The sequence below is a fragment of the Micrococcus sp. M4NT genome (assembly GCF_033790745.1).
Taxonomy (GTDB): domain Bacteria; phylum Actinomycetota; class Actinomycetes; order Actinomycetales; family Micrococcaceae; genus Micrococcus.
In genome coordinates this window covers 114,124-169,595 of the sequence record NZ_JAMYEH010000006.1, presented here as the reverse complement: position 1 = coordinate 169,595, position 55,472 = coordinate 114,124, and the positions used below count along the sequence as shown (strand labels likewise).

The following is a 55,472-nucleotide window of genomic DNA, read 5'->3' as shown; positions in this document are numbered from 1 at the left end:
GTACTGCCAGGTAACCTCGGGGGTTACCTGGCAGTACTGCGCCCAGCTCAGGTGGACGCCGCCTGTTGCGCCTGTCGCGCCTGGTGCTGCCGTGGCGGCCCTTGCACCCGTGGCCGAACCCCGGAGCACCCGGAGGTCAGCCCACGTCGCCGCCCACCAGCATGCCCAGCACGTAGGTCACCGCCGCGGCGCCGTAGCCGATCGCGAGCTGGCGCAGGCCCCGAGCCAGCGGTGAGGAGCCGGACAGCAGCCCGACCACACCGCCGGTGAAGAGCAGGGCCACGCCCACCATCGCCGCCGCCAGGCCCAGGGCCCACAGCCCGGACATGCCGAAGATGTACGGCAGGATCGGGATGAGCGCGCCGGAGGCGAAGAACGCGAAGCTGGACAGGGACGCGCTCCACGCGGAGCCGATCTCCGCGAAGGAGCCCGAGTGGTCCACCGGTCCCTGGGAACCGTCGGGACGGGCGGAGAACTGCGGGTTGCAGTCGCACGTGAGATAGCCGAGGCGCTCGAGCGCGCGGTGCTCGGCGTCCTCGGGCGTCATGCCGCGGGCCAGGTAGACGAGCTTGAGTTCGTTGTGGTCCAGGTCCAGGTGCTGGGCCGCCTCGAGGGTGATCTGGGTGGGGGAGGAGGCCTCGAGCAGCTCCCGCTGGGACCGCACCGAGACGTACTCGCCGGCCGCCATGGACAGTGCGCCCGCCAGCAGTCCGGCCACGCCGGTGAACAGCACCACGGACGACGCCACGCCCGTCGCGCCGATGCCCATCACGAGCGCGAGGTTGGAGACCAGCCCGTCGTTCATGCCGAAGACGGCGGCGCGGAAGTTGCCGGCCAGCTGCTCACGGCCCCGGGCGGCCAGGCCACGCACGACCTCCTCGTGGATGGCTTCATCCGCCACCATGCCCTCGGGGGCGTCCTGGTCCTCTGCGTAGGGAGTGTCCGACTCGGCGCGCTGGGCCAGGGCCAGCACGAACACGGAGCCGAAGATCCGCGCGAGCCAGCGCAGCAGGATGCGGTGCAGGGAGGGACGCGGCGGGTTCTCGGCGTGCTCGCCCAGGAGGGTCCGCCAGTGCTGTTCGTGGCGGCGCTCGGCCTCGGCGAGGCCGAGCAGGATGTCGCGCTCCACACCGTCCTTGCGGGCGGCGATGTCGCGGTAGATCTGGCCTTCGGCGATCTCATCGGCGAGGTAGCGGCGCCAGCGTCGGACCTGTTCACGGGTGGGTTCGGGCAGTGCCGCGGGGGTGGCGGCATGGGCGGGACTCATGGGGCTCCATCGGACGGGCGGGACGGGGATGGGGCGCCGCCGTCGCGGGCCGCGGCGGCCGGGCGCGCTCGACCGGCCAGTCTACGCCGCCACTACCATGGCCGCATGGACGCAGCGCAGACCCCCGAAGGCCCCGAGGCCACCGCGCACGACGGCGGCCGGCCGGCCTGGCAGCACCGCCTCCTGGCGGGTGGGGACGAGCCGGACCCCCGATTCACGCTCGCCAACGAGCGCACGTTCCTGGCCTGGGTCCGGACGTCGCTGGCGCTTCTGGCCGGCGGGGTCGCGGTGGAGGCGTTCACCGGCGCCCTGTTCGCGCCACCGGCTCGGGTGGTGCTGAGCACGGTGCTGCTCGTCCTTGCGGCGCTGCTCGCCCTGGGCGCGGGCGCGCGCTGGCTCCGGGTGGAGCGCGCGATGCGCCGCGGCCGTCCGCTGCCGCTGCCGCTGATCGTCCCGGTCCTGGCGGGGGGTGTCGTGCTGGCCGTCGTGGTGCTGCTGGCCGCCGTCGTCCTGCCGCGGGGCTGAGCCGATGCGCCTGCATCACGACCCGGGGCTGCAGCCCGAGCGCACCGTGATGAGCTGGGGCCGCACGGTCCTGGCGCTGAGCGTCCTCAGCCTCACGTTCCTGAGGTGGTGGCCGGCCGTCGGCGCGTGGGCGTTCGGGCCTGCGGTGGTGGCGGCCGTCGGCGGGGCGGCTGTGCTGGCCACGCAGCGCCGGCGCTACGTGGCGCAGGCGCGCGGGATCGCAGAGGAGCGGGCCCGGCCGGCCCTGGCGTCGGTGGCCGGCATGGTCGCGCTGGTGGTGGGCTTGGCGGCCCTCGGGATCACTGCGATGCTGCTGCACGCGGCCTGATCCGCGGACGACGACGGCGCCCCTCACCTGCGCGGGCAGGTGAGGGGCGCCGTCGTGCCGCCGGAGGCGAACCGCTCAGCGGGCGATCATGCCGTGGGGGTCGATGACGAACTTCTCCAGGGAGCCCTGGTCGAACTCCGCATAGGCCTGGGGTGCCTCGTCCAGGCTGATCACGCGCGGGTTGACCATCTCCGTCAGGTACGGCATCCGGTCCCACAGGATAGACATCATGAGCTGGCGGTTGTAGCGCATGATGGGCGCCTGGCCGCCGATGATGTGGGGCGACTTGATCCAGGCCTTGCCGAAGTCCACCGGGAAGGTGCCCTCCTGCTCGGCCTTCGTCTCCGCGATCGGGTCCGGCCCGTAGATGCCGATGATGCCCGTGGCACCGCCCGGACGGGTGATGTCCAGGACCTGGTTCACAGCGGCGATGGGCTGCATCTCATCGGACGCGGACCCCAGGCCGTGGGCCTCGGAGCCGACGCAGTCCACCGCGCAGTCCACCATCGGCTCGCCGAGGATGTCGTTCACGGCGTCCTGCAGGTTCTCCGTGACGGAGAGGTCGATGGTCTCGCAGCCGTGCTTGCGCACCAGCTCCAGCCGCGAGGCGTCCTGGTCGCCCACGATGATGCACGAGGCGCCCAGCAGCCGAGCGGCGGCCGCGGCGCACCGGCCCACGGGGCCGGCACCGGCGATGTAGACGGTGGAGCCGGGCTTGGCGCCGGCCTCCACGAGGCCGTGGAACGCCGTGGGGAGGATGTCCGAGAGCACGGTCAGATCCAGGATCTTCTCCATCGCCTGCTCCTGGTCCGGGAAGCGCAGCAGCTGGAAGTCGGCGTACGGCACGAACAGGTACTCGGCCTGCCCGCCCTGGAAGTTGCCCAGATTGAAGCCGTAGGCGGCGCAGGCCTGGTCCGGGTTGGCGGTCTCGCAGATCTCGGTGCGGCCGGCGCGGCAGTTGCGGCAGCGGCCGCAGGCCACGTTGAACGGCACGGAGACGAGGTCGCCCTCCTTCAGGAACTGGACGTCGCTGCCGATCTCCAGCACCTGGCCGGTCATCTCGTGACCCAGCACCATGCCCTCGGGCACGGGGAAGGACCCGCGGTAGATGTGCAGGTCGCTGCCGCAGATGTTGGTGGCGACGATCTTGAGGATGACGCCGTGCGGGGCGGCGGAGCCGTCAGGCATCTCCAGCTTGGGGAAGTCCAGCTCGTCGACGCGCACGTCCTTGATGCCGTGGAATGCCACGGCGCGGTTCTTGGTGGTCATGGGAACTGTTGCCTTTCTGTCTCCAGCGAGTCCCTTGGCGGGGCGGGAGGAGGGGCGAACCCGAGGGGGAGTCCCTGTCACGGGCTGTTCGGCAACACTAGGGGCCGGGGGGAGCCTGGGGGAAGGATCGCCCGCCGCCGCATCGCCTGGCCTGACCATCGTGCGGGCATCGGAGGACCGCAGGCCCCGGAATTCCTGGTCAGAGACGCTCTCGGGCCGCGGCGTCGACGCCGTGGCGGGAGCGCACGCGCCAGGCCTCGAGGACAGCGGGGTCGGTGGGCGGGGTCACCAGGCTGAGGAGGACGTACACGACGGCGGAGGCGGCCAGGCCGACGTAGATCGGCTCGTTCGCGAAGACGCCCTCGAAGGGCTCCGCCGCGTTCAGCTCGAGCCAGCCCATGGTGCCGAGGGTGCCCAGCGTCCCGACCACCATGGACCACAGGGCCGCCGTCCCGGTGCCCCGCTTCCACACGAGGCCGCCGACGATCGCGACGAACAGGCCGCCCACGAGGATGTCGTACGCGATGGTCAGGGCCGCCACCACGTCCGGGACGACGATCGCCAGCCCCAGCACGACGGCGCCGAGCAGCAGCACCCAGCCGCGGTTCGAGGCGAGATCCGCCGCGGTCTCCGGGGCCTCGTCCTCGGCGGTGGTGTCGTCCTCGGGGGCGGTGGCCTCGCCGCGGAAGATGGGGAGGATGTCCGTGCGCATCACGGTCGAGGACGCGATGATCGCGCCCGAGGCGGTGGACATCATGGCCGCGACGGCGGCCGCCAGGGCCACGCCGCCGACGCCGACGGGCAGCAGGTTCTGGGCGACCCACGCGAACACGTCGTCCTTGGTGGCGATGTCCGCGGTGACCGTGCGGGCGGCCATGCCGATCACTGCGCCTGCGAGGCCGTAGACGATGCAGTACAGGCCCGCGGTGGCGCCGCCGATCTGCGCCACGCGCGGGGAGCGGGCCGTGAACACCCGCTGCCAGACGTCCTGGCCGATCAGCAGGCCGAGGGTGTAGACCACGAAGTAGGTGATGATCGACTGCACGCCGATCCCGTCCCAGCTGAAGAACTCGGCGCCCAGGCGCTCCTGCATGGCACTCCAGCCGCCGGCGTTGGCCAGGGAGATGGGGAGCATGAGGGCGAACAGGCCGATGGTCATGATGAGGAACTGGGCCATGTCCGCCAGGGTGATGGACCACATGCCGCCGAGCACGGAGTAGGCCAGCACGATGCCGCCGCCCACCAGGACGGACAGCCAGCGGTCCCAGCCGAAGAGCACCACGAAGATCGACGCGTAGGCGCCGGTGGAGGTGGCGGCGAGCATGAGCGTGTACGCGAGCATCACGAACGACGACGCGTGGGATGCTCCCCCGCGGCCGTAGCGCAGGCGGAGCATCTGCGAGACGGTGTAGATCTTCAGGCGGGCGAGGATCGGGGCGAACGCCACCGACAGGATGAGCACGCCGACGCCGATGGCGGCCACGAGCCACGCACCGGAGAGCCCGAACTGGTACCCCAGGCCGACGCCGCCCACGGTGGCGGCGCCGCCGAGCACCGCGGCGGCCATGGTGCCGGTGAACAGCGCCGGCCCGAGGCGACGGCCCGCCACAAGGTAGTCCTCCGCGCTGGCTGCGCGGGTCTTGCCCCACCAGCCGAAGGCGAGCATGCCGACCAGGTAGACGGCGACGATGGTCAGGTTGATGGTCACGGGTGGTCCTTGGGGCGAGGGGATCCACGGCGCCGGGGATGCGGAGGCGCTGTGGGCGAGCGGGGCGCGGCCAGCGTGTTGCCGATCACACGATCAGGGTCTATGGTAAACATATGTTGTCCATCGGGCAACATGCCGTCCAGGATGACATCGCGACGTCGCCCGACGCGAGGAAGGAGCGCGATGAAGGCCCTCCCGCTCGAGACCGCACCGGCCCAGGCCTTGATCGGTCGCCGGCTGCGCGCGCTGCGCGAGGCGCGGCGGCTCACCGTGGCGCAGCTGGCCGAGGCGGCCGGGGTCAGCAAAGGTTTCCTCTCCCGCCTCGAGCGAGACCTGACGAGCCCGTCCGTCAACACGCTCGTCACCCTGTGCCAGGTGCTCGGCGCGAGCCCGGGCGACGTCCTGGACGCGCCCGAGGTGACGGTCGTGCGCCTCGCCGACGCGCCCGCCATCAGCCTCGGCGGTGAGGGCATCCGCGAGCGCCTGATCACCCCGCGCGGCAACCGCGACCTGCAGATCCTACGCGCGGAGATCGCGCCGCACGGCCGCGGTGAGACGGAGCTGTACACCGTGGACTGCCGCGTGGAGGCGGTGCACGTCGTCACCGGCCGCCTCGAGCTGCGGACCACCGAGGCCGTGCACCTGCTGGAGGAGGGGGACACCGTCACCTTCCCCGGCCGCGAGCCCCACTCGTGGACCAATCCGGACGGCCACCCCGCCGTCGTGCTGTGGACCCTCGTGGGCCACGCCTGAACCCGTGCGGCGCGCCCGCACCTGACAGGCCCCACCGACCAGACCGCACCGAACTGAACCACCCAGAGAGGACATCCAGATGCTCGAGATCCCCCGCGTCGAGGACAACGGCCGCATCGGCCCCGTGAACTCCGCCCTCGTGCCCCGCTACGGCGGCGCCCCCACCTACGCCCTGCTGCCCCGCCTGGACGAGGCCGCGGCCGCCGGCGTCGCCCCGGAGATCAAGGTCGTCGGCGTGCCGTTCGACGCCGGCGTCTCCTACCGCCCCGGCGCGCGCTTCGGGTCCGGCCACGTGCGTCAGTCCTCGCGGCTGCTGCGCCCGTACAACCCCGCCACGGACACCTCGCCCTTCGCGCAGGCCCAGGTGGTGGACGCCGGCGACATGGCGGTGAACCCGTTCAACATCAACGAGGCCATCGAGTCCATCCAGCAGGACGCGATGGACCTGACCGAGGACGGCTCCTCGCTCATGACCATCGGCGGCGACCACACGATCGCCCTGCCGCTGCTGCGCGCCGCCGCGGCCCGCGCCGGCCAGCCGGTGGCCATGCTCCACTTCGACGCCCACCTGGACACGTGGGACACCTACTTCGGCGCCGAGTACACCCACGGCACCCCCTTCCGCCGCGCCGTGGAGGAGGGCATCCTGGACACGGAGGCCATCTCCCACGTCGGCACCCGCGGTCCCCTGTACGGCAAGAAGGACCTCGACGACGACCACCGCATGGGCTTCGGCATCGTCACCTCCTCGGACGTGTTCCGCAAGGGCGTGGACGAGATCGTGGACCAGCTGCGCACCCGCATCGGCGACCGCCCGCTGTACATCTCCGTGGACATCGACGTCCTCGATCCGGCCCACGCACCCGGCACCGGCACCCCCGAGGCCGGCGGCCTCACCAGCCGCGAGCTGCTGGAGATCCTCCGCGGCCTGCGCGGCCTGGACATCGTCGGCGCCGACCTCGTGGAGGTCGCCCCGGCCTACGACCACGCCGAGCTGACCGGCGTCGCCGCCTCGCACGTGGCCTACGACCTGGTGTCCCTCATGGCCGACCGCCGCGCCCAGCGCTCGGCCGCCGGGGTCGGAGCGTCCGCGTGAGCGGGCAGCACGCCTCCGCCCCGCACGAGGCCGCGGACATGGCGGCCGCTGCCGAGCACGCCGGCGGCGACACGCCGGTGCGCAACGGCGGCGACCTGGCCGTGGAGACCCTGCACGCGCTCGGCGCCAGGACCGTGTTCGGCATCCCGGGCCAGCACGCGCTCGGGCTGTTCGACGCGCTCTCCCGCTCGCCGCTGGAGTTCGTCTCGAACCGCGTGGAGAACAACGCGGCCTTCGCGGCGGACGGGTACGCCCGGGCCACCGGCGAGGTCGGCGTGCTGTTCCTCTCCACGGGCCCGGGCGCGCTGACGTCCCTGGCCGGTCTCCAGGAGGCCTACGCCACGGGCGTGCCCATGCTCGTCATCGCCTCCCAGATCCCGCTCTCGGGACTCGGGGCGCGCCGCAAGGGGATGCTGCACCAGTTGGACGACCAGAAGGCCTCCGCGAAGAACGTCACCAAGGCCCAGTTCACGGTGCACCACGCCTCCGGCATCCCCTCGGCCATCCAGGACGCGTGGGCGGACGCCGTCACCGTGCCCCAGGGCCCCGTGTGGGTGGAGATCCCGCAGGACGTGCTGCTCGGGGAGGTCATGGTGCCGCCCGTGCAGGACGCGCTCGCGGTGCCCTATGACCACCCGCCGCGCGCCGAGCTCGTGGACGAGTCCGTGCGCTGGCTGAAGGAGGCCTCCCGCGTGGCGATCGTGGCCGGCGGCGGCGTGCGCCGCTCCGGCCGCGCCGCCATGGAGTCCCTCAAGGACGTCGCGGAGCTGCTGCAGGCCCCCGTGGTCTGCTCTCCCGGCGGCAACACGGCCTTCCCGTGGGAGCACCCGCTCTCCCTGGGCGGATGGGTCGAGGACCGCGTCGTCACGGACCTGCTCGAGGACGCCGAGGTGCTCCTCGTGGTCGGCTCCGCGCTCGGCGAGGTCACGTCCAACTACTTCACGCTCGAGCCCCGCGGCCGCCTCATCCAGGTGGACGCGGAGCCGCGCGTGCTGGAGACGAACCACCCCACGCTCGGCGTCCGCGCCGACGCCGGCCAGATGCTCGCCATGCTCGCCGACGCCCTCCGCGAGGCCGGCGTCACCCGCGCCCAGCGGGAGGCGGGCTGGCACGGCCCGGCCGCGGCCGACGTCGTGGCCGAGACCAACGCCCGGGTCATCGCCCGCCTCGACGCGCAGGACCTCGGCCGGGAGCGCCGCCTCATGGCGGACATCCGCGCCGCGGTCCCGGCGGGCATGCAGACCTACTGGGACATGACCATCGCCGCGTACTGGGGCTGGAACTGCTGGGACGCGCAGGACGGCGAGTTCCACTCGGCGCAGGGCGCCGGCGGCCTCGGCTACGGCTTCCCCGCGGCGTTCGGCGGCGCGCTGGGCCTGGCCCACCTCGGCCGGACCGGCATCGAGGGGCGCGTGCTCGCCGTGGCCGGCGACGGCTCGGCCATGTACTCCATCGCCGAGCTCGCGGCGGCGAAGCAGCACGATGCGGCGGTCACGTGGCTGATCGTCGACGACGGCGGCTACGGCATCCTCCGCGAGTACATGGAGGGTGCGTTCGGCAAGGCCACCGCCACCGAGCTCGACCGGCCGGACTTCCAGCGGCTCGCGGAGTCGTTCGGGGTCCCGGCCGAGACGGTGACGGTCGAGGATGTGCGGGGCGCGCTCGAGAGAGCGTTCCAGGCCGAGGGGCCGAACGTCGTCGTGGTGCAGACGCGCCTGGCGATGTGGGCGCCGAGCCACCTGGGGGAGGCCCCGGAGGTCTGATCCGCCCCCGCCTGAGCGACGAGCCCGGCGGGACCTCAGTACAGTGGCGCCATGACCACTGTGAGCCCTGTCACTGCCCGCTCCGAGCACCGCGCCGACGTCGTCGTCCTGGGGCACGGCCTCGCCGGGCTCGTGGCCGCCGCCGAGCTGCTCGGGGCGGGCCGGCGCGTGGTGCTCGTGGATCAGGAGCGCGCCGTCGACCTCGGCGGGCAGGCGTGGTGGAGCTTCGGCGGCCTCTTCCTCGTGGACTCGCCCGAGCAGCGGCGCCTCCGCGTGAAGGACTCCGTCGACCTGGCCTGGTCCGACTGGCAGGCCACCGCGGGCTTCACCGACCACCCCGACGACGCCATGCCCCGCGCGTGGGCCGAGGCCTACGTGCACTTCGCCCACGGGGAGAAGCGCGCCTGGCTGCGCGAGCGCGGCCACCGGCTCTTCCCCGTGGTCGGCTGGGCGGAGCGGAAGGTCCCCGCGCCCGGCGTGGGCGGCAACTCCGTGCCCCGCTTCCACATCACGTGGGGGACCGGCCCGGGCATCGTGGAGCCGTTCTCCCGCATCGTCGAGCGCGCCGCCTTCGACGGCCGCCTCACCTACCTGCCCCGCCACCGCGTCACGCGCCTGATCACGGAGTCCGGTGCCGTCACGGGCGTGGAGGGCCACGTCCTCGCCGACGACGACGGCGCCCGCGGCACGGCCTCGAGCCGCACCGTGACGGGGGAGTTCCGGGTGGGCGGGGCCGCCGTCGTGGTGGCCAGCGGCGGGGTGGGCGCCGACCACGACGCCGTGCGCGCCGCGTGGCCCGACCGGCTGGGGACTCCGCCCGCCGAGATGCTCTGCGGCGTCCCCGCCTCCGTGGACGGCTCCGGCATGCGGGCGGCCCGGGAGGCGGGCGCCGCTCTCGTGCACCCGGACCGCATGTGGCACTACACGGAGGGCGTGGCCAACCACGACCCGATCTGGCCTGGTCACGGCATCCGGATCCTGCCCGGGCCGTCGTCGCTGTGGCTCGACGCGACGGGCCGGCGCCTGCCGCATCCGCGTTGGCCCGGATTCGACACCCTCGGCACGCTGCAGGACATCCGCTCGCCCGGCTCGACGGCGGCGGGCGGCCGGGCCACGGAGCAGCGGCCCCCGGCGGACCACACGTGGTTCGTGCTCAACCGGCGGATCATCGGCAAGGAGTTCGCGCTCTCCGGGTCCGAGCAGAACCCCGACCTGACCGGTCGCTCGATCCGCCAGGTGCTGGGCCGCGTCACGCAGGACGTGCCCGGCCCCGTGCAGGCGTTCCTGGATCGCGGCGAGGACTTCGTGCAGGCCGACTCCGTGGGGGAGCTGGTCGCGCGGATGAACGCGCTCGTCCCGGACGGCCCCGCGGTGGACGAGGCGGCGGTGCGGGCCGCCGTCGCCGAGCACGAGGCCGGGGCCGAGCGCCCCGGCGCGGACCGCCAGGTGGACGCCGTGCGCGACGCACGCCGCTACCTCGGCGACCGGCTCATCCGCACGGCCGCCCCGCATCGGCTCACCGATCCGAAGGCGGGGCCGCTCATCGCGGTGCGCCTGCGCACGCTGACCCGCAAGACCCTCGGCGGGCTGCACACGGACCTGCAGGGGCGGGTGCTGGACGCCGGCGCCGCCGTGATCCCGGGTCTCTACGCGGCGGGCGAGGCGGCCGGCTTCGGCGGGGGCGGCATGCACGGGCACCGCGCGCTCGAGGGAACGTTCCTCGGCGGGTGCCTCTTCAGCGGCCGCACGGCCGGACGGGCCGCCGCGGCCGAGACGGCCTGATCAGTCCGTGCGGTGCGCGTCGATGCTGGCCGCGCCGTCGTCGTCGGTGCGCTCGGGGTGCTTCCCGAACGTGAAGTGGCGGCCGCTCAGGCGGGTGACGTCCACGCGGACGTAGTAGTCCTTCAGTGTGGGCACCCACGGCGTGATGCCGAGCGCCTCGGCCTCGGTCACCTCCGCCTCCGTCTCGAGGCGGCGCGCGGTGCCGCGGGCGAGCACGGACCACGCCTGGTCGGCCAGGATGCCGTCCGCCTGCACCACCACGTTGGGGTTGACGGCGAGCTCCGCCAGCTTCGAGCCGGGGGCCGTGCGGAAGTACACGCCGCCGTCGTGGACGCGCACGTTCACGGGCACGATGTCCGGCTCGCCGTTCACGGCCAGGCCGAGGCGCGCGTGGCGGGTGTGCCCGAGGAGCCTCCACGACTGCTCGTCGGTCAGGGTGAGCACGGGCTCGCCGTCGGCGTGCGGGAACATCAGCCCGTCGCCGGGGCGCGCCGCGGGGTCGAGGCGCTGCATCGGGGGAGCGGTGGGGTCCTGGTGTCGATCGGTCATCACGGCCTCCTCGGGGGGTGAGAGGACGGCGCCACGGGATGCGACGCCGGTCACGTCTCCACTCTAGGCCCGGCCGTCGGCGCGGACGGCCAGCAGCTCGCCCAGCACCGCCTCCGCGGTCGGCGCCGCCCGGTGCGGGGCGAGCGCCAGCGCGAACGCCGCTTCGTGCGCGCGCGGCGAGTCCGGGGTGAGGCCGGCGGCGCCGGGGCCCGCCGGCGTCAGGTACGCGCCTCCGGCCCGGCGCAGGATGAGCTGCCCCGCCGCGACATCCCACGGCTTCGTGTCCACGAGCAGCGCGGCGTCCGCCCAGCCGGCGGCCACGTGGCAGAGCTCGAGCGCTCCGGACACCGTTCGGCGCACCGTGGCGTACGTCGCCACGAGCCGCCCGAAGCGGCGCAGCGCGCCCTCGCCCTCCGCGTCCAGCGCCTCGCCCGCCGGATAGGAGGTCACGACGTTCAGCGCACGCTCACCGCCGGCGGGGGCCGGGCGCCCGACCTCGGCCAGCGGCGCGTCCCCGAGGTACGCCCCGGCCTCGTCGGCGGAGAACGCGAGCCCGTTGACCGGGTCCAGCACGACGCCGGCCACCACCTCGCCGTGCACGGCGGCCGCGATGGACACGGAGAACATGGCGAAGCCGTGCGCGAAGTTGGAGGTGCCGTCGATCGGATCCACGATCCACTCGAGCGGGGGAGCGCCCTCGGCGTCCGCGCCGCCCCCGTGGCGCCCGAGCTCCTCGCCGAGCACCCGTGAGCCCGGCACCGCGGCGGTCAGTGCGGCGACGATCCGCTCCTCGGTCCTCCGGTCGTGCACGGTGACCAGGTCGTGGTGGTTCGACTTGGTCTCGGCGGACGCCGGGGCGCCGCGGGTGGGGCCGGCACGGAACGCCGCGGCCAGCGCGGGCGCCACCGCCCGGGCCGCCGAGAGCGCGACGGCGCGCAGGGCGCCGGGGGATGGGACGACGTCGTGGGGGGAGGCGGCGGGGGCGACCATGGCTCCCAGCGTAGGCGCGGGGGACAATGGGGGGACCCGACGCAGAGGAGACGCCCATGAGCAAGGACCGCACGCTGACCGGCCCCCAGGAGCCCACCCCGGAGCGCGTGGCCGCGGTGCGCACCCTGCGCGCGGTGCTGGCCGGGGGCGAGGGGACGCCGGAGGGCGTGCCCTCGGGGGATGCGCCGTCCCTGTCCGCCGACGACGACCGCGTGATGAGCGGGCTGATCGCCGCGCAGGAGCTCTCCGGCGTGGACCTCGACTACCTGCGGCACGTGGACGCCGTGAGCGACCGCGGGATCGCCGCGGCCTCCCTGGCAGACCTCGGCACGCTGTTCACGTACGTGCTGCGGGGTGAGCGGTTCTCCGAGGGTCACATCCGGGCGGCGATCGCCACGGGCAAGGTCGCCCGCATGCTGGACCGCCTCGCGGAGTGGGTGCCCGAGACCCGCTGAGACCCGCGGTCGCCGCGGTGCACTACCCTCGGCGGTGGACGCCGCGGGGCCGCACGCACCGGGCGGCGCCTCGGCCCCTGCTCGCGGAAGGACGCCCCCGTGCCCCGCCCCGTCGCCTCGAACTCCGCCTACTTCCCCGGCCTGGACGGCCTGCGCGCGCTCGCGGTCCTGCTCGTGGTGGCCTACCACCTGGGCGTGCCGCACGCCTCCGGCGGCCTGCTCGGCGTGGGCGTGTTCTTCACCCTCTCCGGCTTCCTCATCACCGCGCTGCTGCTGCGCCGGCACGAGCGGCACGGCGACCTCGACCTCAAGGACTTCTGGATCCGCCGCTTCCGGCGTCTGCTGCCGGCCGTCGTCCTGGTGCTGATCGCCGTGCTGGCCGCCACCGCGCTCGTGGAGCCGGGGGAGTGGGACGAACGCGTCGGCGAGTCCCTCGCCGCACTGTTCTACGTGGCCAACTGGCACACGATCCTCACGGGCGGCAGCTACTTCGAGCAGATGGACGGCCCCGGGCCGCTGGACCACCTGTGGTCCCTCGCCGTGGAGGAGCAGTTCTACCTCGTCTGGCCCCTCCTTCTGCTCGGGCTGCTGGCGCTCACCCGCGGCCTGGGTGGACGGCGGCGCACCGTGGTGCTGTTCGTCGTCGTCCTGCTGGGCGCGGCGTCCATGGTGCTGCTGGCTCTCCTCGCGGATCCGCTGGGGGACACGACGCGGGCCTACGAGGGCACCGACACGCGGGCCGGCGGCCTGCTGTGGGGCGCGGCCCTCGCGCTCCTGTGGCGGCCCGCGAGCGTGGGGCGGGTGCGCGGCGCGGCCGTCTGGGCCCTCGACCTCGTGGGCGTCCTGGGCCTCGCCGGGATCCTGGCCCTGGTGGCCACCACGGACCAGGACTCGCCCTCCCTCTACACGTGGGGCATCGCCGCGCTGACCGTGGCCACGTGCGCCGCCGTCCTTCCCCTCGTGCACCCCGCGTCCCGGCTCGGCCGCGTCCTCGGCGTCGCGCCGCTGCGCTGGATCGGCGCGCGCAGCTACGGGATCTACCTGTGGCACATGCCCGTGGTCGCCTTCCTGCCGGACCGCGCACTCTACGGCCAGCCCGTGCTGCGCGGGGCCCTCATCCTGGGGCTCACCCTGCTCATCGCGGCCCTGTCCTGGCGGTTCGTGGAGGACCCCATCCGCCACCACGGCCTCCGCGCCGTCCTGACGGGCCGCGCGCCCGCGCGGCGGTCCGGGGCGGAGGGGGCGACGACGTCGGGCGCCTCCGCGCGCTCGCGGGGGTCCCGCGGGGTGCGGTCCGGCCTGGCCGCGGCGGCCGTGGCTGTGCTCGCCGCGGCGGGCCTGGCCGGGCTGACGGCCCTGCCGCAGACCTCCACCAGGGAGATCGTGGCGCAGGCCGGGCACGCGGACCCGGCAGTGCAGGACGCCGACCCGGCTCAGGGCGCCTCCACGCCGCCCGGGGAGGGCCCCGGCTCACCCGTGACGGCCCCGGCCTCCGCGGCGAGCCCGTCGGCCGCCGCCTCGTCGGCCCCCGCGCCCGCCACGACCTCCTGCACCGAGGTGGTGCACATCGGCGACTCCAGCTCCCTGGCCTCCGGCAACACCGACGCGACCGTGATCAAGGACCCCGCCCTGCGCATCACGGCCCAGTACGAGGACGTGGGCGTGGAGGAGGTCGTGGAGGACATCCGGCCCGGGCGCGGGATCGTCGAGCGCTTCGAGAAGGACCCGGGCCAGACCAACGCCGTGCAGGCCATCACGGCCCATCTGTCCGACCTCGACCCGGACGGCTGCTTCGTGGTCAACGTCGGCATGAACGACGCTGCCCTGTTCACCAAGGTGGACATGTGGGACCAGCGGGAGCCGCGGATCGACATGGTGATGAAGGCCGCCCAGGGCCGACGCGTCCTGTGGGTGGACGTGATGCTGATGCCGTGGGCCGCCCTCCCGAACTACACCATGGAGGGTGCGGCCCGTTTCAACGAGGGGCTCGTCGCCGCCACCGAGCGCCACCCCAACCTGTGGGTCTACGACTGGGCGCACGACGCGGCGGACCGCCCCGAGTGGTTCGGTGAGAAGGACTCCCTCCACAACACCGTGGCCGGGGCGGTCGCGAAGGCCGCGAACATGGCCGAGGCCCTCACGCTGGCCTTCCCCGCCGGCCGGGAGCCCTCCACGGAGCGGGTCATCGTCGTCGGGTGAGAGCCGCACCCCCCGGCGCACCCCCGACCGGGCCCATGCGACATACTGGGGCCCATGCCCGCCGACGCCGCCCGCACCGATCCCGCCCGCCCGCCGCGCCAGGCGGGGGTTCCGACCCCCGCCGAGAACATGGCCACCCACCTCCAGGAGAGCTGGAACCGGTGGCACCGTGGCCGCGCCCTGCGCGCCGGCCACGTGCCCACGGTCATGGCGTTCACGGGCTACGGCTCCACCTCGTGGGTGCGGGTCCTCTCCCGCGTGGTGATCGCCAACGACGCCGACTTCCTCAACGGCCGGCGTCTGTCCAAGGTCGTGGCCGACGGCGTGCGAGGCTGGCGCAACTTCGTGGCCCCGCCCATGGCGTACGCCGAGGTCACGGTCACCGTGGGGGAGCGGACCACCACGGTGCGCGCCGACCGCATGGGTGTGGTGGACGCCGTCATCGACGTCCAGCTGGAGCCCGGCTGGCAGACCGCCACGCTGGACGTCGGCGACGAGGAGTCCGTGACCATGGACCTCTACATCGCGGACCCGGCGGCGCGCGTCGGCCTCGTCTCGGACATCGACGACACCGTGGTGGTCACGTCCCTCCCTCGCCCGATGCTGGCCGCGTGGAACTCGTTCGTGATCGACGAGCACGCCCGCACGCCCACTCCGGGCATGGCGGTGCTGCTGCGGCGCATCGCCGAGCTGGAGCCGCACGCGCCCGTGATCTACCTGTCCACGGGCGCATGGAACGTGGCGCAGACCCTCTCCCGCTTCCTGGGCCGCAACCTGTACCCGCTGGGCGCGCTGCTGCTCACCACGTGGGGTCCCACGAAGGACCGCTGGTTCCGCTCCGGCCAGGAGCACAAGGTCACCCAGCTCCAGCGCCTGGCCGAGGAGTTCCCGGACATGCAGTGGATCCTCGTGGGCGACGACGGCCAGCACGACCCCGAGATCTACGCCGACTTCGCGCATCGCCACCCGGACAAGGTCAAGGCGATCGTGATCCGTCAGCTGACCCCCTCGGAGGCCCTGCTCGCGGGCGGCCGCGCGGAGGGCACCCGTCAGTCCACCCCCGGCATCCCGTGGTGCTACGGGCCGGACGGGGCCGCCCTGTCCGAGCAGCTCGAGAAGCTGGGCATCCTGCCCGTGGAGTTCGTGGACGTGCACCCGGAGGGCTGGCGGGAGGACATCCTGGGCGACGACGCGACGGTGCTGGGAGTGCGGGAGACGTCGGACGAGGCGGCGGAGGACGACGCGCTGGCGCGGCGTTCCGTGGCGGAGGGCTCGTGACCGGCTCCGCGGAGCTGCGCTCCGTGGAGGTGCGCATCCCGCTGCGCTGGGCGGACATGGACGCCTACGGCCACATCAACAACATCGCCGTGGTGCAGCTGCTCGAGGAGGCGCGCGTGGCCGCGTTCGGCGTCCCCTCGGGGACAGGCGCGGGCGGCGGGGCGCCGGCGCCGATCGATCTGCTCGAGGGCGTGGGCGAGGGCGTGCGCACGTTCATCGCCGAGCACACCGTGAAGTACCGCGCGCAGATGCCGTACCGGCCCGTGCCGCTGCGCGTTGTCGTGAGCGTGGACGCGGTGAAGGCGGCATCCGTGCACGTGGGCTACCGGCTGCACGACGGCGTGGACGACGCCCTGTGCGCCACCGCCACGTCCGTCATGGTGTTCGTCGACGGCGCCACCGGCCGCCCGGTGCGGGTGACCCCGGAGCAGCGGGCGGCACTGGCCGGCTGAGGTGGGCCGCTGACCGGTCGTCAGCCGCCCAGCGACATCACCGCCGTGCAGCACGGCTGCGATGTCGCAGAGCGGAGGTCGACCGCTCGGGCTCGCAGAGTCGAGACAGGGCCCGCGGGATGGCCGCGGATCAGACCGAGCGGGGGACGCCCGCGGCGGTGAGGATCCGCGCCAGCCGGTCCGGCCGCAGGAGATCGCCCCACGTCCAGTGCGCGCCCGCCCGGGTGACCAGCTGCAGGGCCACCTCCCGTTCCTTCTCCCGGCGGATGCTGGCGCGGCGGGCCGTGTCGTCACCGTCGAAGAACGACAGGTCGTACTTGCCCAGCCCGTCGAACTCCCCGTACACCCGCACCTGCTCCCACCAGAAGTCCGTGCGGGCCACCTCGCGTCCGTTCGCATCCCGGTGGCGATGCTGCAGCGCCGTGGGCGGGACGAAGCCGAGCTCGTGGAGGATGGCCCGGCTGTAGGACTCCCCGGCGGATTCCGCCCGCGCGTCCGCGAAGTGCCAGGCCCGCTCGAATCGGCGGAGGGCGGCCGCGGATTCGAGTCGGCTCTCCGCCTGCCTCGCCCAGCGTGCGGCCTCCTCGGGCCGGGCTCGGACGAGCGCGTCCAGCGGGGCCACGGCGTCGCGGAACGGGGTGGCCGCCCCCAGCACCAGCAGCACCGTGGGCAGCGGATCCGCCAGGACGGTTCCCAGGCTCTGCCCGTCCGACAGGACGGCCCCGACCGGCTGAGGCGCGGCGGGGGCCGCCTCTGGCAGCCCCCATCGGGGTCGGCGGCGCGGCGGGACGGGAAGCCGGCGATCGTGGGCCACCACGGAGGGGGCGAAGGGACGGCGGATCAGCGGCCCGGCGCCGTGATGCCCGGGCGAGGGGGCGCGCAGCTCGAGCGCGGGCGGCTCGACGGCCGGCCCCAGACCGTGCAACCGGGCCGCGGTCAGGCCCGTGAACACCGTCGCGGGGCGGGCGATCGAGAGGGCGACGGCGGACACGACCGCCCTGTCCCACGGACGCAGCGCGGCCCAGTCGCCGGCGCTGATGTAGACGCGCGGGCAGAGCCGCACGAGGACCCCGCGGGTCCAGGCGCGTTCGAGACGGCGCCGCGCCGCCCCGTCGTGGGGGTCCGCCGCGCTGAGCAGGGGCCCGCGTCCCGGGAGCAGCGCACGCGCGTGGTCGGAGAGCTGGGTCATGCGGCCCAGTGTCGTGGGCCCGTCCGGGGCGCGAGGGGTCGACCGCGCCGGACGGTGGAGGGCACCCGCCGTCGGGGGTCCTGTGCAGGAGTCGGGTGCCCTCGAACGACCGCCGCCCTGCGACATCACCGCGCGTCAGAACGGCGGTGATGTCGCAGGGCGGCGGAGGATCACGGAAGGGGCAGGGCCGGGCCTCAGACCAAGCCCTGGGCGATCATGGCGTCGGCCACCTTGATGAAGCCCGCGATGTTCGCGCCGGCCACGTAGTTGCCCGGCGTGCCGTACTCCTCGGCGGTCTCCACGCAGCGGTCGTGGATGTCCCGCATGATCTGCTCGAGGCGGTCGTGGGTGTACTCGAAGCCCCACGAGTCACGCACCGCGTTCTGCTGCATCTCCAGGGCGGACGTGGCCACACCGCCGGCGTTGGCCGCCTTGCCGGGGCCGAACAGCGTGCCGGCGGCCACGAACAGGTGGGCGGCGGACTCGGTGCAGGGCATGTTCGCGCCCTCGGCCACGGCCTTCACGCCCTGCTTCAGAAGCGTCTTCGCGGCGTTCTCGTCGAGCTCGTTCTGCGTGGCGCAGGGCAGCGCGACCGTGCCCTCGACGTCCCACACGGAGCCGCCGGCCACGTAGCGGACGCGGCCGCCCTTGCGCTCGGCGTACTCGGAAATGCGGGCGCGCTCGACCTCCTTGAGCTGCTTGAGCAGGTCGACGTCGATCCCGTCAGGGTCCACGATGTAGCCGGCGGAGTCCGAGGCCGTGAGCACGGTGGCACCGAGGGCGGCCGCCTTCTCCGCGGCGTAGATCGCCACGTTGCCGGAGCCGGAGATGAGGACCTGCTGGCCGTCCATCGACTCGCCGCGGGTGCGGAGCATGGAGTCGGCGAACATGACGGCGCCGTAGCCGGTGGCCTCGGTGCGCACGAGCGAGCCGCCCCAGGTGAGGCCCTTGCCCGTGAGCACGCCGGCCTCGAAGCGGTTGGTGAGGCGCTTGTACTGGCCGAACATGTAGCCGATCTCGCGCCCGCCCACGCCGATGTCTCCCGCGGGGACGTCCGTGTGCTCGCCGATGTGGCGGTGCAGCTCGGTCATGAACGACTGGCAGAAGCGCATGATCTCGCCGTCGGAGCGGCCGGCCGGGTCGAAGTCGGAGCCGCCCTTGCCGCCGCCGATCGGCATGCCGGTGAGGGAGTTCTTGAAGATCTGCTCGAAGCCCAGGAACTTGATGATGCCCAGGTACACCGAGGGGTGGAAGCGCAGCCCGCCCTTGTACGGGCCGAGGGCCGAGTTGAACTCCACACGGAAGCCGCGGTTGACCTGCACGGTGCCCTGGTCGTCGACCCACGGCACGCGGAAGATGATCTGGCGCTCCGGCTCGCAGAGGCGGTGCAGGACGCCCGCCTCCACGTACTGGGGGTGGCGCTCCACCACGGGATCCAGTGCCTCGAACACCTCGGACACGGCCTGGTGGAACTCGGCCTCACCGGGGTTGCGGGCGAAGACCTCCTCGCGGAGCGAGTGCAGAACCTGATGCATGGTGTCCTCCTTGTGGACGTCTCGTCGGGGGCGGTGCGGGCCCGCCTCGCCGACGGCGTCCGCGGCGGAGGAGGGAGGCCGCGGTGCCTGCCGTCATCCTGGCACGTGACCTGGTTCATGACGGAATTGAGACGCGGACCGTCGGATGGTCCGCATGCTGAGACGGTCGAGCCCCGCTCGCCTCAGCCGAAGACGCGGTGGGCCAGCAGGGCCGGCGAGGTGAGGAGACGCCGCGCCAGCTCGCCGCGGCGGCGGTGCTGCACGTGGATGGCCTTCTCGTAGTAGCCCACGAGCTGCTCGCACAGCACGGGCCACGTGCGGCCCTGCACGGACTCCCATGCGGCGTGCGCGAAGGCGGCGCGCTTGACGTCGTCGTACACGAGGTCGGCGACGCGGTCCCGCATCTCGTCGAGGTCGCCGGGCTGGTAGATCCAGCCGGTGCGGGAGGAGTCCACAATGTCCAGCGGGCCGCCGCGGCCCACGGCCACGACGGGCACGCCCGAGGCCATGGCCTCCTGGAGGGTCTGACCGAAGGTGTCCGACTCGCCGGGGTGCACGAACAGGTCCAGGCTGGCCACGTGCCGGGCGAGGTCCTCGCCTCCCTGGAAGCCGGCGAAGTGGGCGCCGGGCAGCTGGCGCTCGAGCGTCTCACGCAGGGGGCCCGAACCGATGACGACGAGGCGCGTGCCGGGCAGGTCCGCGAGCGCGCGGAGGTCCTCCACCTGCTTCTCGTGCGCCAGACGCCCCACGAAGCCGATGAGGCGCTCGCCGTGGGGGGCCAGCTCGGCGCGCAGCGCCTCGTCCCGCTTGGCGGGGTGGAAGCGGCGGGAGTCCACGCCGCGGCCCCACAGGTGCACGCGGCGCACGCCCACGCGGTGCAGCTGGTGCACGGTGAACGACGACGGCGCGAGCGTGAGGGTGGCCGTGTTGTGCAGGCGGGACACGTGGTTCCAGAGCACGTCCTCGAGCCACGGGAGCCCGTACTTGGTGGCGTAGCGCGGCACTTCGGTCTGGTAGACGGCCACGGAGGGGATGCCGAGCTCCTCGGCGGCCTGCACGCCGCGCCAGCCGAGCACGAACGGGGAGGCGATGTGCACCACGTCCGGGCCGAAGTCCGCCAGGATGCCGCGCAGGCGGGCCACGGTGCCGGCGGCCACGCGCACGGACGCGTAGCCGGACATGGGCATGGAGGGGAGGGCGTGCACGGGGAAGCCCTCGACCTCGCGGGGGGCGTGGCCGGCGCCCGCGCGTTGGGTCCAGCCCGCGGTCCACGAGGCGGCGGGGGCGATCACGATGGCCTCGTCGCCGCGCCCCCGCAGGTGACGCAGCACCTGGAGGATGGAGTTGGTGACCCCGTTCATGTGGGGCAGGAAGGACTCAGCGATCACGGCTACACGCACAGGGCCAGCGTAGGGGCCGCGGGCCACCGCACGGGCATGTCCCGGCGACCCGCCGGTGGCCCGAGGGTGAACGTTCGGTGACCCCGCCGTGCCCGCGCCCGGCCGGCCGCGGGTGGCACCATAGAGGGGGTGAGCCGCCGAATGCCCCCTCTCCTGCGCCCCCTGCCCCTGCCGCTCTGGCTCCAGGGGGTGGTGGAGGCGCTCGTGACGGCGCTGATCAGCCTGCTCATCGTGCTGATCCCCACCCTGCTGGTGTGGGTGACCGGCGGGTTCCACCGTCCCCGCATCGACGACGTGCTGCAGGTGGGCGGAACCCTGTGGCTCGTGCAGCACGCCGTGCCCGTCACGGTCACCACCACCCTGCCCTCGGCCGCGGAGCAGAGCCTCGTCGGGACGGCGTGGCTCGTGCCATGGGGGCTCACCCTCGTCCCGCTCGCGCTCAGCTGGCGCGCCGGGCGGCGGCTCGCCCGGGCCTCGTACCGCGATCAGGCGTGGCAGGCCTTCGCGGGCGCGGTGGCCGCCTACGCGCTCGTCGGCCTGACAGTGGCCCTGCTGCCGGGCACGGGGGAGCTCACGGTCTCCCCGTGGGCCGGCACCCTGCTGCCCGCCCTGCTCTTCACGGGCGCGGCGCTCGCGGGCGCCCGCCGGGAGGCCGGCACGTGGGCCCACCTGATCGGCGTGGACCTCACCGAGCGGATCGCCCGCCGGTCCCAGTACGAGCGCTGGGCCGGCACGTACGCGTGGTCGGTGGTCCGCGCCGCCGTCGTGGCGCTCGTGAGCCTCGCCGGCCTGTGCGCGCTCCTGGTCGCGGGGCGCCTCGTGGGCGAGTGGACCGCCGTCGTGCACCTCTACCAGGAGGTCGGCGCCGGGACGCTCGGCGGGACCATGCTCACGCTCCTGCACGTGGGCTACCTGCCCACCTTCACGGCGTGGGCCGCGGCGTGGACGGCGGGCCCCGGGTTCTCCGTGGGCTCGGACAGCCTGTACTCGGCCTTCGGGGCGACGGCGTCCGCCGCCCCCGCGCTGCCCGTCTTCGCCGCGCTGCCCGCGCCGGGGCAGCCATGGCATCCCGTGTTCGTGCTGGTCCCCGTGCTCGCCGGGGCCGTCGCCGGCTGGTGGCTGCTGCGCGAGGGGGAGAACCACCTCGACGACTGGCTCGACGCCCGCTTCCCGAACCGCGCCGCGTCCCTCGCGCTCTCCACGCTCGCGCTCTCGGTGCTCCTGGGCCTCGTGGCCGCGCTGCTCGCGCTGCTCCCGCTCGCCCTCACCAACGGGACGCTCGGGGTGGGCACGCTGACGCAGATCGGGTCGAACGTGGGGGCCGTCGCGGCCGCTCTGGCCGGGTGGCTCGCGCTGGGCTGCGCCGTCGGCTATCTGGCGGCCCTCGCCCTGCAGGACCGCCCGTGGGAGGGCGCGCGGGCCCGCGCCGGGACCGCGGCGCGGCGCGGGGCCGCCGGCGGTGCGTCGGCCGTCCGGGACCGGGCGCTCGCCACGGGTGCGCGCGTGCGCTCTGCGGGGGAGGGGCTGCTGGTGCGGGGACGACGCGCGGGCCAGGACGGGTGGGCCGCCGCGCGCGCACGCATGCCGCGCCGCGGGTCTCGGGCCGTGACACCCCAGGACGCGCCGACGCCGTCGGGCTCCGGCTCGAGCGCCGCGCCGTCTGCGGGCGAGGCACCCGCCTCCGGTCAGGCACCCGCCGCCGGTGAGGCTCCCGCCCGTCCTGCGGCACCGGCCGATGCTGGACGTCGGACCCCACGGTCCCGATCGCGGCCGCGCCGCGCCCTGGACTGAGCGCGACGCCGGGGCGTCAGCCCGCCTGCGGCAGCCCGGTGAGCTCCTCCACCTGACGCGTGAACTCCGCGGCGCACTCCTGCTGGGCCCGCACGGTGAGGGCGGAGGCGGTGCACTGCTCGAGCTGGACGGTCTGGTTCCACGCGAGCAGGGGCAGGGCGCCGATCGTGAGGCCGAGGAGGCCCAGGGCGATCCCGGCGGCGGCCGCCGCACGTCCGGCGCCCGTCGCCCCGGCGCCGGACCCGCGGGAGCCCGCGCTGCCCGCGCCGCTGCGCCCGGCGCGGCGGGAGACGGTCCAGGTGCGCACGCCGAGCACCACTGCGGTCAGGGCGAGCGCGAGCGTCAGCAGCTTCCACGGCAGCGGGAGGGAGAACGCCCCGATCATCCCCAGCAGGGCCGCGGACTGCCACAGCAGCAGCCGTCCGACGCGGGCGCGGCCGGGATCCGGGGCGCCGTCGGGGGTGCGGGAGGTGGGGGGAGGCAGGGGCTCGGACACCCCCTCACCCTACGAGACGCCCGCCCTACGATGGGGGCATGCGCATCGTTGCCCTCGTCTCCGGTTCCGGCACCAACCTCCAGGCCATCCTGGACGCCGTCGCGTCCGGGGCGCTGGACGTGGAGGTCGCCGCCGTCGGCTCGGACGTTCCCGCCGCCCAGGGCCTGGCGCGCGCCCGAGCACACGGAATCCCCGTGTTCGCGGTGCCGCCGGCGGAGCACGCCTCCCGCGCGGAGTGGGACGCCGCGCTCGCGGATGCCGTGGCCGCCCACGAGCCGGACTGGGTGGTCTGCTCCGGGTTCATGCGGATCCTCGGCGCGCCCCTGCTCGAGCGCTTCCCCGGGCACATCCTCAACACCCACCCGGCCCTGCTGCCCGCGTTCCCCGGAGCCCACGGCGTGCGGGACGCCCTCGCACACGGCGTGAAGGTCGCCGGCTGCACCGTGCACGTGGTGGACGCCGGCGTGGACACCGGGCCGATCCTGGCGCAGGCCGCCGTCCCGGTGCTGGACACGGACACGGAGGAGACCCTCCACGAGCGCATCAAGGTGCAGGAGCGCGCGCTGCTGCTGCGCACCCTCGGCGAGCTGTCCGGGGCGCCGCGCCCCTGACGCCGCGCCCCGGCGGCCCTCAGTGCGCGTCCACCTCCAGGGCGCGGCCGCGGGTCTCGGGGGCGAAGGCGAACATCACGACGGCGGCGAGCACCACGAGGCCGCCCGTCACGGCGAAGGCGCCGGGCAGCCCCAGCGCGGGGACGAGCGTCCCCACGAAGAACAGGGGGCCCAGGCCCGCGCCCACGCGGGACGCGGCGGAGGCCCACCCGAACCCGGAGGCCCGCAGCGAGGTGGGGTAGAGCTCGGTCACGTAGGTGTAGAGCACGGGGATGGCCACCTGCACGATGAAGCCGAAGACGAGCACGAGCGGGAGGGCGGCGGCGGGCACGCCGATCACGGCGGCCAGCGCCACGAGCACGCCGCTCGCGAGGATCGAGCTGACGGCGAGCAGCCAGCGGCGGCCCGTGCTCTCCACCAGGAGCGCGGAGACCACCACGCCGAGCAGGCCGACGGCGGCCATGCCCGAGGTCATCACGAACGCCCGGTCCTCGGCGTAGCCGGCCTCGATGAGGAACTGCGGCAGCCACTGCAGGGCGATGTAGTAGGTGAGCATGATGGTCACGAACAGGGCCCAGGCCGCGGCCGTGATGCGCGGAGAGAAGCGCCACACGGCGGCCAGCTGGGAGCCGATCGCCCCGAGGCCGCCCGCCTGGCGCTCCTGGGCGGCGGGCATCACGTACGGGCGGGGCTCGGCGCCGGTCGCGGCGACCATCCGGTCGATCACGCGGCGCGCCTCGGCCTCGCGGCGGTGGCTCATCAGGAACAGCGGCGACTCGGGGATGCCCAGGCGCACGACGAACACGAGCAGGGCGGGCAGCACCATGACGAGCAGGGGCAGGCGCCAGTCGCCCCACGTGCTCACCAGCCATGCGGAGACCACGCCGCACAGGGCCGCGCCCACCGGCCACCAGCCGTCCATGGCGGTGAGCACGCGGCCCCGCAGCCGCTTCGGAGTGAACTCGCTGACCAGCGCGTAGTCCACGGGGATGGTGCCGCCCAGGCCGATGCCGGCCAGGAAGCGGAACGCCGCGAACCACACGAGCGAGTCCGCCAGGGCGCCGGCCACCGTGAAGACGGCGAACACGAGGAGGGTCCAGGAGAACGCGGCCTTGCGGCCGATCCGGTCGGCCACGGTGCCCCACAGGAACGCGCCCAGGCCCATGCCGATGAGGTTGGCGGTGCCGATCCAGGCCGCCTCGGGCCGCGTGAGGCCCCACTCGGCGGAGAGCAGCGGGATCATCACGCCGTTCAGGGCCACGTCCCACGCGTCGAACATGAAGCCGAGGCCGCCGATGAGGAAGATCCGGCCCTGGACGGACCAGCGCCAGGGCAGCTCCTGGACGACGGACTCGCCGGTGGGCGGGGCGGGGGAGTCCAGGGGGGAGGTGCGGGTGGCTGAGGACACGGTGACGGGCTCCCTTGTGACGGCCGGGCGGGGCGGGTGTGGGGCCATTATGCGCGGTCCTAGACTGGGAGGCGGCCCCGCACCGCTTCCCCGCACCGAAGGAGAGTCCCCCGTGACCTCAGCCCAGTCCGCCCCCACCGTCCTGGACACGGTCCCGCTCAAGCGCGCGCTGATCTCCGTCTATGACAAGACCGGGCTGGAGGAGCTGGCCGCGGGCCTGCACGCCGCGGGCGTGCAGATCGTCTCCACGGGCTCGACGGCGCAGCGCATCGCCGGCGCCGGCGTCCCGGTCACGGAGGTCGCCGACGTCACCGGGTTCCAGGAGTGCCTGGACGGCCGCGTGAAGACCCTGCACCCGCGTGTGCACGCCGGCATCCTCGCGGACCGCCGCCGGGAGGACCACGTGGCGCAGCTGCGCGACCTCGAGGTGGAGCCCTTCGACCTCGTGGTGGTGAACCTCTACCCCTTCGTGGACACCGTGAAGTCGGGCGCCGGGGAGGACGCCGTCGTCGAGCAGATCGACATCGGCGGCCCCTCCATGGTCCGCGCCGCGGCGAAGAACCACGCCTCCGTGGCGATCGTCGTCGACCCGGCGCGCTACGGGGACGTCGTGGCCGCGGCCCAGTCCGGCGGCTTCGACCTGCGCACCCGCAGGCGCCTGGCGTCGCTGGCCTTCGCGCACACCGCCGCCTACGACAACGCGGTGGCCGCCTGGACCGCGTCCCATTTCGGCGACGAGGACGCGGACGAGACCCCCGTGTTCCCGCCCTACGCCGGCTTCGCCCTCGAGCGCGCCGCGGGCCTGCGCTACGGCGAGAACCCGCACCAGCCGGCCGCGCTCTACGTGGACCACGCGGCCACCCCGGGCATCGCGCAGGCGGAGCTGCTGCACGGCAAGGCCATGAGCTACAACAACTACGTGGACGCGGACGCCGCCGTGCGCGCCGCCTTCGACCACGCGGCCCCCGCCGTGGCGATCGTCAAGCACGCCAACCCGTGCGGCGTGGCCGTGGCGGGCGAGGGCGAGGACGTGGCCGTGGCGCATGCCAAGGCGCACGCGTGCGACCCCGTCTCCGCGTTCGGCGGCGTGATCGCGGCCAACCGCCCCGTCACCGCCGCCATGGCGCAGCAGGTCAAGGACGTGTTCACGGAGGTCGTGGTGGCGCCGTCCTTCGACGTCGAGGCCGTGGAGATCCTCTCCGCGAAGAAGAACCTGCGCCTGCTGAGCCTGCCGGCGGGCTTCGCCCACGACTCCGTGGAGGCCAAGCAGGTCTCCGGCGGCATGCTGCTGCAGGTCGCGGACGCCGTGGACGCCGAGGGCGACGACCCGGCGACCTGGACCCGCGCCGCCGGTCCCGCCGCCGACGAGGCCACGCTGGCCGACCTCGCCTTCGCGTGGCGCGCGGTGCGCGCCGCCAAGTCGAACGCCGTGCTGCTGGCCTCCGACGGTGCCACCGTGGGCGTCGGCATGGGCCAGGTCAACCGCCTCGACTCGTGCCGCCTGGCCGTGGAGCGCGCCAACACGCTCGGCGCGGCGCAGACCGGCGGCCAGGACGTGGTCAAGGAGATCACGACGGCGGGCGGCGCGGAGAACGTCTCCGGCACCGGCGCCCCTGAGCGGGCCCGCGGCGCCGTGGCGGCCTCGGACGCGTTCTTCCCCTTCGCGGACGGTCTGCAGATCCTGATCGACGCCGGCGTCAAGGCCGTCGTCCAGCCCGGCGGCTCCGTGCGGGACGAGGAGGTCGTGGCCGCGGCCGAGACGGCCGGGATCACGATGTACCTCACCGGGGCGCGGCACTTCTTCCACGGCTGACCATGGCGTCCGCCCCCGGCGGTGTCTAGTCTGGGCGCATGATGGGGGACGGCATGATGACCGAGGTGCTGATCGGCAGCGGCTGGGCAGGGCTGCTCGCGTGCATGGTGGTGGGCGCCATCGCCCGACTCCCTCTGGCCGCGGCGGGGGAGCGGCGTGCCGTCGGGCGTCCATGGGCCGGCCACGCGGCGCTCGGCCTCGGCCTGGTCGCCGTCGCCCTGGCCGCCGCGCTCTCCGCCCTCGGCTCCTTCTTCGGGCTGATGGGCCTCGCCTTCGCCGCCTTCATGACCGTCGGAGCGTGGCAGTCCTTCGCGGCGGCGGAGCGCCGGCGCCGGGCAGCGCAGGAGCAGATCGATCACGCCGCGCGCCTCGGGGCGGCGTTCCAAGGCTCGAGGGCCGCGTCGGGCACGCACCCCGGCGGCGAGGCCGGCGTGGACGACGGCCTCGGCGCCCGCTCCCCGGCCGCGCCGCCGGCATCGGCGGACAGGAGGCCGGGCTGGTACTCGTCGGAGGGTCCGGACCGGCAGGGTCCCGAGCCCCGCTGACAGCGCGCAGCCGGGGCGTGCCCGCCGGCGTCGCGCGCGTCCACACGCTGTGACGCGTGCGACCCGCCGGGTAGATTGGCGGTGAGACACCCGTCCCATGCCGACCACGGACGTGCCCCCGAGCGCGGCCAGAATGGAGAGATCCGCATGTCGAAGATCATCTACACGCTCACCGACGAGGCGCCCATGCTGGCGACCGCCTCCCTGCTGCCGATCGTGCGCGCCTACGCGGGCACCGCCGGCGTCGAGATCGAGACCCGGGACATCTCCCTGGCCGGCCGCATCCTCGCCGCCTTCAAGGACGTCCTCCCCGAGGACCAGCGCGTCGACGACGCCCTCGCCGAGCTCGGCGAGCTCGTGAAGACCCCCGAGGCCAACGTCATCAAGCTCCCGAACATCTCCGCCTCCGTGCCGCAGCTGCGCGCCGCGGTCAAGGAGCTCCAGGCCGACGGCTACGCCCTGCCGGACTACCTCGACGACCCGCAGACCGACGAGGAGAAGGACGCCCGCAAGCGCTACGACTCCGTCAAGGGCTCCGCCGTGAACCCGGTGCTGCGCGAGGGCAACTCGGACCGTCGCGCGCCCAAGGCCGTGAAGAACTACGCCAAGAAGTTCCCCCACTCGATGGGCGCGTGGTCCGCGGACTCCAAGACCGCCGTCGCCACGATGGGCGCGGACGACTTCCGGGCGAACGAGAAGTCCGTGACGATGCCGGCGGACGACACGCTGAGCATCGAGTTCACGGGCGCCGACGGGTCCGCCGAGGTCCTCAAGGAGGGCCTGAAGGTCCTCGAGGGCGAGGTCATCGACGGCACGTTCATGTCCGCGAAGGCGCTGGACGCGTTCCTCGCCGAGCAGGTGGCGCGCGCGAAGGAGGAGGGCATCCTCTTCTCCGCCCACCTGAAGGCCACCATGATGAAGGTGTCCGACCCGGTGATCTTCGGCCACGTCGTGAAGGCCTACTTCGCGGACCTGTTCGCGCAGTACGGCGACCAGCTGGCCGCCGCGGGCCTGGACCCGAACAACGGCCTCGCCGCCATCGAGGGCGGGCTGGACAAGCTCGACGCCGAGACCGCCGAGGGCGTGCGCAAGGCCATCGCCGAGGCCTACGAGAACGGCCCGGACGTGGCGATGGTGAACTCGGACAAGGGCATCACCAACCTGCACGTGCCCTCCGACGTGATCGTGGACGCCTCCATGCCGGCCATGATCCGCACCTCGGGCCACATGTGGGACAAGGACGGCGCCGAGCGCGACACCCTCGCGGTGCTCCCGGACTCCTCCTATGCCGGCATCTACCAGGCCGTCGTCGAGGACTGCAAGGCCAACGGCGCCTTCGACCCGACCACCATGGGCACCGTGCCGAACGTCGGCCTCATGGCGCAAAAGGCCGAGGAGTACGGCTCGCACGACAAGACGTTCGTCATGGACGCAGCGGGCACCGTGGCCGTGAAGAACGCGGCCGGGGAGACCCTGATCTCCCATGAGGTCGGCGAGGGCGACATCTGGCGCGCCTGCCAGACCAAGGACGTCGCGGTGCGCGACTGGGTGAAGCTGGCCGTGACCCGCGCCCGCGCCTCCCAGACCCCCGCCGTGTTCTGGCTGGACGAGTCCCGCGCCCACGACCGCGAGCTCATCACGAAGGTCGAGGAGTACCTCAAGGACCACGACACCGAGGGCCTGGACATCCGCATCATGTCCCCGGTGGAGGCCACGAAGTTCTCCATCGAGCGCATCCGCCGCGGCGAGGACACCATCTCCGTGACCGGCAACGTGCTCCGTGACTACAACACGGACCTGTTCCCGATCCTCGAGCTGGGCACCTCCGCCAAGATGCTCTCCGTGGTCCCGCTGCTCAACGGCGGCGGCCTGTTCGAGACCGGCGCCGGCGGCTCCGCCCCGAAGCACGTGCAGCAGCTCGTCGAGGAGAACCACCTGCGCTGGGACTCCCTCGGCGAGTTCCTCGCGCTGGCCGTGTCCTTCGAGCACGAGGCGACGACGAACGGCAACGCCCGCGCCCAGGTGCTCGCCGACACGCTCGACGCCGCCACCGGCACCCTGCTGATCGAGGGCAAGTCCCCCGAGCGCAAGGCCGGGCAGCTCGACAACCGCGGCTCGCACTTCTACCTGGCCCTGTACTGGGCGCAGGAGCTGGCGAAGCAGACCGAGGACCAGGCCCTGGCCGACGCCGTGACGCCGATCGCCGAGGAGCTCGCCGCGAACGAGGAGAAGATCGTCTCCGAGCTCAACGGTGTGCAGGGCAAGCCCGTGGACATCGAGGGCTACTACGCGCCGTCCATGGACAAGGTCGTCGACGTCATGCGTCCCTCTGCCACGCTGAACGCGATCATGGACAGGCTGTCCGTCTGATCCACTGAGCCCGGTGTCCCCTCACGGGGCGGGACATCACGAGGGCCCCGGCACCGTCATGGTGCCGGGGCCCTCGTGCGCCCGGGGGTCAGGCCGCGTGCCGCGCCTCGTGCTCCAGCAGCGCCCGCTTGGCGGCGGGGCCGTACAGGTACTGTCCGACCCCGCCGGAGGTCGCCACCACGCGGTGGCACGGCACGACAACGGCCACCAGGTTCGCGGCGCACGCCCCGCCGGCGGCACGCACGGCTCGCGGCGACCCGGCGCGCTGGGCCAGCTCCGTGTACGAGACGGGCGCGCCGGGCGTGATCCCCCGCAGCGCCGCCCACGCGGCCTGGCGGAAGACGGTGCCCGGCTGCGCCACCGCAAGGGCGTCGAGCGCGGCGACGTCGCCGGCCGCATACGCCCCGAGCGCATCGGCCACGGGCTGCGCCACGCCCGCACGGGGCTCGACCGGCAGCGGGTGCATCTCGCGGTCCGCCGTCGGCGGGTCCAGCACGGCCAGTCGGTCCATCAGCGTCAGCAGGAGGCGGCCGATCGCCGCGGCGTGCGGCTCGCCGTCGTCGGGGACGGCCACCCCGGAGGCCCGCACGGTGTGGTCCTCGGGGGAGTACACGGCCACGAGGTTCAGGCCCGTGTCGGGGAGGGCGGCGGCGGTCCAGCGCAGCTCGGGGGCGAAGTCCATGCCCCCATTGTCCGTCAGCCCGGGCGCGCCCCTCTCCGGTGTGCCAGGGTGAGGGCATGACCGAGACCCACGTGTTCGAGCACCGCACCCTCCTGCGCCACCCCCGCGACGTCGTGTTCCGCTGGCTGGCCAACCCCGGGGCGCTCCAGCGCATGAACCCGCCGTTCGCCTCCGAACTCGTGCACGGGCCCACGAACGGCCTGGCGGTCGGCTCGGAGACCCGACTGCGCATCAGCCCGCCGGGCTCGCTCGGACTGCTCGCGGACACCTCCCGGGGCCTGCTGGCCGGCATGCTGCCGGACGCCGTGTCCTCCCGCATCCCGGCGGCCGCCACGCCCAAGGTGCCGTGGCACGCGCGGCACACGGCATACGAGGAGGGCCGGATGTTCCGGGACGAGATGGTCTCGGGCCCCCTGCGCTCCTGGACGCACACGCACACTCTGGAGGACGCAGCCGCCGGTGAGGCGGACACGGCCGCCGGCACCCCGGGCACGGTGGTGCTGGACCGCATCGAGTACGTGCTGCCGGGGGAGGGGCTGCTGGGCCGTGTGCCCGGCATCGGCGGCACCGCGGCCGCATGGGCCGGCCGCGGCTTCGAGGCCGAGCTGCGCCGCCAGTTCGCCTACCGCGCCCGCGTGATGGCCGACGACCTCGCCTTCCACGCCGCGCACCCCGGCCCGCTCACCGGCGGGCCCGCGCGCACCGTGGCGGTCACCGGGGCGTCCGGGCTGATCGGCGCCCAGCTGACCGCGCTGCTCATGAGCGGCGGGCACCGCGTGATCCGCCTCGTGCGCAGCCCGGAGCAGGCTGCGGCCCCGGACGCCGCCCTGTGGGACCCGGCGCGCGAGCGGGTGGACGAGTCCGCGCTCTCCCAGGTGGACGTGATCGTCAACCTCGCGGGGGAGCCGATCGCCGGCCGCTTCACGGACGCGCACAAGGAGGCCGTGCATGACTCCCGTGTGCGCGGCACGCGCACCCTCGTCGACGCGATGGGGCGCCTGCCCCGGGTCCCCGCGCTCGTGAACTGCTCGGCCATCGGCTACTACGGCGCGCACGCCGGCACCGGCCCGTTCGGCGCGGGGCTCGGGGAGGAGCTCGAGCCCGGCGACGACTTCCTCGCGGAGGTCTGCGCGGCCTGGGAGGCCGAGGCCGTGCGGGCCGAGGCCTTCGGCGCCCGGGTGGCCCGCGTGCGGGTGGGCGTGGTGCTCAGCCCCGCAGGCGGCATGCTCCAGCAGGTGCTGCCGCTCTTCCTCGCCGGGCTCGGCGGCCCCATGGCCACCTCCGGCGGCGAGAGCCACGACGGGAGCCCGTGGGTCAGCTGGGTGGGGGTCGACGACGTCGCCGGGGCCTTCGCTCACGCGGTGCTCGACGACGACGTGGCCGGGCCGCTCAACGCCGTCGCCCCCGAGCCCGTCACGGCCAAGGAGTTCGCCACCGTGCTGGGCCGCGTGCTGCACCGTCCGTCCGTGCTGCCGGTGCCCGCCTTCGGGCCGCGGCTCCTGCTCGGCGCGGAGGGGGACGCGGAGACCGTCCGCGCGGACCAGAAGGTGGAGGCCGGGCGACTCGTGGACTCGGGCTATGCGATGCGGGACGACGAGCTGGAGGGCGCGCTGCGCCACGTGCTCGGGCGCTGAGTCGCCCGCCGCGGTCGCCGCGCAGTGCGGTCGCCACGCCACGGCCGCGCCGAGCCCGCCGGCCCTCAGTCCTGCAGGGCGCCCGTCTCGCGGATGAGCTGGCCCAGGGCAGTGAAGGCGTCGCGCGCCAGCGCCTCCCACAGCTTGATGGCCAGCTGCGGGGACCCCTCCTGCAGGGCGTACATCACGTGCGCGGTCAGGACCCGGGCGGTGACGTCGCCACGGGCGCGCACCGTGGAGGGCTGGCGGCCGGACTGGCCGAGCGCCATCTCGCCGAAGGTCATCCCCGGGGTGAGCACGGTCCTGCGGGTGCGCCGCCCGCCCGTGCCCTGCCCCGTGAGCTCCACGCGGCCGGACGTGATCACGTAGATGCCGCCGAAGGGCTGGCCCGCGCGGCGGATGATCTGCCCGTCCGTGTACACGCGCTCGTCCATCATGGACTCGAGCAGGCCCGCGTCCTCGGCGGAGAGGTGCTGCAGCAGGGGCGCCACCGCGGCCTCCTCCTGCGAGTGGGGCAGCAGCTGCGGGGCGTGGCGGACCAGCAGGCGCTGCTCGGCCCACTGGATGGCCCGGGAGCGGGAGTCGAAGAACAGGAACTCCGGGCGGTCCGGGGCGGACTCGAGGTCCCGCGCGGCCTCCTGGCGGGGATCCGGCAGGCTCACGTCCACGGACTCCTCGACGGCGGCCATCAGCTCCGCCACCATGGCCTCGTCCCGGTCCACGAGCACCACGTCCAACCCCGAGTCCAGGGCATAGGCGAACCACCGCGCCACGAGCAGGCGGGCGGAGCGGGTCACGGTGCTGACGGACCGGATGTCCACGAGCAGGGTCTCCAGCTCGTCCGGGAGGCCGCGCACCACGCGGGCGAGCGCGTCCACCTGGCTGAACCCGACGTGCCCGCCCAGCTCCAGCACGTGCACTGTGTCCCCGTACGCGTCCAGTGCGTCCTGCACCTGGGCGCTGCGCACCGCGCCGGAGGGTGCCTGGTCCACGCGGTAGTGGGCGCGGAAGGCGGCCCGGGGCGAGCCGGTGACCACGGAGGGGTGCAGCTCGAAGTCCTCCACGATGCAGCGCAGCGCGGCCATGCCGGCGGCGGACACGCGGTGCTCGTCCAGGTCAGGCGCCTGCAGGGCCAGGCCCATGTGCCCGGGCACGACCACCATGATCGTGCCGCCGCGGGTGGACGCCCAGCCGGGCTGGCCGACGTCGTACGCCCACAGGGGCTGCCGGGTGTCCATGCCGCACGAGTCCAGCACGGAGAGCACGGCGCGGACGGTCTCCTCCTCCAGCACGCGGGCCCCGGTGACGGGGTGGATGCCGCCGTGGGCCAGGGTGCCCGCCACGAGGGCGAGGTCCTCGACCTTCACGGGCACGGCGCGCAGGGTCGCGATGTCCTCGAGCAGGGGCTCCGGGTCCGTGTCCAGCACGTCCAGGGACTTCAGCAGCCACGCGGCGGCGCGCGTCTGGTGCTGGGCGCGGTTCTCCACCTTGACGGCCGTCTCCGTGACGCTGACCTCGCGGTCCAGGAGGGTGGAGAGCAGCTGGAGCAGGCGCCCGGCCCGGTCCCGCCCGCCGCGGCCCTTGACGAGGGCGGCGGTGGCCACCACGCCCGTGTTCTGCAGCGGGTTGAACGCGCGTCCCGTCTCCGCCTCCACCTCGAGCCGCGAGTCGTCCTCCGGGACGGGCGTGCCGCCCACCCGCTCGGCCACGCCCGCCGCGCCGAGGTCCTCCACGGCGAGGGCGTGGAGGACGGGGGAGGCCAGGGCCGCCAGCGGCACGGCGGCCGAGGAGCCGGAGACGTAGCGGTGCCCGTCCACGAGGGTCACGGCCACGCCCAGGCCGCCCCTGCCCTCGTCGTCGCCGGGGAAGGCGGCGGTCAGGCGGTCGAGGTGGTCCTGGACGGGAGTCATCATGCGCCTCAGCCTAGTCAGTGCCCCGCGCGCCGGACAGGTCCGCGGCGGCCGCCACAATGGACGGTGATGTCCACCTCCGCCAGCCGCCCCCGCACGCCCGCGGACCCCGTCGCCTCCCGCCGGCCGGGGGCCCCGCCCGCGACGCCGCAGGGCAGGATCGCGGCCGCCCTCGATGCGCTCGGGGCCGGCCTCACGGTCACCGCGGTGCTGCCCGAGCTGGAGGCCGCCCTCGAGGCGCACGGGGCCGCCGTGGTCCACGCCCCGCCCGGCACGGGCAAGACCACCGTGGTGCCGCCCGCCGTCGCCGTCCGGCTCGCGCGGCAGGGCGGTGGGCGCACCCTGGTCACGCAGCCGCGCCGGGTGGCCGTGCGCGCCGCATGGCGGCGCCTGCACATGGCCGTCGGCTCAGACGATCCTGACGACGCAGTCGGCTACGCGGTGCGCGGCGAGTCGGTGGGCGGAGGCCGCTCGGCGGTCGAGTTCGTGACTCCGGGCCTGCTGCTGCGCCGCCTCCTGGCCGACCCGGGCCTCGACGGCGTCGGCGCCGTGATCCTGGACGAGGTCCACGAGCGCGACCTGGACACGGACGTCCTGTTCGCCCTCCTCGCCGACCTGCGGCAGCTGCGTCCCGAGCTGCTGCTCGTGGCCATGTCCGCCACGGTGGACGCCGAGTCCCTGGCCGCTCGCTGGGCTGCCGGCATGGGCGTCGACGCCGACGCCGTCCCGGTGGTGCGCACCCCGGCCGTCCTGCACCCGCTGCGCGAGGAGCACGCCCCGTTCGGCGCCCCGCGCCTCACCGCGGACGGCCGCGTCGAGCGGGCCTTCCTGGACCACGTGGCCGACGTCGCCGTCCGCTCCCACGCGGAGGCCCTCGCGGCCGACCCCACCGTGGACGCGCTCGTCTTCCTCCCCGGCGTCGCGGAGGTGGAGGCGGTGGCCGAGCGCATCACGCGGCGCGCCCCCCGCACCGAGGTGCACACCCTGCACGGCCGCCAGGAGGCCGCCGAGCAGGACGCCGCCCTCGCCGGACGCACGCGGCCGGAGGTCCCCCGCATGGTGGTCACGACGGCGGTGGCCGAGTCCTCCCTGACCGTCCCGGAGGTCCGGCTCGTCGTCGACTCCGGGCTGGCGCGCGAGCCCCGGCGGGACCGCGGCCGCGGCATGACCGGCCTTGTCACGGTGCAGGCCTCCCGCGCGGCCGCCGGCCAGCGGGCAGGCCGCGCCGCCCGCCTCGGCCCCGGCACGGTGGTGCGCTGCCACAGTGCCGCGGCCCTCGGCGCCGCCCCCGCCGCCCCGACGCCGGCCCTGGCCGTGGTGGACCTCGCCCCCGTGGCGCTCGCGCTCGCGGCGTGGGGCGCGCCGGGCGGAGAGGGCGTGGTGCTGCCCGAGGACCCGCCCGCCGACGCGATGGCCGAGGCCCGTCGAACGCTCGCCGAGCTCGGAGCCGTGGACGGGGACGGCCGCATCACGGCGCACGGGACGGTCCTGGCCGGCCTGCCGGTGGACCCGGCGCTCGGCCACGCGCTCCTGGCCGGCGCGGACCGCGTGGGCGCGCGCGCCGCCGCCGCGGCCGTGGCCCTCCTCGCCCTCGACGTGCGCGCGCCCGGCGCCGACCTCGAGGCGCTGCTCGCCGCGCTGCGGGGCGGGGGCCACCCCGAGTCCGGCCGATGGCGGCGGGAGGCCGAGCGGCTCGAGCGGATCGTGACCCGGGGGTCGAGCGGCGGACGGGAGACGGGGCGACGCGCCGGCCGGGCCTCCGACGGGGGCGCTGACGGGGGCCGGGCCGCGCACGCGGCGGGCATCGTCGTCGCACTGAGCGCCCCGGGCCGGGTGGCGCGGCGGGTGGAGGACACGGACGCCTACCTGCTCGCCTCGGGGACGCGCGCATCCCTGCCGCGCAGCGGCGGGGGAGAGCTGCGGGGCGCGGCGTGGCTCGCCGTCGCGGAGGCCTCCCGCGCCGCCGGCGACGCCGAGGGCACCGGCGCCGTGATCCGCGCGGCCGCCCCGATCACCCGGGAGATCGCCGAGGACGCCGCGGCGGCACTCCTCCGGGACGAGGCGGACGCGGCGTGGAAGGGCGGACGGCTCACGGGCCGCCGCAGGACGATGCTGGGGGCGATCCCGCTCGCGGAGGGGCCCGCGCGCGTCGACGCCGCCGCGGCCGCGGACGCCGTGCGCGCTGCCCTGGCCGCGGAGGGGCTGGCCCGCTTCGAGCCCGGGGCCGGACCAGGTGCGGGGGAGCGCCTTCGCCGCCGCGTCCACCTCCTGCACCGGGTGCTGGGCCGGCCGTGGCCGGACCTCTCCACCGCCGCCCTCCCGGACCTCGGGCCGCTTGTGGCCGGGATCGCGGCGGAGCTCGCGGCGGGCCGCTCGGCCGCCTCCGTGGACGTCGCCGGGCTGCTGCGCGGGATCCTGCCGTGGCCGGAGGCCGGGCGCCTCGACGAGCTGGCGCCCGAACGGCTGCCCATCCCCAGCGGGCGGACGGCGGCCGTGGAGTACCCGGCCACGGACGAGGAGACGGCGCCGGTGGTGGCGGCCAAGCTGCAGGAGTTCCTGGGGGCCGCGCAGAGCCCCGCCGTGGCGGACGGCCGGCTGCCCGTGGTGCTGCACCTGCTCTCCCCGGCGGGGCGGCCGCTCGCCGTCACCGCGGACCTGCCCTCCTTCTGGGCGGGACCCTACGCCCACGTGCGTGCGGAGAACCGGGGCCGCTACCCCAAGCACCCGTGGCCTGAGGACCCCGCGACGGCGTCGGCCACGGCGAAGACGAAGCGCGCCGCCGGCGCCTGATGTGAGGCGGGTCACGCGCATCCGCGAGGAGTAGGGTGTGTGTCACATCTTCCGGAGCGAACGAGGTTTGCAGTGACGAGACAGCAGCGGGCTCGGCTCTCACGGGGGGCGACGATGGCCTCCGTGATGACCGCCGGAGCGCTCATCCTGGCCGGATGCGCCCCGGCCGAGGAGGGGGCGCCCACCCTCACCTGGTACACCAACCCGGACGACGGCGGGCAGGAGGCCATCGCGAAGCAGTGCACGGACGCGGCCGGCGGCGAGTACGCCGTCGAGACGTCCATGCTGCCCACGGACGCGGCCTCCCAGCGGGAGCAGCTGACGCGCCGGCTCGCGGCGGGCGACACCTCGATGGACATCATGTCCCTCGACCCGCCCTTCGTCCCCGAGCTCGCGGAGCCCGGCTTCCTGGCCCCCGTGCCGGAGGATCTGCAGCAACAGGCGAGGGAGCACGCCCTCGAGGGTGCGTTGGCCGGCGCCACATGGAAGGACGAGATCGTCACGGTCCCGTTCTGGGCCAACACGCAGCTGCTGTGGTACCGCAAGTCGGTGGCCGAGGAGGCCGGGCTGGACATGTCCCAGCCCGTCACGTGGGACCAGCTCATCGAGGTGGCCCGCGAGCAGGACAAGGAGCTGGGCGTCCAGGGCGCCCGCGGGGAGTCGATGACCGTGTGGCTCAACGCCCTCGTGGAGGGCGGTGGCGAGCACATCCTCGCCAACCCCGACGCGCCCGCGGACGAGGTGCAGACGAACTTCGGGTCCGAGGCCGGCCGCAAGGCCGCCGAGATCATCTCCACGATCGGCAAGGAGGGACTCGGCAGCGCCGGCCTCCCCACGCAGGACGAGAACGCCTCGATGCTGCTCTTCCAGGGCGACTCCGGGTCCTTCATGGTGAACTGGCCGTTCGTGTGGCCGGCCACCCTCGCCTCCGTCAAGGAGGGCTCCCTGCCGGAGGACCTCCCCGAGGACATCGGCTGGGCCCTCTACCCCCAGACGACGCAGGGGAAGGACTCCGCCCCGCCCGTGGGCGGCATCAACCTGGGCGTGGGCGCGAAGTCCGAGCACGCGGACCTCGCGTGGAAGGCGGTCCAGTGCATCACCACCGCCGAGCACCAGGCCCAGTACTTCCGGGACAACGGCAACCCGCCGGCCGACCCTGTCGCCTACGAGGACCCCGAGGTCATCGAGAAGTACCCCATGGCGCCCGCGATCCGGGAGTCCCTGGAACAGGGCGCACCGCGCCCGCAGACGCCGTACTACAACGAGGTGTCCACCGCGATCCAGCAGCGCTACGCGCCGCCGTCGAACGTGGACCCGGCCGTCACCCCGGCCGAGACCGACGCCTTCATCCAGGAAGTCCTCCGAGGGGAGCGCCTGCTGTGAGCACCGCTGTCACGTCCATCACCGCACCGGAGCAGTCGCGCCGGCCGCGTCGTCGGAAGTCCGCTCGCGCGACGTCCGAGGCCCGCCTCGGCTGGATGCTCGCCGGCCCGGCGTTCTTCGTCATGCTGTTCGTGGTGCTCTACCCGATCCTGCAGGCGCTCTACGACTCGCTGTTCACCTACCGCTTGACGGCGCCGGGGGAGCGGGAGTTCGTGGGGCTCGGCAACTACGGCGTGATCCTCTCGGACCCGGTCTTCTGGCGGGACCTCGGGATCACTCTGCTGATCACCCTGGTCACCGTGGTGGTGGAGCTGATCCTCGGCTTCCTGCTGGCCCTGGCCATGCACCACGCCATCACGAGCACCCGCGGGCTGATCCGCACCATGATCCTGGTGCCCTACGGCATCATCACCGTGGTGTCCGCCTTCGCGTGGTTCTACATGTTCTCCATCGACTCCGGCTTCATCAACCACTGGTTCGACTGGGTGCCGGGGATCAGCACGGACCTGAACTGGTTCGCCCAGGGCTCCACGGCGCTGTCCGTGATCATGCTCTCGGAGATCTGGAAGACCACGCCGTTCATCTCCCTGCTCCTGCTGGCCGGCCTGGCCCAGGTGCCGGGCGACCTCACCGAGGCAGCCGCCGTGGACGGCGCCTCGTGGTGGCAGCGCATGCGCCTCGTGATCCTGCCGACGATGAAGGCGTCCATCATGGTGGCCGTGCTGTTCCGCGCGATGGACGCGTTCCGCATCTTCGACTCCATCTACATCATGACCAACGGCGCCTACGGCACCGAGGTCCTCTCGTTGCTGGCCTACCGCACCTCCATCGGACGGCTCGAGATCGGCATGGGCTCCGCGATCTCCGTGCTCCTGTTCCTGTGCGTGGCGCTGATGGCGTTCATCGCGATGAAGGTCTTCAAGGTGGACCTGGCCGACCGAGGAGGTTCCAAGTGAGCAGCGCCGTCCCCGTCCCGTCGGTCGAACCCGCCGACCACCCCGAGCTGACCACGGCTCCCGTCGACCGCCATACCTCCGCCCGCCGTCCAGGCGCCGCCCGCCAGAGCCTGCTGTGGTGGCTCCTCGCCGTGGTGATCGGCGTGTGGTGCCTCTTCCCGCTGTTCTCCATCTTCGCCACGAGCTTCAAGACGCCCGCGGACCTGGCGAACGGGAAGCTGCTGCCCACGCAGTGGTCCACGGTCAACTACGAGGAGATCTTCGTGGGCGGCTCCCGCGAGCTGTTCCTCACGGCGCTGCGCAACTCGATCGGCATCACGGTGATCGCCACCCTGATCGCCGTCGTCCTGGCCACGCTGTGCGCCTACGCGATCGCCCGCCTGGACTTCCCGGGCAAGAAGCTCGTGCTCACCGTGTCACTCATGGTGTCCATGTTCCCCGTGATCTCGCTCGTCACGCCCCTGTTCAACATGTGGCGCACGCTCGGGCTCTACGACACCTGGCTCGGCCTGATCATCCCCTACCTGTCCCTGACGCTGCCGATCTCCATCTGGACCCTGACCGCGTTCTTCCGGCAGATCCCGTGGGAGCTGGACCAGGCCGCTCAGGTGGACGGGGCCACGCCGCTCGAGGCCTTCCGCAAGGTGATCGTGCCGCTGGCCGCCCCCGGTGTCTTCACGACGGCGATCATCGCCTTCTTCATCGCGTGGAACGACTTCGTGTTCGGCATCTCGCTGACCTCCACCGAGGACGCCCGCACGGTCCCCGCCGCGCTGGCCTTCTTCACCGGCGCCTCGCAGTTCGAGTCGCCCACGGGCGCGATCTCCGCGGCCGCCATCATCGTGACCATCCCGATCGTGATCCTGGTGCTGCTCTTCCAGCGCCAGATCGTCGCCGGTCTGACCAACGGCGCGGTCAAGGGCTGAGGCCCGCGAACGAGACCTTCCCGAAAGGACCCACCCCATGGCCTCCATCACCCTGAACCACATCGACAAGACCTACGACGACGGCTACCACGCCATCTCGGACGTGAACCTCGACATCGAGGACGGCGAGTTCGTCATCCTCGTGGGCCCCTCCGGCTCCGGCAAGTCCACGCTCCTGCGCATGATCGTGGGCCTCGAGGACATCACCGACGGCGAGCTGCTGATCGGCGGGCGCCGCGTGAACGAGGCGGCCCCCAAGGACCGCAACCTCGCGATGGTGTTCCAGAACTACGCGCTCTACCCCCACCTGACGGTGTACGAGAACATCGCGTTCCCGCTGCGCCTCGTCCGCGACGGCAAGCCCTCCGACGAGGAGATCGACCGCAAGGTGCGCGACGCCGCCCGCGTCCTCGAGCTGACAGACCACCTGGAGCGCAAGCCGGGCAACCTCTCCGGCGGCCAGCGCCAGCGCGTGGCCATGGGCCGCGCGATCGTCCGCGAGGCGGACGCGTTCCTCTTCGACGAGCCGCTCTCCAACCTGGACGCCAAGCTCCGCGGCCAGATGCGCGCGGAGATCTCCCAGCTGCAGCGTCGCCTGGCCACCACCTCCGTGTACGTGACCCATGACCAGACCGAGGCCATGACGCTCGGCGACCGCGTGGCCGTGCTCAAGAAGGGCGTGCTCCAGCAGGTCGCCAGCCCGCGCGAGCTCTACGAGCAGCCGCTGAACCTGTTCGTGGCCGGCTTCATCGGCTCGCCGTCCATGAACTTCCTGCCCGCCTCTCTGCGCTCCGAGGGCGGACGGCACGTCCTGTCCTCCCCGATCGGCGACATCCCGATCCCCGAGGCGAAGGCGCGCGCGGCCGCCGGCCGGGACCTCGTCCTCGTCGGCCTGCGCCCTGAGTTCTTCGAGGACGCCTCCCTCGTGGACGAGGACAAGAAGGCGGCGGGCTCCGTGTTCCGGGCCTCCCTCACCCACCTCGAGTGGCTGGGCCACGAGCAGTACGGCTACATCGAGTTCCAGCCGGACCCCGAGGTCGCGGGCGTGCTCGCAGACCTCGCGAAGGACCTGGACGCGGACGAGATGCGCCCCGTCGTCGTGACCACGCTCTCCGCGGAGTCCCTGGCCCGCCCCGGGACGCCCCTGGACCTGTGGGTGGACACCTCCCGCCTGCACCTGTTCGACCCCGAGTCCGGGGAGAACCTGACCCGGGATCCGGAGGCCGGTGCGGAGCTGACCCGCCGCGCCGCGGACGAGCGCCGCCGGCAGATCGAGCTCGCCACCCAGCGGGACGCCGCACCGCGAGCCTGAGGCGTCCCCCGGAACGCGACGCGGTGGGCGGCGGCCAGATCCAGGTACGTCGCGGCGTTGGCCTTCAGTCCCTCGCGCTCCTCGTCGGTGAGGGGGCGGCGCACCGTGGCGGGGACGCCGGCCACGAGGGAGCCCGGCGGCACCTGCGTGCCCTCCAGCACGACGGCGCCCGCCGCCACGAGGGTGCCCGCCCCAATCACGGCGCCGTTCATCACGGTGGCGGACATGCCGATGAGGCAGTCGTCGCCGACCGTGGCGCCGTGCACCACGGCGGCGTGGCCCACGGAGACGCCCGCACCGAGGGTGCAGGGGACGTGCTCGTCCGCGTGGAGGACGACGTTGTCCTGCAGGTTGGTGCGCTCGCCGACGCGGATGGGCGCGGAGTCGCCGCGAACGGAGACGCCGTAGAACGCGGAGCAGCGCTCGGCCATCTCCACGTCGCCGGTGATCGCGGCGGTGGGGGCGAGGAAGACGGTCTCGTGGATGCGGGGCGTGGCGCCCTGGACGGTGAGGATGTGTGCCATGCCACGAGCGTACGCACGCGGGGCGGCCGCCGTCAGGGGCGCGTGACGAGCCGCCTCACGCGAACACCACCGTCCGCCTCCCGTCCACCAGCACGCGGTGCTCGGCGTGCCAGCGCACGGCCTGGACGAGCGTGGAGCCCTCCACGTCCCGGCCGCGCTCCACGAAGTCCTCCGCGGTCTGGGCGTGGGTCACGGGCTGGACGGACTGGGCGATGATCGGCCCCTCGTCGAGGTCGGCGGTGACGTAGTGGGCCGTGGCGCCGATGATCTTCACGCCGCGCTCGTGCGCCTGGTGGTAGGGCCGCGCCCCCTTGAACGAGGGCAGGAACGAGTGATGGATGTTGATGGCCATGCCCTCGAGGTCCCGGCACAGCTCGTCCGAGAGGATCTGCATGTAGCGGGCGAGGACCACGAGGTCGATGTCGTGCTCGCGGATCAGCTCGCGCAGGCGCGCCTCGGCGGCGGCCTTGGTGCAGCGGCTCGCCGGGTCCGTGGAGATCGGCACGTGCACGAAGGGCACGCCGTAGAAGGCGGCGAGGGGTTGCAGGTCGAGATGGTTCGAGACGACGACGGGCACCTCGATCGGCAGGCTGCCCGCGCGCTGCTGGAACAGCAGGTCGTTGAGCGTGTGCCCGTCCTTCGAGCACATCACGAGCGTGCGCATGCGGCGGCCCGCGTCCCACAGCTGGGCGCGCATCCCGAACTCGGCGCGCACCGGGGCCAGAGCGGCCTCGACGGCGGAGCGCGCCTCCGGCGTCGTGAACTGCACCCGCAGGAAGAAGTCGCCCGAGTCGGGGGAGCCGTACTGCTGCGACTCCGCGATGTCCGCGCCGGCGCCCAGCAGCGCCCCGGACACCGCGTGCACGATCCCCTTGCGGTCCGGGCACGCGACGGTGAGGACGTACGGGTTCTCCCCGGGCGGAGGCTCGAGCGGTGCGGCGGGGGAGGGCAGGGCGGGGTCCATGCCCCGATGCTAGCCACGCGTCGGTGCCCGTCTGCTTCATGACGGGGCCGCGCATCGTGGCCCCGGGGCGGGTCAGTGTGACACCCTGAGAGCTGGTCCGCCACACCGCCTCGCCGGTGAGGGGCGGACGGTGGCGCCGGGCTGGCCGGCCGCCCCGAGCTACCGAGGAGTCCCTCATGACGAATGCCCAGCTGTACTGGATCATCGGGGCGATCATCGTCCTGATCGCCATCGCCCTCCTGATCACCCTGATGTCCCGCCGCGGGCGCGGTGACGACGTCGTGGAGACCCGCCATGAGGAGCCGGTCCGCCCTGCCGCCGCGCGCCCCGAGGCCACCGCGACGACGGTGCGCCCCGCCGGGGACGAGCAGTCCCGCACCCGCCTCTCCTCGCTGGACGCGACGGCCGCTCCGGCAGACGACACGGCGACCGCCTCGAAGGCCGACGGCGCCGGCGCGTCTGCCCTCCGCGCCTTCGACGCGACCGCGATCGACGAGAAGGGCGCTGGGACGTCCGCCCCCGCGCCGTCAGCGTCCCTGAAGCCCGCGCCCTCCTTCGGCTCCACCGCCTCGCCGGCCCCGCTCGAGGCCACCGAGACCGCCCCCGCCCCGCAGGCCGTCGATCCGCTCGCGGCCGCCGTCGAGGCGCTGCCGGAGCAGACTCCCGCCGAGATCGCCGCCGAGGCCCTCGAGGACGCGGCGCCCGCCGCCGAGACCTCCGCGGTGGCGAAGCCCGCGGCCGCCGCCCCGGCCACCGTCGCGCTGCCCGTGACCGACCGCACCGACTCCGCGTCCTCGACGTCCGAGGGCACCCTCGGCCTCGGCGCGGCGGGCGTGGCCGGCGGCACCGGCGTCGTGGTGGACGAGAACCAGGGCGGCGTGGACCTGCCCGAGCCGGCAAAGCCCGCCGAGCCCGTCGTGAAGGCCGAGCCGGCAAAGCCCGCCGAGCCCGTTGTGAAGGCCGAGCCGGCGCAGCCCGCCGTCGCGGTGAAGCCCGCCCCGGCCGTGAAGTCTGCTGAGACCGCCGCTGCGGACGAGACCATCGCCCCCGCCGTCACGGCCGAGCACGACGCCGAGGACGCCCCGGCCGAGGCGATGGTCCCGCCGGTCCTGGCGCCGGCCGTCGACCCCGCGCCGACGTCCTCCAGCCAGACGCCCGTCACCCCCGTGGCCGGGCAGGTCCTGCGGGACGAGAAGCAGGGCTCGGCCGCGGGGATCTCCGCCGCCGGTGCCGCCGCGGCCTCCGTGAGCGCCGGCGTCGCCGGGGGGACCGGCGTGACCGTGGACGAGCAGGTGGCGCCGGCCGCCGCCGCGACGACCACGACCGCAGCCGCGACCACGCCCCGCGCGTCCGCCCAGGCCCCCGGCCTGATCGGCACCGCGGAGTCGCACCCCACCACGCCCATCCCCGCCGCGGAGGCCCCGGCCGCTCCGCGCGGTCCCGTCGTGGACGGCACCCCCGGTGTCCCCGGCCGCGTGGCCTTCACCGCCCCGGACCGCCACGACGAGGTCGTCGCCGTCTCCCCGGACGAGGCAGCGCACGAGTCCGGCATCCTCGGCAGGGCCGCCGAGACCCTCAAGGAGAAGGCTGCCCCGCTCGCCGAGAAGGCCGCCCCGCTGAAGGACAAGGCCGCCCCCCTCATCGAGAAGGCGGTCCACACCGCCGCCCCGATCGTGGAGAAGGCCGTGGACTCCGCCGTGCCGCTGGCCAAGAAGGCCGCCTCCACCCTCAAGGACAAGCTGGCTCAGGCGCAGCAGCGCCGCTGGGGCAAGCGCTGACCCCGGGGCCGGCGTGCCGGCCCACCCCTGAGGCGACCCCCGCCACCGGTCACGGTGGCGGGGGTCGCCTCGTCCGGGCGCGTCCGGCCGAGGGCGTCCGGCACCGCCGCGCCCCCGCACGCGTCCGGAGGAGGCGGAGCCGCGCGGTGTCCGCCGGATCACTAGGATGGGCGGCACCGGCCCGTTCCGGTGCCCGCTGCCCCCAGTCGAAGGGAAATCCCGTGACGCAGTCGCCCGACATCAACACCCAGCCCCTCTCCGAGGTGGATCCGGAGATCGCCGCGGCCCTCGCGGACGAGCTCGGCCGCCAGCGGGGCACCCTCGAGATGATCGCCTCGGAGAACTTCGTCCCGCGCGCCATTCTGCAGACCCAGGGCTCCGTGCTGACCAACAAGTACGCCGAGGGCTACCCGGGGCGCCGCTACTACGGCGGCTGCGAGTTCGTGGACGTCGCCGAGAACCTGGCCATCCAGCGCGCGAAGGACCTGTTCGGCGCCGAGCACGCCAACGTGCAGCCGCATGCCGGCGCGCAGGCCAACGTGGCCGTGATGACCGCGCTGATGGACCACGGGGACACCATGATGGGCCTGTCCCTCGCCCATGGCGGCCACCTCACCCACGGCATGAAGATCAACTTCTCCGGCAAGAACTACAAGATCGCCGCGTACGAGGTGGAGCCGGACACCTACCGGATCGACATGGACACGGTGCGCGAGGCCGCGAAGGCCGCGCAGCCGAAGGTGATCGTCGCCGGCTGGTCCGCCTATCCGCGTCAGCTGGACTTCGCGGCGTTCCGCGAGATCGCCGACGAGGTCGGCGCCAAGCTCTGGGTGGACATGGCCCACTTCGCGGGCCTCGTGGCCGCCGGTCTGCACCCGAACCCGGTCCCGCATGCCGATGTCGTCACCTCGACGGTGCACAAGACCCTCGCCGGCCCGCGCTCCGGCTTCATCCTCGCCAAGGAGGAGCTCAAGAAGAAGATCGACTCCGCCGTGTTCCCGGGCCAGCAGGGCGGGCCGCTCATGCACGCGATCGCCGGCAAGGCCGTGGCGTTCAAGATCGCCGGCTCGGCGGACTTCAAGGAGAAGCAGGAGCGCACCCTGCAGGGTGCCCAGATCCTCGCCGAGCGACTCACCGCCCCGGACATGGCGGAGCTGGGCATCTCCGTGCTCACCGGCGGCACGGACGTCCACCTCGTGCTCGTGGACCTGCGCGAGTCCCAGCTGGACGGCAAGCAGGGCGAGGACATCCTGCACGAGGTCGGCATCACCGTGAACCGCAACTCCGTGCCGTGGGACCCGCGCCCGCCGATGACCACCTCCGGCCTGCGCATCGGCACCCCGGCCCTGGCCTCCCGCGGCTTCGGCGAGGCCGAGTTCCGCGAGGTCGCCGAGATCATCGCGGCCGCCCTCACGCCGAGCCCGGACGTGGAGGCGCTGCGCGCCCGCGTGGTGAAGCTGACCGAGGACTTCCCGCTGTACGAGGGCCTCGAGTCCTGGTGACATCGGCCACGGGCCGCTGACATGCGCCGCGGGGCGGTCTCCGGATGCGAGAGACTGTCCCGCGGCGATGTGCATTTCGACGAAGGGGAGCGTGCGATGACCGCGAAGGTGCTGGACGGCAAGGCGACGGCGGCCGCCATCAAGCAGGAGCTGCGCGGGCGCGTGCAGGCCCTCGCCGAGCGAGGGATCACCCCGGGGCTCGGCACGCTGCTCGTGGGGGAGGACGCCGGCTCGCAGAAGTACGTGGCCGGCAAGCACCGCGACTGCGCCGAGGTGGGCATCGAGTCCATCCAGAAGGAGCTGCCGGCGGACGCCACCGAGGAGCAGATCCTCGAGGTCGTGCGGGAGCTGAACGAGGACCCGGCCTGCACCGGGTACATCGTCCAGCTGCCCCTGCCGAAGCACGTGGACACGCAGAAGGTCCTCGAGGCCATCGACCCGGACAAGGACGCCGACGGCCTGCACCCCATGAACCTCGGGCGCCTCGTGGCCTCCGTGGGCGGGGAGCTGGACTCGCCGCTGCCGTGCACCCCCGCCGGGTGCGTCGAGCTGCTGAAGCACCACGGCGTGGAGCTCGCGGGCAAGCACGTCCTCGTGATCGGCCGCGGCGTGACCATCGGCCGTCCCGCGGGACTGGTGCTCACGCGCCGCGAGGTCAACGCCACCGTGACGCTGGCCCACACGGGCACCACGAACCTGGACGAGCTGCTGGCGCAGGCCGACGTCGTGATCGCCGCCGCCGGCTCCGCGCACATGGTGAAGCCCGAGCAGGTGAAGGACGGCGTGATCATCCTGGACGTGGGCGTCTCCCGCGTGACCGGCGAGGACGGGAGGAGCCGCGTGCTCGGCGACGTCGACCCGGCCGTGAAGGAGAAGGCGTCCTGGATGGCGCCGAACCCGGGCGGCGTCGGGCCGATGACCCGCGTCATGCTCCTGGCCAACGTGGTGGAGGCGGCCTCGCGTAGGATCCCTCCCTGTGAGCCACACCACCCCCTCCGCTGACGCGCCCGAGACCGCCGGGCGCCCCGCCCTCACGCCCGGAGCCGCCGCCCCCGTCATCCGCGCGCGCGGCCTGCGCAAGCAGTACGGGGACTTCCACGCGGTCAAGGGCATCGACCTCGACGTGCGCCCGGGGGAGTGCTTCGGCCTGCTCGGGCCCAACGGCGCGGGCAAGTCCACCACGATGCGCATGCTCGCCGGCACGTCGCAGCGGACGGCGGGCGAGCTGAGCATCATGGGCATCGACCCGGAGGACGACGGCCCCGCCGTCCGTGCGCACCTGGGCGTGGTGCCCCAGCAGGACAACCTCGACGACGAGCTCACGGCGCGGGAGAACATCCTCATCTACGGCCGCTACTTCGGCCTGCCGTACTCCTACCTCAAGCCCAAGGCGCAGGAGCTGCTCGAGTTCGCCCAGCTCACCGAGAAGGCCGACGCCAAGGTCACCGACCTCTCCGGCGGCATGAAGCGCCGCCTCGTGATCGCCCGGGCGCTCGTCAACGAGCCGGCCCTGTTCCTCCTGGACGAGCCCACCACGGGCCTGGACCCCCAGGCCCGCCACACCCTGTGGGACCGCCTCTACCGGCTCAAGGAGCGTGGCACCACCCTCCTGCTCACCACGCACTACATGGACGAGGCAGAGCAGCTGTGCGACCGGCTCGTGGTGGTGGACGCGGGCGAGATCATGGCCGCCGGCACGCCCGCGGAGCTCATCCGCGAGCACGCCTCCCGCGAGGTCCTGGAGGCCCGCTTCGGAACGGACCGCAACGAGGCCGCCGCCCGCGCCCTGCAGGCCCATGTGGGCGACGGCGTCGTGCACCGCGTGGAGGTCCTGCCCGACCGCGTCCTCCTCTACGCCGAGCGCGCGGACGACCTCCAGCACGTGCTCCAGCGACTCGTCGACGACGGTGCCGTGCCCGCCCCCGCCACCACCCTCACCCGCCGCGCGAGCCTCGAGGACGTGTTCCTCATCCTCACCGGCCGCACCCTGGTGGACTGAGCCGTGGCCGCCTCCGCCTCCACCCCGCCCGCCCCGGACTCGCCCCCGACGACGGCGCCCGCCGCCGCCCCGACGACCGCCGCCCCGACGACCGCCGGCCCCCTGCGGCCCCCGATCTCCGCGGCCGAGAGCGCCGAGCGCGTGCGGGCCCGTGGCGTGCTCTTCTACGCCGAGCACACGTTGCGGACCATGCGCCGCTACGGGGCGGTCCTGATCGTCGGCGCGCTCGGCGAGCCGCTCCTCTACCTGCTCGCCATGGGCCTCGGGCTCGCCCAGCTCATGGGCGGCGGCGCCCCGCAGGAGGCCCTCGGCGGCGTCTCCTACGTCGCGTTCATCGCCCCCGCGCTGCTGGCCTCGGGCGCCCTGATGACGGCCTCCGTGGAGTTCTCCTACCCCGTCATGGGCGGGTTCCAGTGGCACAGGACGTACTACGCCGCGCAGGCCACCCCGCTGTCCCCGGCGCAGATCGCGCTCGGGCACCTCGCGGCCGTGAGCCTGCGGTTCCTCTTCCAGGCGGCCGTGTTCTTCGCGGTCATGCTGGCCTTCGGCGTGGTCTCGAGCCCGTGGGGCTGGCTGCAGGTGCTCACGGCCACGCTCGGCGGCCTGGCCGTGGGCGCGCCGATCATGGCGTTCGCGGCGTCCCTCACGGAGGACAGGGGCCAGTTCGCCACCCTGCAGCGCCTCGTGATCATGCCGCTGTTCCTCTTCTCGGCCACGTTCTACCCGCTCGACGCCCTGCCCGTGTGGCTGCGGTGGATCGGCTGGATCTCCCCGCAGTGGCACGCCGCCCAGATCGGCCGCGTGCTCTCCTACGGCATGGCCGAGCCCGCCTGGCTCACGGCCGTGCACCTGCTCGTCCTGCTCGCCCTCGCCGGCATCGGCACGTGGCTCGCCGTCCGCGTCTACACGCGCCGGCTCGGCTGGAGGCGGGGTGCCCCGGATCGCGACGCCGTCGCCGTGCCCCGCACGCGCACCGCCTCCCGCCTCGGGGGGAGGCCGAGCCCCGCCGAGGCGGCGTCGGCCGCCCGGCCCGGCGCGTCGTCGTCCGCGGCGGTGGGGTCGGCCGCGGACGCCGTGCCGCCCATGCCGCCCATCACGGTGCGCCGCGGCCCGCTGTCCGGCATGTACTCGGGGAACGTGCGGGCCGTCATGGAGCGGGCCCTCCTCTCCCTGAAGTCCAACAACTGGGTGGTGTTCTTCTCCGGCTTCTTCGAGCCGGTGCTGTACCTGGCCTCGATGGGCATCGGCCTGGGCACGCTCGTCGGCGACGTCACGGGGCCCGACGGCACGCCCGTCCCGTACGGCATGTTCATCGCCCCGGCGCTGCTGGCGGTCTCCGCGATGAACGGCGCGATCTACGACTCCACGTGGAACGTGTTCTTCAAGCTGCGCTACGCCAAGACGTACCAGACCATGCTCGCCACCCGGCTGGGGCCGCTGGACGTGGCCGTCGGCGAGATCGCCATGGCCCTGCTGCGCGGGCTCATCTACGCGGTCGGGTTCCTGATCGTCATGACGGTCGCCGGCCTGGTCACGTCGTGGACGGCCGTGCTCATGATCCCGGGCGCGCTGCTGGTGGCGCTCGGCTTCGCCTCCCTGGGCATGGCGGTCACCAGCTTCATGAAGACGTTCCAGCACATGGACTGGATCCAGATCGTCCTCATGCCGATGTTCCTCTTCTCCGCCACGTTCTTCCCGCTCAGCGTGTATCCGCCGGCCATCCAGGGGGTCATCCAGGTGTTCCCGCTGTGGCACGCCGTGGAGATGATGCGCGCGCTCGCGGTGGGTGTGATGACGTGGGGCACGCTCGGGCACGTCGCCTACTTCGTGGCGATGGCCGCCGTGGGCATGTGGCTCACCTCGCGGCGGCTGGGCGCGCTGTTCCTGCGCTGAGGGTGCCCGGCCCGGTGCCGCGCGTCGGTGGTGCCGCTCAGGCCGCGCGGGCCCGGGACCGACGGCGGCGCAGCAGGTCCGCGCCCGCGGAGACCAGCACGAGGGCCCAGCTGCCGGCCACCACCGCCAGCGCGCTGCCGCCCGCCACGCCGTACTCGTGGGCGGTGGGGGCGTGGCCCGTGCCCGCGAGGGCGGAGAAGTACACGCCGGTGACCATGGCCAGGCCGATCGAGGTGCCCACGCGCTGCGCGGTCTGGGCGACGCCGCCGGCCGACCCCGCCTCCTCGGGGAGGACGTCGTCCATCATGAGCACCTGGGCGCTCGTCATGATGAGCGCCTGGGACGCGCCCTGCGGGATGAGCAGCGCGGCGAGCGTCCAGAGGGGCCACGCGCCGTCGGCCACGCGGACGAAGGCGAGCATGAGGGCGAGCATGGAGGCCACGCCCAGGGCCGCGCCCGTGAACACGAACCACGGGCCGAACCGGTGCACCTGCGAGCCGATCCACGTGGAGGACGCCGTCACCAGGAGGGCGGAGGCCAGGGTGATCATGCCCGCCGCGAGGGCGGAGTGCCCCAGGCCCTGCTGCACGAACACCGCGATGACGGCGAACGCGCCCGGCATGGTGCCCATGTAGACGGAGGTGTGCAGGGTGGCGAACGTGAACGAGGGGCGCCGCAGCAGGGCCGGGTCCACCATGGGGTGGACCCCCGTGTGCGGGGCGGCGGCCCGCACCCGCTTCTCCCACAGCCACCACGCGGTGAGCAGGGCGGCCGCCACGGCCAGCAGCCACCAGGTGCCCGGCAGGATGAACGGGAGCATGAGGGACACGGTGGCCGCCCCCAGCAGCACGACGCCGACGGGATCCAGGGCGCGCAGCCCGCGCGGGACGACGGCGGCGGTCCGCGTCGGCGGGTGCAGCCACAGCACGCCCAGGAGCAGGGCGAGCAGCCCGATCGGGGCGTTGACGAGGAACGACGCGCGCCACCCCGCCTCCGGACCGAGCAGCCCCATGAGCAGCCCGCCCAGGAGCGGCCCCACCGCCACGCCCAGGCCGATCACGGTGCCGAACATCCCGTAGGCCGTGCCGCGCGCCCGCCCGGAGAAGGTGGACTGGATGACCCCGATGATCTGCGGGTTGAACAGTCCCGCGCCGATGCCCATCAGGAGCCGGGCACCGTTGAGCACCACGGGGCTCCAGGCCAGGCCCGCGAGCAGCGAGCCGAGGACGTACACCGCGATCCCGGCGAGGAACAGCGGCTTGCGGCCCCACAGGTCGCCGGCCCGTCCGGCCGCCACGAGGACGACGCCGAACGTGAGGGTGTAGCCCGAGAGCACCCACTGGAGGTCCGCGCTGCTCGCCCCCAGGCCCGCCTCGATCGCGGGCAGGGCCACGTTCACCACGGACACGCTCATGAGCGCCAGGAACATCGGCATCAGGAGGATCGCGAGCACGCGCCGCTGCTCCGGGGTGAAGTGGGCGTCTGCGGGGCCGGGCGCGGCCGCGGGAGAGGAGGTGGGGGTCACCGCCCAAGGATAGGGCCCGTGCGCCGCTCGATTCGGAGCGCGGCGCCCGCGTGCGGGATGATGGTGGCCAGCCTCGTCCGCCTCCCGTCAGGATCCCCATGTCCAGCAGCCTGCCCACCGGTTCCGCCGCTCCCAGCCGTCGCGCCCGCGCCTCCCGCGCGGGACTGCCCATCGGCTCCACCGCCTTCACGGTGATGATCATCGTGCTCCTGGTGGCCATCGTCTTCGCGGCCAACGCGAACGACGTCATCGGCTGGCTCGTGGTGGCCATCGCCGCGGGGTGGCTGGTCTTCGCGGTGATCGTGTTCCTGCAGCTGCGCGCGGGCGTGCGCTCGGCGGCGGCCACGGTGGACCGCACCGTGGACACGGTGCGCGCCGACGTCGCCGCCCTCGGCAAGCCCATGGTGCGGGGCGAGACCGTGGAGCCCGTGGTCGACCCGATGCGGGACACCAAGCTGGACCACTCCTTCAAGATCGTCCAGGTGCAGGCCCGCGTGGTGAAGGAGCAGCTCGCCGCGGAGGGCGGCATGGACCGCGAGATGGTGGACCGCGCCCTCGAGACCATCCACATCACCTCCGCCAACGCGCGGGACATGCTGACGGACGACGGGGCCGCGCGATGAGCGAGTCGACGCCGGCCGAGCCCGTCGTGCACGCGAACGCGGGCGCCCCCAAGGCCGACGGCGCGGTGCGCATCGCCACCGTGAACGTCAACGGCATCCGCGCCTCCCACCGCAAGGGCATGGTCCAGTGGTTCGCCGGCCGCCGCGTGGACGTGCTGACGCTGCAGGAGGTCCGCGCACCCCGCGCGATCACGGAGAAGCTCGTCCCCGAGATCGTGGGCGGCGAGTGGACCGAGGTCCACGTCGCGGACCACGAGGCCGCCGCGAAGGGCCGCGCCGGCGTCGCGATCGCCTCGCGCTTCCCCATCGAGGACGTGCGCGCGGGCATCAGGGACGAGCGCGGGTACTTCGACGACGCCGGCCGCTGGCTCGAGGCGGACCTGCGCCTGCCGGACGGCTCGCTCCTGACCGTGGTCTCCGCCTACGTGCACTCGGGCGAGGCCGGCACCCCCAAGCAGGACGACAAGTACCTCTTCCTCGGCGAGATGTCCCGCCGCCTGGCCGAGCTCTCCGCCGCCGGCCACCCGGCCCTCGTGACGGGCGACCTCAACGTGGGCCACACCGAGCGGGACATCAAGAACTGGAAGGGCAACCTGACGAAGGCCGGCTTCCTCCTCGAGGAGCGCGCCTACTTCGACCGCTTCTTCGGCGAGCTCGGCTGGGTGGACGTGCACCGCGCCCTCGCCGGGGACGTGCCCGGCCCCTACACGTGGTGGTCCATGCGCGGGAAGGCGTTCGACACGGACGCGGGCTGGCGCATCGACTACCACATGGCCACCCCGGACCTCGCCGAGAGGGCGAGCGGCGCCGTCGTGGACCGTGCCCCCAGCTGGGCCACCCGCTTCTCCGACCACGCCCCGCTCGTGGTCGACTACCAGTACTGACCCCCACCGACGCGAAGCATCGAGGCACGCCGTGAACACCCCCCAGAAGAAGAACACCGTGCAGGACGTCCTGGCCACCGACGTCTCCGCCACCGCCCACCTCACCGGCGCCTCCACGCGCCACCGCGTGCTCTCCGGCATGCAGCCCTCCGCGGACTCCCTGCACCTGGGCAACTACCTCGGTGCGCTCGTGAACTGGGTGAGGACCCAGGACGACTTCGACGCCTACTTCTTCATCCCCGATCTGCACGCCATCACGGTGCCGCAGGACCCGGACGCCCTGGCCCAGCGCACCCGCGTGGCGGCCGCCCAGTTCATCGCCGGCGGGATCGACCCCGAGCGCTCCACGCTGTTCGTGCAGTCCCAGGTCCCCGAGCACGCGCAGCTCGCGTGGGTCCTCACGTGCATGACCGGCATGGGCGAGGCCATGCGGATGACCCAGTTCAAGGACAAGTCCGCCAAGCAGGGCGCCGACGCCGCCGGCGTGGGCCTGCTGGCCTACCCCATGCTCATGGCCGCGGACATCCTGCTCTACCAGCCGCACGGCGTGCCCGTGGGCGACGACCAGCGCCAGCACGTGGAGCTCACCCGCGTCCTCGCGCAGCGCTTCAACCACCACCACGGCGAGATGTTCGTGGTGCCCACGGGCTTCTACCCGGAGACCGGCGCGCGCATCTACGACCTGCAGAACCCGACCGCGAAGATGTCCAAGTCCGCGGAGTCCCCGAACGGGCTGATCAACATCCTCGACGAACCGAAGGTGATCGCCAAGCGCATCAGGTCCGCCGTGACCGACGACGGCACGGAGGTCCGCTTCGACCGCGACGCCAAGCCCGGCGTCTCCAACCTGCTGACCATCCTCTCGGCCGTCACGGACACCCCGATCGCCCAGCTCGAGGAGCGCTACGTCGGGAAGATGTACGGCCACCTCAAGGTGGACGTGGCGGACGCCGTCGTCGAGCGCCTGAGCCCGATCCGGGAGCGCGCCACCGAGCTGCTCGCCGACCCCGCCGAGCTGGACCGGATCCTCGCCGTGGGCGCGGCCAAGGCCCGCGAGGTGGCCACCCCGGTGCTCCAGGACGTGTACGGCCGGCTCGGCTTCCTTCCTCCGCTCGGCTGAGGCCGCTCCTCCCTTCGTCGCGGCAGGATCATCCCCGCGGGGGAGGCGCCCGACCCGGGCCCTGTGTCACGCTGGGGCCGGCGCCCGCGACGGGCGGGCGCCGCCCGCCCCGTGCACGGGACGCGGGCCTCAGCGCAGAGGGAGAGCACGTGAGCCACACCGTCCACACGACCGCGGGGGCACGCCCCCCGGGTGATGCGATGCCGTTCGGCGGGGTCGAGCCGATCCTGGAGACCGAGAACCTGGTGAAGGTCTACGGTCGCGGCGAGTCCCGCTTCGACGCGCTCAAGGGCGTCACCCTCCAGCTGCGCGCGGGGGAGTCCGTGGCCGTCGTGGGCAAGTCCGGCTCGGGCAAGTCCACCCTCATGCACCTGCTCGCGCTGCTGGACCGCCCGACCTCCGGCGTCGTCGCGATGGACGGCCGGCCGGTCTCGGGCGTGAGCCCTGCCGAGGTGTCCCGCCTGCGCAACGCGACCTTCGGGTTCGTGTTCCAGCAGTTCTTCCTCAACGGGAACCAGAGCGTGCTGGAGAACGTGGTGCTGCCGCTCAAGATCGCGGGCGTGCCCCGCCGCGAGCGCCGGGAGCGCGGCATGGACGTGCTCGCCCAGCTCGGGATGGCGGACAAGGCCGGCAACCGGGCCACCGACCTCTCGGGCGGCCAGAAGCAGCGCGTGTGCATCGCCCGCGCCCTGGTCAACCGCCCCACGGTGCTCTTCGCGGACGAGCCCACGGGCAACCTGGACTCGGCCACCTCGCGGTCCGTGGAGGACATCCTCTTCGGCCTCCAGCGGGAGCAGGGCATCACCCTCGTGGTGGTCACGCACGACGACGACCTCGCGGCACGCTGCGACCGTCGGCTCGTGATGCAGGACGGGATGATCGTGGACGAGGAGTCGGGGGCGCGCGCATGAGGACCACGGACCTGGTGGGCACCGCGCTCGCCAACACGATGCGCTCCAAGCTGCGCACCTTCCTGACCGTGATCGCGATCGTGATCGGCGCGTTCACCCTCACCCTGACCACGGGCCTCGGCGCCGGCATCAACAAGTACGTGGACAACATGGTGGAGGGCTTCGGCGCCCCGGACGAGATGACCGTGACCAAGCAGGCGGACATGGGCAGCGGGTTCTCCATGGGCGGGGCGCCCTCCGAGTACGACCCCGAGGGGGCCTCCTCCGGGGAGATGTTCGGCATGCCCCTGCTCACGGGGAAGGACCTCGAGACGATCCGGGACACCGAGCACGTGACGGCCGTGGAGACCGCCCGCCTCGTGGAGCCGGAGTTCATCGAGGGCGCGGACGGCCGCCAGTGGGCCGTGCCCTTCATGGGAGCCTCGTACGAGATCGGCACGCTCTCCATGGCCGCCGGGCGTGAGCCCGCCGAGGACGCGGCCGAGGTCACGGTGCCGACGGACTGGGTCGAGGCGCTGGGCGGCACGGAGCCTGAGGACGTCCTCGGGCAGACGGTGACCCTGGTGGCCGCGGATCCGCTGGGC

45 protein-coding genes and 1 pseudogene (1 of these 46 running past the window's edge) are annotated in these 55,472 nt (G+C 73.8%); 31 read left to right on the top strand and 15 right to left on the bottom strand.

What is annotated here, in order from left to right; translation table 11 throughout:
* Nucleotides 1-136 precede the first annotated feature (136 nt).
* A complete protein-coding gene (locus tag NJC10_RS05895) occupies nucleotides 137-1,267 on the bottom strand; it encodes a VIT1/CCC1 transporter family protein (protein ID WP_319075192.1) in 1,131 nt (376 codons plus the stop codon).
* 105 nt (nucleotides 1,268-1,372) lie between these two features.
* Between NJC10_RS05895 and NJC10_RS05890 the strand changes: the two genes are divergently transcribed.
* Both NJC10_RS05890 and NJC10_RS05885 read left to right on the top strand, forming a co-directional pair.
* Nucleotides 1,373-1,792, top strand: a complete 420-nt coding sequence (locus tag NJC10_RS05890; RefSeq protein WP_319075191.1) for a YidH family protein — start codon at nucleotides 1,373-1,375, stop codon at nucleotides 1,790-1,792.
* Nucleotides 1,793-1,796: 4 nt separating this feature from the next.
* Nucleotides 1,797-2,120, top strand: coding sequence for a DUF202 domain-containing protein (locus tag NJC10_RS05885; RefSeq protein WP_319075190.1), 324 nt, complete (start codon nucleotides 1,797-1,799; stop codon nucleotides 2,118-2,120).
* 75 nt (nucleotides 2,121-2,195) lie between these two features.
* Here the strand turns inward: NJC10_RS05885 and NJC10_RS05880 are convergent, their stop codons facing one another.
* On the bottom strand, nucleotides 2,196-3,389 hold the full coding sequence (locus NJC10_RS05880; RefSeq protein ID WP_319075188.1) for an alcohol dehydrogenase catalytic domain-containing protein: 1,194 nt from the start codon (nucleotides 3,387-3,389) through the stop codon (nucleotides 2,196-2,198).
* Between the two features lie 199 nt (nucleotides 3,390-3,588).
* Nucleotides 3,589-5,097, bottom strand: coding sequence for a sodium:solute symporter (locus NJC10_RS05875; protein ID WP_319075186.1), 1,509 nt, complete (start codon nucleotides 5,095-5,097; stop codon nucleotides 3,589-3,591).
* Between the two features lie 183 nt (nucleotides 5,098-5,280).
* Here NJC10_RS05875 and NJC10_RS05870 point away from each other — a divergent pair, with 183 nt between their 5' ends.
* The 4 genes from NJC10_RS05870 (at nucleotide 5,281) to NJC10_RS05855 (ending at nucleotide 10,491) form a co-directional block, all read left to right on the top strand.
* Complete coding sequence (locus NJC10_RS05870) at nucleotides 5,281-5,850, top strand: helix-turn-helix domain-containing protein (RefSeq protein WP_298713935.1); 570 nt, start codon at nucleotides 5,281-5,283, stop codon at nucleotides 5,848-5,850.
* 79 nt (nucleotides 5,851-5,929) lie between these two features.
* On the top strand, nucleotides 5,930-6,946 hold the full coding sequence (gene speB, locus NJC10_RS05865; RefSeq protein ID WP_319075184.1) for an agmatinase: 1,017 nt from the start codon (nucleotides 5,930-5,932) through the stop codon (nucleotides 6,944-6,946).
* 38 nt (nucleotides 6,947-6,984) lie between these two features.
* A complete protein-coding gene (locus tag NJC10_RS05860) occupies nucleotides 6,985-8,709 on the top strand; it encodes a thiamine pyrophosphate-binding protein (protein ID WP_319075207.1) in 1,725 nt (574 codons plus the stop codon).
* A 51-nt stretch (nucleotides 8,710-8,760) separates the two neighbouring features.
* Nucleotides 8,761-10,491, top strand: a complete 1,731-nt coding sequence (locus NJC10_RS05855) for an FAD-binding dehydrogenase (RefSeq protein WP_319075183.1) — start codon at nucleotides 8,761-8,763, stop codon at nucleotides 10,489-10,491.
* On the opposite strand, the gene NJC10_RS05850 is transcribed toward NJC10_RS05855, so the two are convergent.
* Together NJC10_RS05850 and NJC10_RS05845 are read right to left on the bottom strand one after the other, a co-directional pair.
* Nucleotides 10,492-11,040, bottom strand: coding sequence for a pyridoxamine 5'-phosphate oxidase family protein (locus tag NJC10_RS05850; protein ID WP_319075181.1), 549 nt, complete (start codon nucleotides 11,038-11,040; stop codon nucleotides 10,492-10,494).
* 63 nt (nucleotides 11,041-11,103) lie between these two features.
* Nucleotides 11,104-12,030, bottom strand: a complete 927-nt coding sequence (locus tag NJC10_RS05845) for an inositol monophosphatase family protein (protein ID WP_319075179.1) — start codon at nucleotides 12,028-12,030, stop codon at nucleotides 11,104-11,106.
* 56 nt (nucleotides 12,031-12,086) lie between these two features.
* Between NJC10_RS05845 and NJC10_RS05840 the strand changes: the two genes are divergently transcribed.
* From NJC10_RS05840 to NJC10_RS05825, 4 genes are all read left to right on the top strand, one after another.
* Nucleotides 12,087-12,485, top strand: coding sequence for a DUF6508 domain-containing protein (locus NJC10_RS05840; RefSeq protein WP_319075178.1), 399 nt, complete (start codon nucleotides 12,087-12,089; stop codon nucleotides 12,483-12,485).
* A gap of 99 nt (nucleotides 12,486-12,584) precedes the next feature.
* Nucleotides 12,585-14,684, top strand: coding sequence for an acyltransferase family protein (locus NJC10_RS05835; RefSeq protein WP_319075176.1), 2,100 nt, complete (start codon nucleotides 12,585-12,587; stop codon nucleotides 14,682-14,684).
* Nucleotides 14,685-14,738: 54 nt separating this feature from the next.
* The gene (locus NJC10_RS05830; RefSeq protein WP_319075175.1) at nucleotides 14,739-15,962 is read left to right on the top strand and encodes an App1 family protein; all 1,224 of its coding nucleotides are present in this window, start codon (nucleotides 14,739-14,741) and stop codon (nucleotides 15,960-15,962) included.
* Nucleotides 15,959-16,414 carry a thioesterase family protein gene (locus NJC10_RS05825; RefSeq protein ID WP_319075173.1) on the top strand — a complete coding sequence of 152 codons (456 nt, stop codon included), beginning with the start codon at nucleotides 15,959-15,961 and terminating at the stop codon, nucleotides 16,412-16,414. Before NJC10_RS05830 ends, NJC10_RS05825 begins: the two co-directional genes overlap by 4 nt.
* A gap of 130 nt (nucleotides 16,415-16,544) precedes the next feature.
* On the opposite strand, the gene NJC10_RS05820 is transcribed toward NJC10_RS05825, so the two are convergent.
* The 3 genes from NJC10_RS05820 to NJC10_RS05810 form a co-directional block, all read right to left on the bottom strand.
* Nucleotides 16,545-17,603, bottom strand: a complete 1,059-nt coding sequence (locus tag NJC10_RS05820; protein WP_248115378.1) for a hypothetical protein — start codon at nucleotides 17,601-17,603, stop codon at nucleotides 16,545-16,547.
* 194 nt (nucleotides 17,604-17,797) lie between these two features.
* Nucleotides 17,798-19,138: an NADP-specific glutamate dehydrogenase gene (gdhA, locus tag NJC10_RS05815; protein ID WP_319075171.1), complete on the bottom strand. Its 1,341-nt coding sequence runs from the start codon at nucleotides 19,136-19,138 to the stop codon at nucleotides 17,798-17,800.
* A gap of 182 nt (nucleotides 19,139-19,320) precedes the next feature.
* Nucleotides 19,321-20,538 (bottom strand): glycosyltransferase family 1 protein, encoded by a 1,218-nt coding sequence (locus tag NJC10_RS05810; RefSeq protein ID WP_319075170.1) that lies wholly within the window; start codon nucleotides 20,536-20,538, stop codon nucleotides 19,321-19,323.
* Nucleotides 20,539-20,679: 141 nt separating this feature from the next.
* Here NJC10_RS05810 and NJC10_RS05805 point away from each other — a divergent pair, with 141 nt between their 5' ends.
* A complete protein-coding gene (locus NJC10_RS05805) occupies nucleotides 20,680-22,329 on the top strand; it encodes a DUF6350 family protein (protein ID WP_319075168.1) in 1,650 nt (549 codons plus the stop codon).
* Between the two features lie 16 nt (nucleotides 22,330-22,345).
* Here NJC10_RS05805 and NJC10_RS05800 read toward each other — a convergent pair whose 3' ends face one another.
* Entirely contained in the window at nucleotides 22,346-22,825 is a 480-nt protein-coding gene (locus NJC10_RS05800) for a hypothetical protein (protein ID WP_319075166.1), read from the bottom strand.
* Nucleotides 22,826-22,863: 38 nt separating this feature from the next.
* On the opposite strand from NJC10_RS05800, the gene purN reads away from it, so the two are divergent.
* Nucleotides 22,864-23,436 (top strand): phosphoribosylglycinamide formyltransferase, encoded by a 573-nt coding sequence (gene purN, locus NJC10_RS05795; RefSeq protein WP_319075164.1) that lies wholly within the window; start codon nucleotides 22,864-22,866, stop codon nucleotides 23,434-23,436.
* A 19-nt stretch (nucleotides 23,437-23,455) separates the two neighbouring features.
* On the opposite strand, the gene NJC10_RS05790 is transcribed toward purN, so the two are convergent.
* Complete coding sequence (locus NJC10_RS05790; RefSeq protein ID WP_248115384.1) at nucleotides 23,456-24,844, bottom strand: MFS transporter; 1,389 nt, start codon at nucleotides 24,842-24,844, stop codon at nucleotides 23,456-23,458.
* A 112-nt stretch (nucleotides 24,845-24,956) separates the two neighbouring features.
* Here NJC10_RS05790 and purH point away from each other — a divergent pair, with 112 nt between their 5' ends.
* The 3 genes from purH (at nucleotide 24,957) to NJC10_RS05775 (ending at nucleotide 29,572) form a co-directional block, all read left to right on the top strand.
* The gene (purH, locus tag NJC10_RS05785; protein ID WP_319075161.1) at nucleotides 24,957-26,657 is read left to right on the top strand and encodes a bifunctional phosphoribosylaminoimidazolecarboxamide formyltransferase/IMP cyclohydrolase; all 1,701 of its coding nucleotides are present in this window, start codon (nucleotides 24,957-24,959) and stop codon (nucleotides 26,655-26,657) included.
* Nucleotides 26,658-26,695: 38 nt separating this feature from the next.
* On the top strand, nucleotides 26,696-27,202 hold the full coding sequence (locus NJC10_RS05780) for a hypothetical protein (protein WP_319075159.1): 507 nt from the start codon (nucleotides 26,696-26,698) through the stop codon (nucleotides 27,200-27,202).
* A gap of 147 nt (nucleotides 27,203-27,349) precedes the next feature.
* A complete protein-coding gene (locus NJC10_RS05775; RefSeq protein WP_319075158.1) occupies nucleotides 27,350-29,572 on the top strand; it encodes an NADP-dependent isocitrate dehydrogenase in 2,223 nt (740 codons plus the stop codon).
* 88 nt (nucleotides 29,573-29,660) lie between these two features.
* On the opposite strand, the gene NJC10_RS05770 is transcribed toward NJC10_RS05775, so the two are convergent.
* Nucleotides 29,661-30,254, bottom strand: a complete 594-nt coding sequence (locus NJC10_RS05770; protein WP_319075157.1) for a methylated-DNA--[protein]-cysteine S-methyltransferase — start codon at nucleotides 30,252-30,254, stop codon at nucleotides 29,661-29,663.
* A gap of 56 nt (nucleotides 30,255-30,310) precedes the next feature.
* Here NJC10_RS05770 and NJC10_RS05765 point away from each other — a divergent pair, with 56 nt between their 5' ends.
* Nucleotides 30,311-31,888 carry a TIGR01777 family oxidoreductase gene (locus NJC10_RS05765; protein ID WP_319075156.1) on the top strand — a complete coding sequence of 526 codons (1,578 nt, stop codon included), beginning with the start codon at nucleotides 30,311-30,313 and terminating at the stop codon, nucleotides 31,886-31,888.
* 65 nt (nucleotides 31,889-31,953) lie between these two features.
* Here the strand turns inward: NJC10_RS05765 and NJC10_RS05760 are convergent, their stop codons facing one another.
* Nucleotides 31,954-33,801, bottom strand: a complete 1,848-nt coding sequence (locus NJC10_RS05760; protein ID WP_319075155.1) for a glutaminase — start codon at nucleotides 33,799-33,801, stop codon at nucleotides 31,954-31,956.
* A gap of 66 nt (nucleotides 33,802-33,867) precedes the next feature.
* Here NJC10_RS05760 and NJC10_RS05755 point away from each other — a divergent pair, with 66 nt between their 5' ends.
* The 5 genes from NJC10_RS05755 to NJC10_RS05735 all read left to right on the top strand — a co-directional run bounded on the left by NJC10_RS05755 (nucleotide 33,868) and on the right by NJC10_RS05735 (nucleotide 41,165).
* Nucleotides 33,868-36,588 (top strand): ATP-dependent helicase C-terminal domain-containing protein, encoded by a 2,721-nt coding sequence (locus NJC10_RS05755; RefSeq protein ID WP_319075154.1) that lies wholly within the window; start codon nucleotides 33,868-33,870, stop codon nucleotides 36,586-36,588.
* 126 nt (nucleotides 36,589-36,714) lie between these two features.
* On the top strand, nucleotides 36,715-37,971 hold the full coding sequence (locus tag NJC10_RS05750) for an extracellular solute-binding protein (protein ID WP_319075205.1): 1,257 nt from the start codon (nucleotides 36,715-36,717) through the stop codon (nucleotides 37,969-37,971).
* Nucleotides 37,968-38,927: a carbohydrate ABC transporter permease gene (locus NJC10_RS05745; RefSeq protein ID WP_248115392.1), complete on the top strand. Its 960-nt coding sequence runs from the start codon at nucleotides 37,968-37,970 to the stop codon at nucleotides 38,925-38,927. Before NJC10_RS05750 ends, NJC10_RS05745 begins: the two co-directional genes overlap by 4 nt.
* A 110-nt stretch (nucleotides 38,928-39,037) precedes the next feature.
* Nucleotides 39,038-39,853: a carbohydrate ABC transporter permease gene (locus tag NJC10_RS05740; protein ID WP_248115500.1), complete on the top strand. Its 816-nt coding sequence runs from the start codon at nucleotides 39,038-39,040 to the stop codon at nucleotides 39,851-39,853.
* A gap of 37 nt (nucleotides 39,854-39,890) precedes the next feature.
* Entirely contained in the window at nucleotides 39,891-41,165 is a 1,275-nt protein-coding gene (locus NJC10_RS05735; RefSeq protein WP_248115393.1) for an ABC transporter ATP-binding protein, read from the top strand.
* Between the two features lie 5 nt (nucleotides 41,166-41,170).
* On the opposite strand, the pseudogene NJC10_RS05730 reads toward NJC10_RS05735, so the two are convergent.
* Together NJC10_RS05730 and purU are read right to left on the bottom strand one after the other, a co-directional pair.
* Nucleotides 41,171-41,689: pseudogene (locus NJC10_RS05730) on the bottom strand (gamma carbonic anhydrase family protein); the annotation flags it as partial.
* Between the two features lie 55 nt (nucleotides 41,690-41,744).
* A complete protein-coding gene (gene purU, locus NJC10_RS05725; RefSeq protein ID WP_319075152.1) occupies nucleotides 41,745-42,653 on the bottom strand; it encodes a formyltetrahydrofolate deformylase in 909 nt (302 codons plus the stop codon).
* 176 nt (nucleotides 42,654-42,829) lie between these two features.
* On the opposite strand from purU, the gene NJC10_RS05720 reads away from it, so the two are divergent.
* From NJC10_RS05720 to NJC10_RS11250, 5 genes are all read left to right on the top strand, one after another.
* Nucleotides 42,830-44,431 (top strand): hypothetical protein, encoded by a 1,602-nt coding sequence (locus tag NJC10_RS05720; protein ID WP_319075150.1) that lies wholly within the window; start codon nucleotides 42,830-42,832, stop codon nucleotides 44,429-44,431.
* A 221-nt stretch (nucleotides 44,432-44,652) separates the two neighbouring features.
* Entirely contained in the window at nucleotides 44,653-45,933 is a 1,281-nt protein-coding gene (gene glyA, locus NJC10_RS05715; protein ID WP_298714006.1) for a serine hydroxymethyltransferase, read from the top strand.
* A 96-nt stretch (nucleotides 45,934-46,029) separates the two neighbouring features.
* Nucleotides 46,030-46,935: a bifunctional methylenetetrahydrofolate dehydrogenase/methenyltetrahydrofolate cyclohydrolase gene (locus NJC10_RS05710; protein ID WP_319075147.1), complete on the top strand. Its 906-nt coding sequence runs from the start codon at nucleotides 46,030-46,032 to the stop codon at nucleotides 46,933-46,935.
* The gene (locus tag NJC10_RS05705; RefSeq protein ID WP_319075145.1) at nucleotides 46,910-47,932 is read left to right on the top strand and encodes an ABC transporter ATP-binding protein; all 1,023 of its coding nucleotides are present in this window, start codon (nucleotides 46,910-46,912) and stop codon (nucleotides 47,930-47,932) included. The genes NJC10_RS05710 and NJC10_RS05705 overlap by 26 nt, the downstream gene beginning before the upstream one ends.
* A gap of 3 nt (nucleotides 47,933-47,935) precedes the next feature.
* Nucleotides 47,936-49,825: an ABC transporter permease gene (locus tag NJC10_RS11250; protein ID WP_413466399.1), complete on the top strand. Its 1,890-nt coding sequence runs from the start codon at nucleotides 47,936-47,938 to the stop codon at nucleotides 49,823-49,825.
* A 37-nt stretch (nucleotides 49,826-49,862) separates the two neighbouring features.
* On the opposite strand, the gene NJC10_RS05690 is transcribed toward NJC10_RS11250, so the two are convergent.
* Nucleotides 49,863-51,350: an MFS transporter gene (locus tag NJC10_RS05690; protein WP_319075143.1), complete on the bottom strand. Its 1,488-nt coding sequence runs from the start codon at nucleotides 51,348-51,350 to the stop codon at nucleotides 49,863-49,865.
* Between the two features lie 98 nt (nucleotides 51,351-51,448).
* On the opposite strand from NJC10_RS05690, the gene NJC10_RS05685 reads away from it, so the two are divergent.
* The 5 genes from NJC10_RS05685 to NJC10_RS05665 form a co-directional block, all read left to right on the top strand.
* A complete protein-coding gene (locus NJC10_RS05685; protein WP_248115401.1) occupies nucleotides 51,449-51,973 on the top strand; it encodes a phage holin family protein in 525 nt (174 codons plus the stop codon).
* Nucleotides 51,970-52,857 carry an exodeoxyribonuclease III gene (locus NJC10_RS05680; RefSeq protein WP_319075141.1) on the top strand — a complete coding sequence of 296 codons (888 nt, stop codon included), beginning with the start codon at nucleotides 51,970-51,972 and terminating at the stop codon, nucleotides 52,855-52,857. Before NJC10_RS05685 ends, NJC10_RS05680 begins: the two co-directional genes overlap by 4 nt.
* Before the next feature lie 70 nt (nucleotides 52,858-52,927).
* Complete coding sequence (gene trpS, locus NJC10_RS05675) at nucleotides 52,928-53,977, top strand: tryptophan--tRNA ligase (protein ID WP_319075201.1); 1,050 nt, start codon at nucleotides 52,928-52,930, stop codon at nucleotides 53,975-53,977.
* 200 nt (nucleotides 53,978-54,177) lie between these two features.
* On the top strand, nucleotides 54,178-54,888 hold the full coding sequence (locus tag NJC10_RS05670; protein ID WP_248115503.1) for an ABC transporter ATP-binding protein: 711 nt from the start codon (nucleotides 54,178-54,180) through the stop codon (nucleotides 54,886-54,888).
* On the top strand, nucleotides 54,885-55,472 hold the start of the coding sequence (locus NJC10_RS05665) for an ABC transporter permease (protein ID WP_319075139.1). 696 nt of this gene lie beyond the right edge of the window; only the first 588 of its 1,284 coding nucleotides appear in the window; the start codon lies at nucleotides 54,885-54,887; the stop codon falls past the right edge of the window. Before NJC10_RS05670 ends, NJC10_RS05665 begins: the two co-directional genes overlap by 4 nt.

Bases quoted from the DNA above. Each gene is read 5' to 3' on its own strand.
- NJC10_RS05680 (WP_319075141.1), top strand. From the start codon at position 51,970: ATGAGCGAGTCGACGCCGGCCGAGCCCGTCGTGCACGCGAACGCGGGC.
- NJC10_RS05870 (WP_298713935.1), top strand. From the start codon at position 5,281: ATGAAGGCCCTCCCGCTCGAGACCGCACCGGCCCAGGCCTTGATCGGT.
- NJC10_RS05890 (WP_319075191.1), top strand. From the start codon at position 1,373: ATGGACGCAGCGCAGACCCCCGAAGGCCCCGAGGCCACCGCGCACGAC.
- NJC10_RS05820 (WP_248115378.1), bottom strand. From the start codon at position 17,603: ATGACCCAGCTCTCCGACCACGCGCGTGCGCTGCTCCCGGGACGCGGG.
- NJC10_RS05855 (WP_319075183.1), top strand. From the start codon at position 8,761: ATGACCACTGTGAGCCCTGTCACTGCCCGCTCCGAGCACCGCGCCGAC.
- NJC10_RS05735 (WP_248115393.1), top strand. From the start codon at position 39,891: ATGGCCTCCATCACCCTGAACCACATCGACAAGACCTACGACGACGGC.
- purU (WP_319075152.1), bottom strand. From the start codon at position 42,653: ATGGACCCCGCCCTGCCCTCCCCCGCCGCACCGCTCGAGCCTCCGCCC.
- NJC10_RS05685 (WP_248115401.1), top strand. From the start codon at position 51,449: ATGTCCAGCAGCCTGCCCACCGGTTCCGCCGCTCCCAGCCGTCGCGCC.
- NJC10_RS05895 (WP_319075192.1), bottom strand. From the start codon at position 1,267: ATGAGTCCCGCCCATGCCGCCACCCCCGCGGCACTGCCCGAACCCACC.
- purN (WP_319075164.1), top strand. From the start codon at position 22,864: ATGCGCATCGTTGCCCTCGTCTCCGGTTCCGGCACCAACCTCCAGGCC.
- NJC10_RS05670 (WP_248115503.1), top strand. From the start codon at position 54,178: ATGCCGTTCGGCGGGGTCGAGCCGATCCTGGAGACCGAGAACCTGGTG.
- NJC10_RS05780 (WP_319075159.1), top strand. From the start codon at position 26,696: ATGATGGGGGACGGCATGATGACCGAGGTGCTGATCGGCAGCGGCTGG.
- NJC10_RS05750 (WP_319075205.1), top strand. From the start codon at position 36,715: ATGACCGCCGGAGCGCTCATCCTGGCCGGATGCGCCCCGGCCGAGGAG.
- NJC10_RS05880 (WP_319075188.1), bottom strand. From the start codon at position 3,389: ATGACCACCAAGAACCGCGCCGTGGCATTCCACGGCATCAAGGACGTG.
- NJC10_RS05775 (WP_319075158.1), top strand. From the start codon at position 27,350: ATGTCGAAGATCATCTACACGCTCACCGACGAGGCGCCCATGCTGGCG.
- NJC10_RS05840 (WP_319075178.1), top strand. From the start codon at position 12,087: ATGAGCAAGGACCGCACGCTGACCGGCCCCCAGGAGCCCACCCCGGAG.
- NJC10_RS05760 (WP_319075155.1), bottom strand. From the start codon at position 33,801: ATGATGACTCCCGTCCAGGACCACCTCGACCGCCTGACCGCCGCCTTC.
- NJC10_RS05710 (WP_319075147.1), top strand. From the start codon at position 46,030: ATGACCGCGAAGGTGCTGGACGGCAAGGCGACGGCGGCCGCCATCAAG.
- speB (WP_319075184.1), top strand. From the start codon at position 5,930: ATGCTCGAGATCCCCCGCGTCGAGGACAACGGCCGCATCGGCCCCGTG.
- NJC10_RS05830 (WP_319075175.1), top strand. From the start codon at position 14,739: ATGCCCGCCGACGCCGCCCGCACCGATCCCGCCCGCCCGCCGCGCCAG.
- NJC10_RS05860 (WP_319075207.1), top strand. From the start codon at position 6,985: ATGGCGGCCGCTGCCGAGCACGCCGGCGGCGACACGCCGGTGCGCAAC.
- NJC10_RS05845 (WP_319075179.1), bottom strand. From the start codon at position 12,030: ATGGTCGCCCCCGCCGCCTCCCCCCACGACGTCGTCCCATCCCCCGGC.
- NJC10_RS05765 (WP_319075156.1), top strand. From the start codon at position 30,311: ATGACCGAGACCCACGTGTTCGAGCACCGCACCCTCCTGCGCCACCCC.
- NJC10_RS05850 (WP_319075181.1), bottom strand. From the start codon at position 11,040: ATGACCGATCGACACCAGGACCCCACCGCTCCCCCGATGCAGCGCCTC.
- NJC10_RS05805 (WP_319075168.1), top strand. From the start codon at position 20,680: ATGCCCCCTCTCCTGCGCCCCCTGCCCCTGCCGCTCTGGCTCCAGGGG.
- NJC10_RS05720 (WP_319075150.1), top strand. From the start codon at position 42,830: ATGACGAATGCCCAGCTGTACTGGATCATCGGGGCGATCATCGTCCTG.
- NJC10_RS05770 (WP_319075157.1), bottom strand. From the start codon at position 30,254: ATGGACTTCGCCCCCGAGCTGCGCTGGACCGCCGCCGCCCTCCCCGAC.
- NJC10_RS05885 (WP_319075190.1), top strand. From the start codon at position 1,797: ATGCGCCTGCATCACGACCCGGGGCTGCAGCCCGAGCGCACCGTGATG.
- NJC10_RS05755 (WP_319075154.1), top strand. From the start codon at position 33,868: ATGTCCACCTCCGCCAGCCGCCCCCGCACGCCCGCGGACCCCGTCGCC.
- gdhA (WP_319075171.1), bottom strand. From the start codon at position 19,138: ATGCATCAGGTTCTGCACTCGCTCCGCGAGGAGGTCTTCGCCCGCAAC.